57 protein-coding genes (2 of these 57 running past the window's edge) are annotated in these 56,319 nt (G+C 62.9%); 23 read left to right on the plus strand and 34 right to left on the minus strand.

Translation table 11 applies throughout. The features are described 5' to 3' along the window. Positions 1-1,760, minus strand: the 5' portion of a protein-coding gene (locus R3E77_04475) for a TonB-dependent receptor (GenBank protein MEZ5498671.1). The gene continues 577 nt to the left of window position 1, outside the view; only the first 1,760 of its 2,337 coding nucleotides appear in the window; the start codon lies at positions 1,758-1,760; its stop codon lies beyond the left edge, outside the window. Positions 1,761-1,931: 171 nt separating this feature from the next. Between R3E77_04475 and R3E77_04480 the strand changes: the two genes are divergently transcribed. From R3E77_04480 to R3E77_04505, 6 genes are all read left to right on the plus strand, one after another. Then, positions 1,932-2,930 carry an AraC family transcriptional regulator gene (locus R3E77_04480; GenBank protein MEZ5498672.1) on the plus strand — a complete coding sequence of 333 codons (999 nt, stop codon included), beginning with the start codon at positions 1,932-1,934 and terminating at the stop codon, positions 2,928-2,930. Between the two features lie 89 nt (positions 2,931-3,019). Continuing rightward, a complete protein-coding gene (locus R3E77_04485; protein ID MEZ5498673.1) occupies positions 3,020-4,018 on the plus strand; it encodes an MDR family oxidoreductase in 999 nt (332 codons plus the stop codon). Continuing rightward, a complete protein-coding gene (locus R3E77_04490) occupies positions 4,015-5,580 on the plus strand; it encodes an AMP-binding protein (protein MEZ5498674.1) in 1,566 nt (521 codons plus the stop codon). Before R3E77_04485 ends, R3E77_04490 begins: the two co-directional genes overlap by 4 nt. Positions 5,581-5,591: 11 nt before the next feature. Further along, on the plus strand, positions 5,592-6,794 hold the full coding sequence (locus R3E77_04495) for a thiolase family protein (GenBank protein MEZ5498675.1): 1,203 nt from the start codon (positions 5,592-5,594) through the stop codon (positions 6,792-6,794). Next, positions 6,791-7,225: an OB-fold domain-containing protein gene (locus R3E77_04500; GenBank protein ID MEZ5498676.1), complete on the plus strand. Its 435-nt coding sequence runs from the start codon at positions 6,791-6,793 to the stop codon at positions 7,223-7,225. Before R3E77_04495 ends, R3E77_04500 begins: the two co-directional genes overlap by 4 nt. A gap of 3 nt (positions 7,226-7,228) precedes the next feature. Continuing rightward, positions 7,229-8,326, plus strand: coding sequence for an NAD/NADP octopine/nopaline dehydrogenase family protein (locus R3E77_04505; protein MEZ5498677.1), 1,098 nt, complete (start codon positions 7,229-7,231; stop codon positions 8,324-8,326). Here the strand turns inward: R3E77_04505 and R3E77_04510 are convergent. The 5 genes from R3E77_04510 to lpxL are packed head-to-tail and all read right to left on the minus strand — an operon-like array spanning position 8,291 to position 13,049. Further along, the gene (locus R3E77_04510; protein ID MEZ5498678.1) at positions 8,291-9,790 is read right to left on the minus strand and encodes an FMN-binding glutamate synthase family protein; all 1,500 of its coding nucleotides are present in this window, start codon (positions 9,788-9,790) and stop codon (positions 8,291-8,293) included. The genes R3E77_04505 and R3E77_04510 overlap by 36 nt on opposite strands. Then, the gene (locus tag R3E77_04515; GenBank protein MEZ5498679.1) at positions 9,787-10,407 is read right to left on the minus strand and encodes an SRPBCC family protein; all 621 of its coding nucleotides are present in this window, start codon (positions 10,405-10,407) and stop codon (positions 9,787-9,789) included. The genes R3E77_04510 and R3E77_04515 overlap by 4 nt, the downstream gene beginning before the upstream one ends. Beyond that, a complete protein-coding gene (locus R3E77_04520) occupies positions 10,404-11,222 on the minus strand; it encodes a DUF547 domain-containing protein (protein MEZ5498680.1) in 819 nt (272 codons plus the stop codon). The genes R3E77_04515 and R3E77_04520 overlap by 4 nt, the downstream gene beginning before the upstream one ends. 5 nt (positions 11,223-11,227) lie before the next feature. Then, a complete protein-coding gene (locus R3E77_04525; GenBank protein ID MEZ5498681.1) occupies positions 11,228-12,112 on the minus strand; it encodes a lysophospholipid acyltransferase family protein in 885 nt (294 codons plus the stop codon). A gap of 31 nt (positions 12,113-12,143) precedes the next feature. Beyond that, on the minus strand, positions 12,144-13,049 hold the full coding sequence (gene lpxL, locus R3E77_04530) for an LpxL/LpxP family Kdo(2)-lipid IV(A) lauroyl/palmitoleoyl acyltransferase (protein MEZ5498682.1): 906 nt from the start codon (positions 13,047-13,049) through the stop codon (positions 12,144-12,146). 194 nt (positions 13,050-13,243) lie between these two features. On the opposite strand from lpxL, the gene R3E77_04535 reads away from it, so the two are divergent. The 4 genes from R3E77_04535 (at position 13,244) to R3E77_04550 (ending at position 15,860) form a co-directional block, all read left to right on the plus strand. Beyond that, positions 13,244-13,582 carry a P-II family nitrogen regulator gene (locus tag R3E77_04535; protein MEZ5498683.1) on the plus strand — a complete coding sequence of 113 codons (339 nt, stop codon included), beginning with the start codon at positions 13,244-13,246 and terminating at the stop codon, positions 13,580-13,582. A gap of 69 nt (positions 13,583-13,651) precedes the next feature. Next, a complete protein-coding gene (locus R3E77_04540) occupies positions 13,652-14,869 on the plus strand; it encodes an ammonium transporter (GenBank protein ID MEZ5498684.1) in 1,218 nt (405 codons plus the stop codon). Between the two features lie 44 nt (positions 14,870-14,913). After that, a complete protein-coding gene (locus R3E77_04545; protein MEZ5498685.1) occupies positions 14,914-15,306 on the plus strand; it encodes a hypothetical protein in 393 nt (130 codons plus the stop codon). Continuing rightward, entirely contained in the window at positions 15,303-15,860 is a 558-nt protein-coding gene (locus R3E77_04550; protein MEZ5498686.1) for a MaoC/PaaZ C-terminal domain-containing protein, read from the plus strand. Before R3E77_04545 ends, R3E77_04550 begins: the two co-directional genes overlap by 4 nt. Here R3E77_04550 and motB read toward each other — a convergent pair. Together motB and motA are read right to left on the minus strand one after the other, a co-directional pair. After that, complete coding sequence (gene motB / locus R3E77_04555; GenBank protein MEZ5498687.1) at positions 15,742-16,767, minus strand: flagellar motor protein MotB; 1,026 nt, start codon at positions 16,765-16,767, stop codon at positions 15,742-15,744. The two genes, R3E77_04550 and motB, sit on opposite strands and share 119 nt — an antisense overlap. A 5-nt stretch (positions 16,768-16,772) precedes the next feature. Continuing rightward, entirely contained in the window at positions 16,773-17,630 is an 858-nt protein-coding gene (motA, locus tag R3E77_04560) for a flagellar motor stator protein MotA (GenBank protein MEZ5498688.1), read from the minus strand. A gap of 150 nt (positions 17,631-17,780) precedes the next feature. Here motA and R3E77_04565 point away from each other — a divergent pair, with 150 nt between their 5' ends. The 4 genes from R3E77_04565 to R3E77_04580 are packed head-to-tail and all read left to right on the plus strand — an operon-like array spanning position 17,781 to position 22,058. Then, a complete protein-coding gene (locus R3E77_04565) occupies positions 17,781-19,217 on the plus strand; it encodes an amidohydrolase (protein MEZ5498689.1) in 1,437 nt (478 codons plus the stop codon). 2 nt (positions 19,218-19,219) lie between these two features. After that, positions 19,220-20,626 carry a hypothetical protein gene (locus tag R3E77_04570; GenBank protein MEZ5498690.1) on the plus strand — a complete coding sequence of 469 codons (1,407 nt, stop codon included), beginning with the start codon at positions 19,220-19,222 and terminating at the stop codon, positions 20,624-20,626. 53 nt (positions 20,627-20,679) lie between these two features. Then, on the plus strand, positions 20,680-21,303 hold the full coding sequence (locus tag R3E77_04575) for a DoxX family protein (GenBank protein ID MEZ5498691.1): 624 nt from the start codon (positions 20,680-20,682) through the stop codon (positions 21,301-21,303). Positions 21,304-21,320: 17 nt separating this feature from the next. Continuing rightward, positions 21,321-22,058 (plus strand): NAD(P)-binding domain-containing protein, encoded by a 738-nt coding sequence (locus tag R3E77_04580; protein ID MEZ5498692.1) that lies wholly within the window; start codon positions 21,321-21,323, stop codon positions 22,056-22,058. Between the two features lie 71 nt (positions 22,059-22,129). Here R3E77_04580 and R3E77_04585 read toward each other — a convergent pair whose 3' ends face one another. Further along, positions 22,130-23,944, minus strand: coding sequence for an ABC transporter transmembrane domain-containing protein (locus tag R3E77_04585; protein ID MEZ5498693.1), 1,815 nt, complete (start codon positions 23,942-23,944; stop codon positions 22,130-22,132). A gap of 164 nt (positions 23,945-24,108) precedes the next feature. On the opposite strand from R3E77_04585, the gene R3E77_04590 reads away from it, so the two are divergent. Both R3E77_04590 and R3E77_04595 read left to right on the plus strand, forming a co-directional pair. Further along, a complete protein-coding gene (locus R3E77_04590; GenBank protein ID MEZ5498694.1) occupies positions 24,109-25,962 on the plus strand; it encodes a patatin-like phospholipase family protein in 1,854 nt (617 codons plus the stop codon). 32 nt (positions 25,963-25,994) lie between these two features. Further along, on the plus strand, positions 25,995-26,294 hold the full coding sequence (locus R3E77_04595; GenBank protein ID MEZ5498695.1) for a hypothetical protein: 300 nt from the start codon (positions 25,995-25,997) through the stop codon (positions 26,292-26,294). Between the two features lie 2 nt (positions 26,295-26,296). Here R3E77_04595 and gabT read toward each other — a convergent pair whose 3' ends face one another. Continuing rightward, positions 26,297-27,607: a 4-aminobutyrate--2-oxoglutarate transaminase gene (gene gabT, locus R3E77_04600; GenBank protein ID MEZ5498696.1), complete on the minus strand. Its 1,311-nt coding sequence runs from the start codon at positions 27,605-27,607 to the stop codon at positions 26,297-26,299. 144 nt (positions 27,608-27,751) lie between these two features. Here gabT and R3E77_04605 point away from each other — a divergent pair, with 144 nt between their 5' ends. From R3E77_04605 to R3E77_04615, 3 genes are read left to right on the plus strand one after another with little or no spacing between them, the layout of a single operon-like run. Beyond that, on the plus strand, positions 27,752-28,810 hold the full coding sequence (locus tag R3E77_04605; protein MEZ5498697.1) for an NAD(P)/FAD-dependent oxidoreductase: 1,059 nt from the start codon (positions 27,752-27,754) through the stop codon (positions 28,808-28,810). Positions 28,811-28,842: 32 nt separating this feature from the next. Then, positions 28,843-29,409 carry an azurin gene (gene azu, locus R3E77_04610; protein ID MEZ5498698.1) on the plus strand — a complete coding sequence of 189 codons (567 nt, stop codon included), beginning with the start codon at positions 28,843-28,845 and terminating at the stop codon, positions 29,407-29,409. Between the two features lie 9 nt (positions 29,410-29,418). After that, complete coding sequence (locus tag R3E77_04615; protein MEZ5498699.1) at positions 29,419-30,288, plus strand: acyl-CoA thioesterase II; 870 nt, start codon at positions 29,419-29,421, stop codon at positions 30,286-30,288. On the opposite strand, the gene R3E77_04620 is transcribed toward R3E77_04615, so the two are convergent. Continuing rightward, the gene (locus R3E77_04620) at positions 30,285-30,671 is read right to left on the minus strand and encodes a DUF4112 domain-containing protein (GenBank protein MEZ5498700.1); all 387 of its coding nucleotides are present in this window, start codon (positions 30,669-30,671) and stop codon (positions 30,285-30,287) included. The genes R3E77_04615 and R3E77_04620 overlap by 4 nt on opposite strands. Before the next feature lie 16 nt (positions 30,672-30,687). Then, entirely contained in the window at positions 30,688-31,587 is a 900-nt protein-coding gene (locus tag R3E77_04625; protein MEZ5498701.1) for an alpha/beta hydrolase, read from the minus strand. A gap of 108 nt (positions 31,588-31,695) precedes the next feature. On the opposite strand from R3E77_04625, the gene R3E77_04630 reads away from it, so the two are divergent. After that, positions 31,696-32,601, plus strand: coding sequence for an amidohydrolase family protein (locus R3E77_04630; GenBank protein ID MEZ5498702.1), 906 nt, complete (start codon positions 31,696-31,698; stop codon positions 32,599-32,601). Positions 32,602-32,625: 24 nt separating this feature from the next. After that, the gene (locus tag R3E77_04635; GenBank protein ID MEZ5498703.1) at positions 32,626-34,149 is read left to right on the plus strand and encodes a class I adenylate-forming enzyme family protein; all 1,524 of its coding nucleotides are present in this window, start codon (positions 32,626-32,628) and stop codon (positions 34,147-34,149) included. Between the two features lie 3 nt (positions 34,150-34,152). Here R3E77_04635 and R3E77_04640 read toward each other — a convergent pair whose 3' ends face one another. From R3E77_04640 to ccoN, 17 genes are all read right to left on the minus strand, one after another. Beyond that, a complete protein-coding gene (locus R3E77_04640) occupies positions 34,153-35,490 on the minus strand; it encodes an MFS transporter (GenBank protein ID MEZ5498704.1) in 1,338 nt (445 codons plus the stop codon). After that, positions 35,487-36,518: an SRPBCC family protein gene (locus R3E77_04645; GenBank protein MEZ5498705.1), complete on the minus strand. Its 1,032-nt coding sequence runs from the start codon at positions 36,516-36,518 to the stop codon at positions 35,487-35,489. The genes R3E77_04640 and R3E77_04645 overlap by 4 nt, the downstream gene beginning before the upstream one ends. A 10-nt stretch (positions 36,519-36,528) precedes the next feature. Next, complete coding sequence (locus R3E77_04650; protein MEZ5498706.1) at positions 36,529-37,962, minus strand: FAD-binding oxidoreductase; 1,434 nt, start codon at positions 37,960-37,962, stop codon at positions 36,529-36,531. After that, positions 37,959-39,242 carry a cyclopropane-fatty-acyl-phospholipid synthase family protein gene (locus tag R3E77_04655; GenBank protein ID MEZ5498707.1) on the minus strand — a complete coding sequence of 428 codons (1,284 nt, stop codon included), beginning with the start codon at positions 39,240-39,242 and terminating at the stop codon, positions 37,959-37,961. Before R3E77_04655 ends, R3E77_04650 begins: the two co-directional genes overlap by 4 nt. 160 nt (positions 39,243-39,402) lie before the next feature. Next, positions 39,403-40,338, minus strand: a complete 936-nt coding sequence (locus tag R3E77_04660; GenBank protein ID MEZ5498708.1) for an acyl-CoA desaturase — start codon at positions 40,336-40,338, stop codon at positions 39,403-39,405. Beyond that, positions 40,335-41,216: a protease HtpX gene (htpX, locus tag R3E77_04665; GenBank protein MEZ5498709.1), complete on the minus strand. Its 882-nt coding sequence runs from the start codon at positions 41,214-41,216 to the stop codon at positions 40,335-40,337. Before htpX ends, R3E77_04660 begins: the two co-directional genes overlap by 4 nt. A 152-nt stretch (positions 41,217-41,368) precedes the next feature. Further along, complete coding sequence (locus R3E77_04670; protein ID MEZ5498710.1) at positions 41,369-42,412, minus strand: VIT1/CCC1 transporter family protein; 1,044 nt, start codon at positions 42,410-42,412, stop codon at positions 41,369-41,371. Between the two features lie 12 nt (positions 42,413-42,424). Further along, the gene (locus tag R3E77_04675; GenBank protein MEZ5498711.1) at positions 42,425-42,763 is read right to left on the minus strand and encodes a DUF6763 family protein; all 339 of its coding nucleotides are present in this window, start codon (positions 42,761-42,763) and stop codon (positions 42,425-42,427) included. 51 nt (positions 42,764-42,814) lie between these two features. Continuing rightward, positions 42,815-43,015 (minus strand): cbb3-type cytochrome oxidase assembly protein CcoS, encoded by a 201-nt coding sequence (gene ccoS, locus R3E77_04680; GenBank protein MEZ5498712.1) that lies wholly within the window; start codon positions 43,013-43,015, stop codon positions 42,815-42,817. Between the two features lie 15 nt (positions 43,016-43,030). Beyond that, the gene (locus R3E77_04685; GenBank protein ID MEZ5498713.1) at positions 43,031-45,205 is read right to left on the minus strand and encodes a cation-translocating P-type ATPase; all 2,175 of its coding nucleotides are present in this window, start codon (positions 45,203-45,205) and stop codon (positions 43,031-43,033) included. Then, positions 45,205-45,723 (minus strand): FixH family protein, encoded by a 519-nt coding sequence (locus R3E77_04690; GenBank protein ID MEZ5498714.1) that lies wholly within the window; start codon positions 45,721-45,723, stop codon positions 45,205-45,207. The genes R3E77_04685 and R3E77_04690 overlap by 1 nt, the downstream gene beginning before the upstream one ends. A gap of 3 nt (positions 45,724-45,726) precedes the next feature. Continuing rightward, positions 45,727-47,109 carry a cytochrome c oxidase accessory protein CcoG gene (ccoG, locus tag R3E77_04695; protein MEZ5498715.1) on the minus strand — a complete coding sequence of 461 codons (1,383 nt, stop codon included), beginning with the start codon at positions 47,107-47,109 and terminating at the stop codon, positions 45,727-45,729. Beyond that, complete coding sequence (locus R3E77_04700) at positions 47,106-47,405, minus strand: hypothetical protein (GenBank protein ID MEZ5498716.1); 300 nt, start codon at positions 47,403-47,405, stop codon at positions 47,106-47,108. Before R3E77_04700 ends, ccoG begins: the two co-directional genes overlap by 4 nt. Then, positions 47,380-48,291, minus strand: a complete 912-nt coding sequence (ccoP, locus tag R3E77_04705) for a cytochrome-c oxidase, cbb3-type subunit III (GenBank protein MEZ5498717.1) — start codon at positions 48,289-48,291, stop codon at positions 47,380-47,382. Before ccoP ends, R3E77_04700 begins: the two co-directional genes overlap by 26 nt. Further along, positions 48,288-48,434, minus strand: a complete 147-nt coding sequence (locus tag R3E77_04710; GenBank protein MEZ5498718.1) for a cbb3-type cytochrome c oxidase subunit 3 — start codon at positions 48,432-48,434, stop codon at positions 48,288-48,290. The genes ccoP and R3E77_04710 overlap by 4 nt, the downstream gene beginning before the upstream one ends. A gap of 10 nt (positions 48,435-48,444) precedes the next feature. Then, complete coding sequence (ccoO, locus tag R3E77_04715) at positions 48,445-49,053, minus strand: cytochrome-c oxidase, cbb3-type subunit II (protein ID MEZ5498719.1); 609 nt, start codon at positions 49,051-49,053, stop codon at positions 48,445-48,447. Positions 49,054-49,063: 10 nt separating this feature from the next. Further along, positions 49,064-50,530, minus strand: a complete 1,467-nt coding sequence (gene ccoN / locus R3E77_04720; protein MEZ5498720.1) for a cytochrome-c oxidase, cbb3-type subunit I — start codon at positions 50,528-50,530, stop codon at positions 49,064-49,066. Positions 50,531-50,690: 160 nt separating this feature from the next. On the opposite strand from ccoN, the gene proB reads away from it, so the two are divergent. Both proB and R3E77_04730 read left to right on the plus strand, forming a co-directional pair. Beyond that, complete coding sequence (proB, locus tag R3E77_04725; protein MEZ5498721.1) at positions 50,691-51,863, plus strand: glutamate 5-kinase; 1,173 nt, start codon at positions 50,691-50,693, stop codon at positions 51,861-51,863. Continuing rightward, positions 51,860-53,149 carry a glutamate-5-semialdehyde dehydrogenase gene (locus R3E77_04730; protein MEZ5498722.1) on the plus strand — a complete coding sequence of 430 codons (1,290 nt, stop codon included), beginning with the start codon at positions 51,860-51,862 and terminating at the stop codon, positions 53,147-53,149. Before proB ends, R3E77_04730 begins: the two co-directional genes overlap by 4 nt. 12 nt (positions 53,150-53,161) lie before the next feature. On the opposite strand, the gene R3E77_04735 is transcribed toward R3E77_04730, so the two are convergent. The 5 genes in view from R3E77_04735 to R3E77_04755 are tightly spaced (at most 48 nt apart) and all read right to left on the minus strand, a layout consistent with a single transcriptional unit that may run on beyond the window. Continuing rightward, positions 53,162-53,614 (minus strand): molybdenum cofactor biosynthesis protein MoaE, encoded by a 453-nt coding sequence (locus R3E77_04735; protein MEZ5498723.1) that lies wholly within the window; start codon positions 53,612-53,614, stop codon positions 53,162-53,164. Between the two features lie 14 nt (positions 53,615-53,628). Continuing rightward, entirely contained in the window at positions 53,629-54,468 is an 840-nt protein-coding gene (locus R3E77_04740) for an NTP transferase domain-containing protein (GenBank protein MEZ5498724.1), read from the minus strand. Between the two features lie 48 nt (positions 54,469-54,516). After that, positions 54,517-55,011, minus strand: coding sequence for a cyclic pyranopterin monophosphate synthase MoaC (gene moaC, locus R3E77_04745; GenBank protein ID MEZ5498725.1), 495 nt, complete (start codon positions 55,009-55,011; stop codon positions 54,517-54,519). After that, positions 55,004-56,050, minus strand: a complete 1,047-nt coding sequence (gene moaA / locus R3E77_04750) for a GTP 3',8-cyclase MoaA (GenBank protein MEZ5498726.1) — start codon at positions 56,048-56,050, stop codon at positions 55,004-55,006. The genes moaC and moaA overlap by 8 nt, the downstream gene beginning before the upstream one ends. 25 nt (positions 56,051-56,075) lie before the next feature. Further along, positions 56,076-56,319, minus strand: the 3' end of a protein-coding gene (locus R3E77_04755) for a molybdopterin molybdotransferase MoeA (protein ID MEZ5498727.1). The gene runs 974 nt beyond the window's last position; the window shows 244 of its 1,218 coding nt (coding positions 975-1,218); its start codon lies off the right edge, out of view; the stop codon is at positions 56,076-56,078.

Genomic DNA, 56,319 nt, shown 5'->3' on the forward strand with positions numbered 1-56,319 from the left:
TGCAGATTCTTGAAATCCGTGTACCAGGCGGCTGCGTTCACTCGCAAGCGACGATTGAGGAGGTCCGACTTGATGCCGACCTCGACATGGTCGGCTTTCTCGGGCTTGAAGGTCGGGTCCTGCGGTGCGCCAAGGCAGAACGGGCTGGCCGGAATCGGCACAGATCCCGCCGGACAGCCACTGACCGGATTGCCGAAGAACAGCAGGCTGCCCGCCGCATCGCGCGTCATGCTGATACCGCCCGACTTGTAGCCGCGCGAATAGGTCGCAAAGCCCATGACGTCATCGCGAAAATCATATTGCAGGCTCGCTGTGTAGGTCGGCTCGCTGTCCTTGGTGCGCGTGTCGTAGTCGTACACCACCGCAAGTGGCAACGAGGCAAACGGCAGGATAGCTCCGGGCGGCTGGTCGCTCACCATCGAACCGTGTTTCTTGTCCTCCGACCAGCGTACGCCGGCCGTGAGTTTCAGCCGGTCGCTCAGCTTGAACGTGCCATGGCCGAACAGCGCCTGGCTCTTGATGTTCTGCTCGAAGAAATGCGAGAACGCGCGCCCCGGGGCGAGGAAGCCGCCGAAGATCTGCAACTGGTTGATCTGCGAACCCCAGATGAATTCATTGATGAGCTCGATGTCCTCTTCGGAATAGTAGCCGCCGAGCACCCAATCGAGCCGCTCGCTGCTGCCTGAGACTCGCAGCTCCTCGGATGTCAGCCTGACGGCCGGCAGGCTCTGGTTGCTGCGCAGGATGTCGACACCCGTGAAATCGTTGTCCTTCTCGGTCTTGTCTTCGTACTCGCGGTGCGCGGTGATCGAGGTAATGGTTACCGGCCCCGCATTCCACTCGACGTTGAGGGTCACGCCGGCATCATCGGCATGAAAGGCCGGCGGCAGGTTTGACTCGGCCAGCAAATTGTCGAAGCTTGGCGGGTCGACGATCGCCCCGCCGACCGCGAGTGGACCATTGGTCGACGCGGAACGAGGGTCATTCACGCGCCGCAGCGGCACGCAGCAGATCTCGTCGAGTTTGGCGTAATCGCCGATCAGGTGAATGCTCAGGTTCTCGGTCGGCCGGTACAAGACCTGCAGCTTGCCGCTCTTGCGGTTGAGATCATGTATCGCCTGGTTGCTGCCGACGATGTCGAGCCAGCCGCTGCCGTCGGCATAACTGCCCGACAAACGTACGGCGAGCTTGTCGGAAAATGGCATGTTGATCGTGCCGCGCATCCGGTAGCGCGAATATTCCTCGAAGCCGACTTCGACGATGCCGTCGGTGCCGTCAAAAGACGGTTTCCTGGAAATCATGTGCACCACGCCAGCGGTGGTGTTCTTGCCGAACAACGTGCCCTGTGGACCTTTCAGGACTTCGATGCGCTCGAGGTCGAGGAAGTCGGTAGACGCCACGAGGCCAGAGCGGCTGCGATAGACACCGTCGACGAAGGTGGCAACGGCCGGATCGAAACCCATGTTGAAAACCGAATTGCCAAGGCCGCGCAAGGCAAATGCCGTACCCTGGCCCGGCGGGTCGACCGCAGTGATCTGCAACGATGGCGCGACTGCCTGCAAGTCGTAAATGTCGTCGACCTTGTTGCTCTCGAGCTGTGCCGAGGAAATCGCCTGCAGGGAAATCGGCACATCCTGCGCCGACTGCTCGCGCTTCTGCGCGGTGACGAGAACCTCTTCGATGGTCGGATCCTGAGCCAGCGCGCCGGTCGCAGCGCCGGCAAGTACCGTACCCAACAGTGCAGGAATGCATCGCTTCATGTGTGGAACTCCCAGCGTCGATGTGGCTGCCATGCAACAATGCCAAGCTCGCGGGCGCTCTGGTTATGCAACATCGTTTTTTAGATATGGCGGACGCCTCGCTGCAAGACCGATGCGCCAGGTCGCAGTACTTTGCCGAAACATCAATTGCGCCTAGTATCCACTGAAGCCATGACGCAACACCGGGCAAACCAGTCTGACGACCCGCTGGCCTGGTACGAACCGGACAGCCAGCAACCCTTTGCCGAGGCGGCGGGTACGCGGTTCGTTCCGCGCCACCCCGCAGCGGCCGGACATGCAGATCTGGTCCGAATCGCCGATGGCTTCGATATGGTCATCGGCGATTTGCGATATCGCGACGACCTGACCATCGATTGGCCGGGGGAGGCGAGGCTCAAGTGCCATTTCCGCCTGACCGGCAGCGGCGCCATCGACCTCGATGGCCAGGCTGCGATGCCGGTCGAACACCACACGCTTGGCATATTGCTGTTGCCCGTCGGGGCGACCAAATCCGAGTTGCACCGTGCCGGTGAGCACGAACAATCCGTTACCCTGATTCTCTCGGCGCAATATCTTGCGGGACGATTGGGCGAGATCGGCTCGCAATTGCCCGAACCGCTGCAACGATTCCTGCAAGGCGCCACGGATCAATACTTTTCGGTTCACTTGCCGCTGCGCGCCGACGCGGCGGCTGCTGCGAGCGCACTGCTTGGCTGCGATCGCAGCGGTGCCTTGAAAACCCTGCATGGCGAGGCCCGCGCGCTCGAGCTGCTCGGCCTGTCCGCACAAGCGCTCATCGAACATACGGCTGGTGCCGAGCGTCCCGATCGTGGGTTGACCCGCAGGGACGTCGAACGTATTCATCGCGCGCGCGAAGTGATCGAAAAGCGCTTCGTCGCCCCGCCGACGATAGGAGAGCTTGCACGAAGCGTTGGGCTCAACGAGGGCAAGCTGATGCACGCCTTCAAGCAGATGTTTGGTTGTACGATTTTCGATTTCGCTCAGCAACTGCGTATGCAGCGGGCCAAGGAGCTGCTCGAGCAGAGCGATCTGGCCGTCACGCAGGTGGCATTCGAGGTCGGGTACGAATATTCGAGCAACTTCACGACGGCGTTCAAGCGTCATTTTGGAGTGACCCCGAAGGCAGCCCGGGATGCCGCGCGCCTTTGATCTCAAATCCTTTTATTCCGATCCCATAAGTTGGCTTCGGTCGACGCGAATAGTCTTGTTTCCTGTGCGCCAGTAATGAGCCCTGACCAATGATCCCTGCCAGTTTTCCAGCTATCGTTGCGAGACAGCTCGATGGCCGTACCCGTGGCGAGCTCGTGACCATCGGTCCGGGCGATCTGCCTTCGGAGCCGGTGCTGGTCAAGGTCGACTACTCAACACTCAACTACAAGGACGGTCTTGCCGTGTCCGGACGCGGCAAGATATGCCGCACGACACCGCTCATTTGCGGCATCGACCTCGCGGGCACCGTGGTGGAGTCCGCAGACAGGAGCTTTGCCGCCGGAGACCGTGTCCTCGTCAATGGTTTTGGTTTGTCCGAGAAATACCCGGGCGGCTACAGCGCCTACCAGAGATTGAAAAGCGAATGGCTGGTGCGAATACCGCAGGCCTTCACGGCCGAGCAGGCGATGGCGATCGGCACCGCAGGCTATACCGCCATGCTCTGCGTGCTTGCAATCCAGGATCTCGGGTTACGTCCCGGCGACGGTACGGTGCTCGTTACGGGTGCATCAGGTGGCGTTGGCTCGGTGGCGATCATGTTGCTCGCGCGGCTCGGTTATCACGTAACTGCGGCATCCGGTCGCGCTTCTGCCAATCGCGATTTCCTCACGGGCTTGGGTGCCAGCGACCTGATCGATCGGAGCGAGCTGGCACGCGCCGCGCGACCGCTCGAGTCCGAGCGCTGGAGTGGCGTCGTCGACAGCGTCGGCAGCGACACGCTTGCGACCGCATTGGCGCAGACACGATACGAAGGCGTCGTCGCTGCCTGCGGCCTGGCGGGAGGCGCGGAGCTGCCGACCAGTGTCATGCCATTCATCTTGCGCGGCGTAACGTTGCGCGGCATCGACTCGGTCATGGCCTCACTCTCGCGCAGACAGCGTGCCTGGCAGGCACTGGCCGATCTCGTGCCACTCGACAAGCTGGGCACGCTCTATGAGATTCGGCCTATGAGCCGATTGCCCGATCTGGCGCACCAGATACTCGATGGCAGGATCCGCGGACGCGTGGTGATAGACGTGAATCGATGAGCGCCGCCGACAAGAACGATATTGCGGTAACTTCACCGACCGATGGGGTACTCTGCGGCGATCGCTATCGCTCGCCTGCGCAGATCGAACGAAATGCGGCACGCGCCGCGAGCGCACTTCACGACAATGGCGTCTGGCAAGGTGACGTCGTTGCCTTGCTGTTGCGCAACGATTTCGCGTACTTCGAGGCGACGGCGGCGGCGTCGCGTCTTGGAGCGGCGAGCGTCCCGCTCAACTGGCATCTGGCGGCCGAGGAGATCGCCTACATCCTCGATGACTGCGGCGCGAAGGTCCTGATCGCCCATACCGACCTGCTGACAGAAGAGGTGGTTGCGATTTGCTCGCGGGTGACGATTATCGCCGTGCAGACTCCGCCCGAAGTTTGCGCCGCCTATGCCATTGAACCCGCGCGCGCACGGCTCATCGGCGCGTTGCCGGAGTGGTCACAGTGGTTTGCGGGCTACGAACCTTGGACTCGGCCGGCTCGATCCATCGTCTCGCCCATGTTCTATACCTCCGGCACGACCGGACGACCCAAAGGTGTGCGTCGAGGTGCACCTCCGGTGCAGATGATTCAGCGCATTCAACAGCGGACCGGGACGGCATTCGGACTGGATCAGCCGCCGGTTCGCAGCGTAATGACCGGCCCGCTCTATCATTCCGCCCCGAACGCCTACGGCATGCGCGTGGTCGCAGACGGCGGCCTGCTCGTCCTGCAACCCCGCTTCGATCCCGAGGAGTTGTTGGCTCTTATCGAAAAGCACCGCGTCACGCACCTGCATATGGTGCCCACCATGTTCGTGCGGTTGCTGGCCTTGCCCGAATCAACGCGCAGGCGCTATGACCTGACCAGTCTGCGTCATGTCGTGCACGGCTCTGCTGCATGTCCGCAGGACGTGAAGCAGCGCATGATCGAGTGGTGGGGCCCGGTCATCAACGAGTACTACGCCATGACCGAGACCGGCATCATCACGGTGAACGACTCCGCGGGTTGGCTGTCACACCGCGGATCCGTGGGCCGCGCCGCGCCGGGCGTCAACATCCTGATCGCTGACGATGAGCTCAATCCCTGCCCGCCCAACGTGGCCGGAGAGATCTGCATGCGCGCCGAGCATACGGCTTTCGTCACCTATCATCGCGCCGACAGCAAGACTGCCGCCATGCGCCTCGGCGACTTCGTGCGCACCGGCGATATCGGCCATCTGGATGAAGACGGCTATCTCTACATCAGCGATCGCAAGAGCGACATGGTCATATCGGGCGGCAGCAATATCTATCCTGCGGAAATCGAAACGCTGCTGATCACCATGCCCGGATTGCGCGACTGTGCTGTGTTCGGCGTGCCTGATGCTGAGTACGGGGAGCGACTGATTGCCGTCGTCGACGCGCAGGAACAGGTCAGCGAACAGGCCGTGCGCGGCTTTCTCGATGGACGCATTGCCCGTTACAAGGTTCCGCGCGAAATCATCTTCGACCACGATCTGCCGCGTGAGGACAGCGGCAAGATCAAGAAGCGCCTATTGCGCAGCCGGTACCTCGAACGCATGTCCAATCGTGCCTGAGCGATCCGGCCATGGGATCTGCGACCAATGAGGTAGCGATCGTCGGCGCGGCGGCACACCGCATAGGCCGGCTCGCACCGACCGACCCGGAGCAGGGCGAGAGTTTCGAGTTTGACCTGTTGCTCGAGACCGTCGCAAGCGCGCTTGCGGGTAGTTCGATTCCATCGCAGGCCGTGGGCAGCGTGCTGCTGACATTGCCATCCGCGTCGACACGGCAGCTCGGCATGGCGACCATGCTGGCAGCGCGCCTTGGACTTCGCTGCACGGGTCAGATCGCAACGGTCGTCGAAATGGGGCTGACCGGCGGGCTCGCGTTCGATCAGGCGTGTAACGATGTGGCGCTCGGGCGATCCCGGTTCGCGCTTGCCTGCGGTGTGAGTTTCGATTCCGCTACTCCGCCTGCGATTGCGATGAACCAGGGAATGCGAGTCGTTGGCGATGTCGATTACCAGTCGCCTTTTGGAATTACGCCAATCAGCTGGTATGCACTCGATGCGACGCGCTACATGCACGAGCATGGTGTACAGCGCGCTCAGTTGGCGCACATTGCGGTCAAGAACAGACGCCACGCGCTCTATAACCCGCTTGCGCAGTTTCGATTGCCGTTGAGTCTCGATGATGTGCTACGCCAGCGGCCGATCGTCGAACCGCTTGGATTATACGAAGTGCCTGCAATCGGCGACGGCGCAATATGCGTGATCGTGGCGGATGTGGCTGCGGCGCGTGAGCTCGGTCAGCCATTCGTCACGGTGCGCGGACGCGGGTTCGCCCACGATGGATTTCACCCACTGGGCGACCGAGCGCACGACATGACCCGCTTTCCCGCGGCGGAACAGGCATGCGGCGCGGCGCTCGAGGATGCCGGCGTCGCGATAGCGGACATCGATGTCGCCGAGTTGTATGCGCCGTGCACCATCACGGAAGCGATTGTCACCGAGTCGGCCGGAATCTGCGCGCGTGGCCAGGGTGCGCTCGCGGCACTTGGCGGCGAGACGACACTCGGCGGAAGGCTGCCCGTGAATACATCGGGCGGTTGCCTCTCACGCGGCCATCCGCCCGCGGTATCGGGTTTGTACGGCATGCTGGAACTGCGCGAGCAACTGCTGGGCAGGGCCGGACTGCGGCAGGTCAACGGCGCGCGGCTCGCGATGGCGAGCAGCGAGGGCGGCAACTACAACAGCGCACTCGTGCACGTACTCGAGGGGCCGCAATGAATCTGCCGGTCACCGCAGTCCCCGGCTTGAGACCCTTTGCGCCGCGCATCGATCGCTTCTCCCGGCATTTCTGGCAGCAACTCGAACACGGCCTGTTGCTGGCGAGCCGCTGTACCGCCTGTGACTGGCTGACCTTCCCGCCCAAGCGCCGCTGCCCGCGCTGTCTCGCGGATCAGTTCAAGTGGCAGACGCTGCAAGGACAAGGGACTCTCTATACCTTCACGCGCGTGCATGCAGGTGCGGAAGCCTTCGCAGCCTGGCTGCCCTACTGGCTCGCAGTGATCGACACTGCCGAGGAAGTGCGCCTGGTGACGCGACTGCTGGTCGGGCCCGGCCGGGAGCCCGTACCTGGCATGGCGGTGCAACTTGCCGTGCAGAAATTCGAAGACGGACCGTTATTCGTCGCGCAGCTGGAAACGCAGACGAGGTAAGACATGCGCATTGCAGTACTGGGTGGGGGCCATGGTTGCTACGCAGCAGCTGCGGAACTGGCGGAGAAGGGTCACGAAATTCGCTGGTGGCGTCGCGATGCGGGCGACTTTGCCGCATTACGCGAGCGTGGCAGCTTGCAGCTGTGCGATTTTCGCGGCGAGCGGGACGTGCGCATTGGGTCACTGACCAGCGATCTTGCTGAAGCCGTGGCGGAGGCGGGTCTCATTGTCATCCCCCTGCCCGCGACCACACATGATTCGCTCGCGCAAGGCCTGGCGCCCTTGTTGCGTGACGGCCAGGTCGTGTTCCTGCCGCCGGGTACGTTCGGCAGCTACATCTTTCTCAAAGCCATGCGCGCGGTCGGCAATACGGCCGATGTCAGTTTTGCGGAGACTGGAACACTTCCTTACCTGGCGCGCAAACATTCGCCAACGCGCGTTGTCGTCAGTGCCTACGCAACGCGCTTGCCGACGGGCGTCCTGCCGGCTCGCAACGTCGACTTGGCCATGCAGGTCTTGCGCGAAGCCTATCCGTCGGTGCAGCCGATTGAGGACGCCTTGTCCGGTGCGCTGATGAATGCCGGCCCTGTCATTCATCCGCCGCTGATCATCATGAATGCCGGTCCGCTCGAGCACTTCGAGCGCTGGGATATTCATAACGAAGGAACGCAGACCGCAATCCGCAGGGTCACCGATGCACTCGATAACGAGCGCATTGCCGTGCGTGAGTCGCTCGGCTACGGCGCGCCGCACTTTCCCTTGCGCGACCATTACGCCAAATCCGGCGATGAATGGATGTACGGTCGCGCTGCCCACGAACGCCTGACTGACAGCGGCGACTGGCGCGAGAAGATCGTGCTCACGGAACATCGATACATGCTCGAAGACCTGCGCCTCGGCTTGTCCTTCCTGGTCTCGCTCGGTCAGTGGTGCGGCGTGCCGACTCCGCTCGCAGCGGGATTCCTCGCAATTGGATCGGCAATTACCGGACGGGACTTTCTGCGCGAAGGCCGCAGCCTTGACACCCTCGGCCTCGCGCAGTCATCGCGCGCCGAGATGCAAAAACTATTGCAGCAGGGGATTGTGCCGATCGGGAAATAGCTGATCCAGCGTCACACTCTTGCCATTGGCGGTGACGACGCGGCAATGATTGCGTCTTAGCAGGCGTGGTTCGGCCACGCCGCAGGAGTGTGCGATGACTGCCACTTCGTGGTTCATGTTGCGCGCGTAGTGCGCGACACGCTCTGCCTTGTCGGTCACGACGAGACCGCGTTGCAGATTCGGATTATGGGTCGTGACCCCGGTGGGGCAGGTATTTCGGTTGCACTGCATGGCCTGGATGCAGCCGAGCGCAAACATGAAACCGCGCGCGCAGTTGACGAAATCGGCTCCCATGCACAGGGCCCATGCAACTTCAGTCGGCGTGATCAACTTGCCCGATGCGATGACTTTGATGCGCTCGCGCAGACCGTGTTCCATCAGCGTATCGACGACCAGCGGCAGACTCTCGCCGATCGGCAGGCCGACATTGTCGATGAGACTCATCGGCGCCGCACCGCTGCCGCCATCAGCCGAGTCCACGGTAATGAAATCGGGCGCTGCATCGCTGCCGCGGCGGCGGATAGCGGCGCAGAGGCTGCGAAATTCGCCGGGGTCGCTCACCACTGCCTTGAAACCCACCGGCTTGCCACTCGCTTCGCGCAGGCGACCCAGAAGATCGAGCAATTGATCGTCATTGGCCACTTCAGGATGCCGGTTCGGGCTGATGGAATCCTTGCCGACCGGTATGTGGCGGATACCGGCTATTTCCTCGGTAACCTTGATGCCGGGAAGTATGCCGCCTTTGCCGGGTTTGGCGCCTTGCGCAAGTTTGAGCTCGATCATGCGCACCTGCGCGATATTCGCAAGCTCTGCGAACTTGTCGAAACTCAAGCGGCCGTCGGAATCGCGCACACCGTATTTTGCGGTTCCGATCTGGAAAACGATGTCGCAGCCGCCCTCGAGATGCCAGGGCGACAAGCCGCCTTCGCCGGTGTTGAGCCAGACACCGGCGGCTGCCGCACCGCGCGACAGCGCCCGAACGGCAGGCTTCGATATCGCACCGTAACTCATCGCCGAGATATTGAAAATCGAGCGCGCCAGATACGGCGTGCGACAGTTTGGCCCTATGACCACCGGCGGTGACATTGCCGCGTCACGGTCAAGTGTGGGATAGCTGCAGTTGACGAACATGGGCGTGCCGACTGGACGCAGGTCGCGGGTCGAACCAAAAGGCACCGTGCTGTCGAGATTCTTCGCGGCGCGATACACCCAGGCGCGTTCGGCGCGATTGAACGGCAACTCCTCGCGGTCGCCGGCAAACAGATAGGGCCGGAGGAATTCGCCCAGGTGCTCGAACACCCAACGAAATCGTCCGATGACCGGAAAATTCCGGCGAACGGCATGGCGCGTCTGTGTCTTGTCGACGACATACAGGACGCCGACCCAGAGTGCCAGAAGTCCGATCGCGAGCACGAACAGCGCGGCGAGGAAATTGAGCACGCTTGATAGCAGCGAGAAACTCATTGACCGGGACCTTCCGCCGGCCTGGCGACGCTCCCGGCCCGTTTACGCAGGGCCCGAAGGGTATCGGGCAGGTCGCGGCGCAGCGAACGCTCGATGAGCGAGTGGGGCAGCCAGAAGCCCGTATCGAGCTCAACCTGGTAGCGGACCAGGGTCCGCGCGGGGCGATGCTCATCCGTCCGCAATAGCCAGGTCCCCTGCATGTTGCGCAGATCACCGCCGATGCGGCGAAAATCGATGCGCTGGTTCAACACGTAATCGGCGCGAAAAGTGTAACGCACCCGCGGCAGAAACCAGGCATAACGGACTTCATGCTGGATGATGTCGAACCCCTTCTCAGGCACGTGCTCGATCACGGTGCAGCGTGTAAGGCGCGGCACGAATTCGGGCGCCGCTGCGCAGTCGGTCATGATGCGCCAGATCTGTGCCGGGCTGGCGTCGATCATGATCGCCGCGCGTGCCCGGCCGCTGCGACCCTTGGCAGACTCGCCTTCGAATACCACGTCGCCGGCCGCAAGCGCCGCGCTCTGTGCCGCCGTCGGCTGCCAGTCGCCCGCCGAATATGCCGTACGGGTCGCTGCCAGGAGCGCACATAGGATACCGGTTCGCAGTCTGCTCAAGGCGCGTCTTTCTGCATATCGTTGAGCTGCCAATCGTAATCCAGGTAGCGCACGCGTATCTCGCCTGCGAGCAGTAATCGCCTGAGTCCCGGGCTGATGCCAAGGTCGTCGATCATCCGCAACAACGATGACTCCCGCGCGTCAAGATCGCCGACAGACGCTGCATCGGGTCGCAGGAAATCCTCACCGAACCACTTGAAGATCTTCGACAACCACACTGCGTTGCCCGCTTCATCGACTCGCATGCCGCGCTCCGGGTCGGACAGGAAACGGCGCGTCTGCGCCTCCAGGCTCGTATCGAGATCCATTTCCCGATACGCCGTACTGCGAAGCGGCGGGCATGATCGAGCTGCGCACACGAGCGCAAAATGCACGCGTGGATCGGCGAGCTCACGGCGCAGAATCCGGTGTTCAATGTCGTCCAGGGACAACGTCTGACCGGCAACGACCCAGTCGCGCCTCGTGAAAACCCGGCTGATTTGCCAGATGCTGTTGCGTGGAAAGGCGAGGCCCACGAAGGTGCGTCCGTGTATCGGATACTGGTCCCTGACACTTCGCAGCACGATGGCGTTGTAGGCATTGATCCAGAAGGCGACCTTCGCAGCGTGACTGCAGCCCGACAGGGACAGTGCCGGAAAGTCCGCAATGGCCTGCAGATAGTCATCGAGCGAGTGCGGTTCCGCACGCAGCCGACGATAGTCCACGCGGCCGCCCCGGACCGACAGGCGCAGCGCAGTGTCGAGCTCGGCGAGCCCGGGCTCGCAGGTCGCCGGCCACGCCGGTACGACCAGGGCCCACAGGCAAATTGCGCTCATCGCTCTCATGTTCGCGCCTGTTGCCGCCGGCGCAGGTGAATGTCCTGCCAAAGAGCGCGAAATTGCGGGTCGATATCGAAAGCGAAACCATCCCAATAGCCATCGCGTTGTGGCACATAGCGGCGCGGTGGCGCATCGCCGCTCGCGAGCGCTAGCGCCTTCATCCGCTGCTGCAGGTTGCGGCACGCATCTTCAGCGGCGTCGCGGCGGCCTCCTGGGATCCAGACTGAGTCAAGTACATGCATTGCGACCCTCTGGTCATATCGGATCGTCGAGCCGAACGGGTGTTCCCAGATGCGATGCGTGCCCGTCAACACGACCGGCAGCAGCGGCAGCGAGAATCGTTGCGCCAGGCGGAATGCGCCGCAACGAAATGCCGATTCAATCCCGAGCAGCGTGCCCTGTGGGAACATCGCCACGCTGTGGCCCGACGCCACTGCCTTCGGCACTTCCTGCTGCAGCCGACGCCAGCCGGCCAGCGGCGACTCCGGATCGCATTCGATATGTCCCATGCGTGCAAGTACCGGTCCAACAAGCGGCCAGCGGAAGATCTCGCTGCGCGCTACGAACCGAAGCGGCACTGGCAAGGACATGAGACAGGGCACGTCGGCAATGCCTTCATGCAGCGCAATCACGATGTGAGGTTGGCTCCGTAACCGCTCGCTGGTCGACGCCGATGGCGGTCTGATTCGCAAGCGCACGCGAAATTCCGCGAGCACACGCCGTGCGGCCAGTCGCTGCAAGCGGGCGCAATCAGCATGATTCGCAGCATCCGGCGTGGCGGCGAGTTCGCGCAGCCAGCGTCGCAATCTGGGCCCGGTGCGAAACGCGAGTCGCAGACGCGCCGTCAGGCCCGAGGCCTTCATGACGAGGCGGGTTTTTGGCTCCATCTATTGCGGGACCGGCTGACGGGCCGGCGAATTACACGGCGTAGCGATCCGGTGCCGTGGCATCGAGCTGTTTGAAGCGCCGGTGCACCCAAAGATACTGGGCGGGCATGCGACGCACTTCGCTCTCGATCAGTTCATGCATGCGGCGTGCATCGTGCAGCGGATCGTCGCATGGGAAGTCCTGCAGCGGTGCGTGTATGACTGCTCGGTAACCACCCGCTCCGGGAAGCCGCTCTACGAAATAGGGAAGCACGGCGGCGCCGGTCATGGCGGCCAGGCGTGACGTCGCGAGATTGGTCGGAGCCGGCACGCCGAACAGAGGCACCATCGCCGCGCCTTTCCAGCGAAAACTCTGATCAGGCGCATACCACACCGGCTTGCCTTGTTTGAGCGCGCGTATGACGCTGCGGATGTCGTCGCGCTTGATGGCGCCGAGTGTCTGGCTGCCCCGCCGCCATTGCAGGAAGGCATTCAGGAGGGCGTTGCGTGAGGGCCGGTAGACGACGTGTATCGGCAGGTGGCTCGCTAGGATGCGCGCACCGATCTCGAGCGTCGTAAAGTGCGCAGCAAGGACAATTGCACCCTGGCCACGTGCCGCCGCTGCGCGCAGATGCTGCCCACCCTCGAGTGTCGAGCGCGCCGTGATGGTTGAATCGCTGCGCCACCACGCGACCGCGGTTTCACACAGGGCGATGCCGAGATTCTCGAAATGCTCCCGCAACAATCGCCGTCGTTGTGCCGGATCGAGAGCGGGCAGGCACAAGTCGATATTGATGGCAGCGACCCGCCGACTTCGCAGTGGCAGGTGGCGCAAAAGGCGACCGCAGGCCCTGCCCAGGAACAACTGCAGCCGAAAGGGGAGCCAGGCAATCACGAACAGCACCAGCATGGCCAGCCAGGTCGGCCAATAGCGCGGTCCGAGCAGACGAAGCTTCATCGCGCGGCAGCCTAGCAGACCTCGTCGCATGCGGGGATGCCCGGATTTGGTGCGAGGTGGTAGGCCCGGCGCACCGAAATCGTGCGACCGGGTGCGGCTTGGAGCCTCTTTTCGGGGCATTTTGCGCGATTCTGGCGCATTGCGGTGTTGGCACGGTAACTGCATTCCCGTACAGGATTCATGGAGGCCCCGGCATGAAACTCGTAACCGCCATCATCAAACCATTCAAGCTCGACGACGTTCGCTCGGCGTTGGCCGATCTCGGGGTCTCGGGCATGACGGTCACCGAAGTCAAGGGATTCGGGCGTCAGCGGGGCCACACGGAACTGTACCGCGGAGCCGAGTACGTGGTCGATTTCGTGCCGAAAACACGCATCGAGATAGCTGTTGCCGGCGACCTGGTCGATCGTGTCGTGGAGGCGGTCTCTGGCGCAGCCCGCACCGGGAAAGTCGGCGACGGCAAGATCTTCATCACGCACATCGAACGCGCCATACGCATCCGCACAGGCGAGACTGATGCAGCAGCCTTATAGCTGCGGATAGTACCTGACCGGACCAAAGGCCTGCGCTGACGCGCGAGTAACTCAAGGGGGAACGAATCGATGAACAGCGGCGATACCGCGTGGCTGATCACGGCGACTGCTTTGGTGCTTTTCATGACGCTGCCGGGTCTTGCGCTTTTCTATTCGGGACTGGTTCGAAGCAAAAACAGCCTGTCCATCTTGATGCAGTGCTTTGCGGTGACCTGTATTGCATCGCTATTGTGGCTGGCGGTCGGTTATTCGCTGGTATTCAGCGATGGCGGAGCCGCGCAGGCCTTAATAGGCGGCACGGCAAAGAGCTGGCTGGTTGGCGTCGGCGGGAACAGCGTCACCGGCTCGATCCCCGAGCCCGTGTTCTTCATGTTTCAGCTGACCTTTGCCGTGATCACGCCGGCGCTCGTTGTGGGCGGCTTCGCCGAGCGCATGCGTTTCTCCGCGGTACTCTGGTTCAGCGCCCTGTGGTTGTTGCTGGTCTACGTGCCGGTTGCGCACTGGGTCTGGGGCGGCGGCTGGCTGGCGCAGCTCGGCGTGCTCGATTTCGCCGGCGGCATCGTCGTGCACGTCAATGCCGGCATGGCGGCGCTGGTCTGTGCACTCGTGCTCGGCAAGCGGCGCGGTTTCCCCGAGACACCGATGGCGCCGCACAGTCTGCCACTCACGGTCTGCGGCGCCGGAATGCTCTGGGTGGGCTGGTTTGGCTTCAATGCGGGCAGTGCATTGGCGGCGAATGGCCAGGCGGCGCTCGCGATGCTCACGACGCACATGGGTGCATCCGCTGGGGCGCTCGCCTGGATGCTGGTCGAGTGGCGGCGTTTCGGCAAACCGAGTCTGCTCGGCGTGGTCACCGGCATGGTCGCGGGCCTCGGGACGATTACGCCCGCATCCGGTTTCGTTGGTCCCCTCGGTGCCGTGGCTATCGGATTCGGCGCGGGCATCGCGTGCTTCTATGCCACCCAGTTCCTGAAGCGAACCCTGTCCATCGACGATTCACTCGATGTGTCGCCAGTTCACGGAGTCGGCGGTGTCATCGGCACCGTACTCACCGGTGTTTTCGTCAGTGCGGCGCTCGGCGGCGCTGGCTATGCCACCGACAAGGACATGTTGACGCAGGTCGGTGTGCAATGCCTGGGAGTCGCTGCGACCGCCCTCTGGTGCGGCGCGATGACCTACGTACTGCTGAAGCTCATCGCGCGAGTCACTGGTCTTCGCGTCAGTGCCGAACAGGAAACCGAAGGACTCGATTTGTCCTTGCATGGCGAGCGCGGTTACAGCCCGTGATAACCTAGCTGCGACCCGACGGGGGTCGTATCGCAGGTGTCACGGTGTCGGAATCGAATAAGGCCCGAGCTCCCGCAGGCAGCGCCGCGGACGCCGCCGCGAAGTTGCATCTCGGCGGCAATGCAATGCATCTCCTGCTGTGTGTCGGCGGCAAGTGTGCGCCGACTGCGTTGCAGGAGAACAGCTGGGCCTACCTGAAAACGCGTGTTCGTGAGCTCGGCCTCGCCCGAGCCGAGGCCGGTGTGCTGCGCACCAAGGCGGACTGCCTGCGGATCTGCGTCGATGGTCCGATCATGCTGATCTATCCTGAAGGCATCTGGTATCACGGCTGTACACCCGAACGTATCGAGAAAATCCTCAACGAGCACGTCATCGGCGGCGTACCTGTAGCCGAGTACATGTTCGCGCGCGCGCCGCTGCTGCCGGCCGGAGAATGAGCGCGAAGCGGGGCCACTCGTCGCGCCGCTACCTCGAAGACCTCGAGATCGGCGTAACGAGCATTTCCAGTTCGCACCGCATCAATGGCAGACACATGCTGGCATTCGCACGAGAGTACGATCCCCAGTACTTTCACGCGAGTCCGCGGGCCGCAAGGACGTCGCGCTTCGGCGGGCTCATTGCCTCCGGCATCTACACCATGGCGGTCTGGCGGCAGCTCGATCACGAGCTGGCAGGGGATATCGCCTGGATCTGTGGCGTAGCCTGGGAAAACGTTCGATTTGCAGTGGCATTACGCGCAGGGGATCGCGTCCATGCGCGCGCCACCTGCATGGACAAGCGGGTCTCGGCGAGCGATGCGACTCGCGGTGTGGTGAAGATCCAGTACGAGTTGATCAATCAGCGCGAGCAGGTGGTCTTCAGCGCGCTCAGCGTCAACCTGGTGGAGTGTCGGCCGCGGCTTCCGTCGCCTCAGGCGGCGTCACGGCGGCCTCGCCTGATGGCGTCACGGCGGCCTCGCCGGGTGCGGCAAGCGCGTCCGCCGCGGCGGTAGCGGGGGCGTCCATTGCCGCGAACACATCAGTCTTGAGCGCCGCTTCCTCGGCGCGCTTGGTCATCACGATGATGCTGATGCGCCGGTTGATGGGGTCGCGCGGGTCTTCCTTGTTGAACAGCACCGCGGAAGACAACCCCACGATGCGCGCGATCTTGGCGCGATCGAGTCCGCCACGTTCGAGCGCGCGGCGCGCCGCGTTGGCACGATCCGCGGAGAGTTCCCAGTTGCTGTAATCACCTCGACCACCATAGGCGACGATGTCCGTGTGGCCGCTGATACTGATGCGATTGGGGACCGTATTGAGGTAACTCGACAATTCGCGCAGGATGTTGTCCGTGTAGTCCTTGAGTCGAGAGCTGCCAAGATCGAACATCGCGCGATTCTGCGCGTCGACGATCTGGATGCGCAGACCCTCTGGCGTAATATCGAGCAGCAGCTGGTCCTTGAACGGCTTCAGCGCCTGGCTCTTGTCGATCGCTTCACGCAACTCCTCCATGAGCGACTCGAGCTGCTTGCGCTCAGCCTGTTCGGCCACCTTGCGCGCCTCATCGATGTCCGGCGTCTGTTTGCCGAGCCCTTCGTCCTGGTCCTTCGGGTTCGATTTCGGCGCATCCATGCCGCCGCCGAGATCGATCGCGCTGGTGCTCGCGCCGCCAGGGCCCATCTGGCCGGGTGCGGCCTTGACGGATTTGCCCTGTTCCATGCTCGGATTCTTGAAGTAATCGAACATCGCGGCGCGTTGTTCTTTCGATACGGACGCGACGAGCCACATGACCAGGAAGAATGCCATCAGTGCCGTAACGAAGTCGGCATAGGCGACCTTCCACGCGCCGCCGTGATGACCGCCTTCCGCAGCTCGCCGCTTCTTGACGATGATGATCGGGCGTTTGTCGGCCTCGGCCATGCGGACTACTTCTTGCCCTTCAGATGATTCTCCAGATCAGCAAAGGTCGGACGGACCTCGGAGAACAGCAGCTTGCGCGCGAATTCAATCGCCACTGGCGGTGCATAGCCGCGCACGCTCGCGACCAGCGCCATCTTGACGATTTCAAATGCCTTGCCTTCCTCGTTGGCGCGGTTGGCCATTGCCGATGCCATGGGGCCGACGAATCCATAGGCGACCAGGATTCCGAGGAAGGTGCCGACCAGCGCGGCGGCAACCTTGTGACCGATCGTAGCGGTGTCGGCGCCCTCGAGCGCACCCATGGTATTGACGATACCGAGGACCGCCGCGACGATACCGAAGCCTGGCAGGGCGTCGGCTACCTGTTGCACGGCGTGGGATGGCGCATGCGCCTCCTTGTGGTGGGTTTCGAGTTCGTACTCGAGCAGGCTTTCGAGCTCGTGAGGATCGAGATTCCCGCCCACGATCAGTCGCAGGCAGTCGGTGATGAATTCGATCAGATGATGATCGGCCAGTATCTTCGGGTAGGCCGTGAACACCTTGCTCTCGGTGGGCCGCTCGATGTCCGACTCGATCGCGAGCATGCCTTCCTTGCGGGCCTTGACCAGCAGGTCGTAAATCAACTTGAGGATGTCGACGAAGTCCTCGCGCTTGTAGCGTGGCCCCTTGGCGAGTCCGAGCGCACCGCCGAAGGCCGCCTTGACGGTCTTCATCGAATTGCTGGTGACGAACGCGCCGAGCGCCGCGCCGCAAATGATGATGACCTCGCTGGGATGCCAAAGCGCGAGCAGGTGACCGCCCGCCATGAGGAATCCGCCGGCGACGCAACCTATGACCATGAGTGAACCGATAATCTGAATCATCTTCTATCCGCATTGGCTCGGCGCTAGGCTCTCAAGTAGCACATATCGGCAGATCCGGTTATCGCTTGAGACCTTTGCTGACAGCGCGAAAATGTGACTCCGGTCGCGCCCGGGGTGACGTCTGGTGCGTGAATGCGCTAACTTGGGCCCATGAATAAAGGTCGGAAGGCCCCGCAGCGGCCCATGCTGCTTACGTTTGTGCTCGGCTTCAGCGCATTGCAAACCGCGGCAGCCGGCGTTCTGGATGAACTCATGAGCCGCCGGGCCCGCGATGCAGAAGTCGCCTTGCAGATCTGGCAGTGGGCGGAAGTCGGCCATCACGAGGTGAGAAGCAGCGCGCTGCTGCAGGATGAGCTTCGGGCAGCGGGATTTGACGTCCAGTCGGGCGTGGCTGGCATGCCGACGGCCTTCGTGGCGAGCATTGGCAGCGGCGAGCCGGTGATCGGCCTGCTGGCGGAATTCGACGCGCTGCCAGGATTTTCCCAGCAGGCGGTACCGGAGAAATCGGCCATTTCGCAGCAGATGTCCGGGCACGCCTGTGGACATCACTTGTTCGGCACGGCCTCCGTGTCGGCAGGAATCGCGGTAGGCAGGTGGCTCAAGGCCTCGGGCAGGGCCGGCACCGTACGCGTCTACGGCACTCCCGCGGAAGAAGGGGGTGGTGGCAAGGTTTACATGGCGCGCGCGGGCCTGTTCGATGATGTCTCCGCTGTGCTGCACTGGCATCCGGGCGATGAGAACAATGCCTCGCAGACGGGCTCCACGGCCAACAAGACCGGCAAGTTTCGTTTTTATGGCACGCCGAGCCACGCGGCAGCGGCGCCGGAGAAAGGCCGTTCGGCACTCGACGCGCTCGAGGCCATGAATTTCATGGTCAATCAGCTGCGTGAGCATGTGCCACAGGAAGCGCGCATGCACTACATCATCACGCGTGGTGGATCGGCCCCGAACGTCGTTCCGGAATTTGCCGAGAGCTACCTGTATGTACGCCATCCGGACCCCAGGGTCGTCGCCGAACTCTGGCAACGTGTCCTCAAGATCGCTGATGCCGCCGCGCTCGGCACCGAGACGCGCAGCGAAGTCGAGGTCGTCAACGCGGTCTACAGCATCCTGCCGAACGACACGCTCGGGCGGCTGGTCGACCGGCGGTTACGCGAGGTGGGCGGCGTGGTCTATGACGCCGACGAGCGGCGGTTTGCCGAGGCACTGCAGACGACGCTCACGGCGCCGGCACCGGCGCTCGAGGAGGCGGCCCGGATCCAGCCCTATCAGTTCACGCAGAACTACGGCTCCAGCGACGTCGGCGACGTCAGCTGGATCGTACCGACCGCCGGACTCGACGCGGCCACCTGGGTGCCGGGCACGCCGGCGCATAGCTGGCAGGCAGTTGCTGCCGGCGGCATGAGCATCGGCCTCAAAGGCATGGGCGTCGCTTCGCGTACGCTTGCGCTGGTTGCCGAGGACCTGTTGCGTAATCCGCGATTGCTGCGTGACGCCAGGGCGGAGCATCAACGTCGTCGGGGTCCCGACTTTCGTTACCTCGCTCTGGTTGGGGATCGCGAGCCGCCGCTCGATTACCGGGATTGACTATGGCAGGCCTGGACCGGGCCCTGTTGTCGTGGGTACTCGCGGCCACAATCAGTCTGCCTGTTTCTGGCGCAACGCCGCGCTATGTCATTCGCGCCGAGGCCGATCTGTCGAGCCTTGCCATCGAGCTGCGTAGCGACGAGCCGTTTTCGCGTCTGGTGCTCGAGGATGAGCGCGGCTGGCGGTATCTTGGCAACGCAGCCGACTGCGAGCAGCCGCAGAACATGTTGCAACAGCACGCCGGAATCGCGACATTGCCGGCGGCCAGCCGCTGCTTGCGCTATCGCTTCGCGATCCGGGCGGAAGAGACGAGTGCGACGCGAGGCAGGCGCAGGTCCTTTTCGCTGCCGGAGAATCTTCGCCAACTCGCTCCGGACGATTTTCTGTTGCGTATAGCCGGATCGTCGGGCAGAGCGCAGGTGCGGATCGTGCTTCCGGAAGGCATGCAGGTCTCGGTGCCATGGCGCCCGGTCGATGGCAGTGATCAATTCCTGATCGAGCCGTCTGCGCAATCGAGCCGCGCGATCATGTTGCTCGGTCGTTTCGAACAAAGAGATCTTCGAATCGGCGATACAACACTGCGTGTAGCCATCGCTGCGCAGGCGAACGCGGCTCGGTGGTCGACCTACCGTCCGTGGCTCGCCGGTGCTGCCGCACCAGTCGTGGCGGCTGGTCACGGATTGGGTGGCAACGACCTTCAGGTCGTGATCGTGCCCATCGATATCGACGGCGCGGGCGCCGTACCCTTCGGTCATGTCATACGAAATGGCGGTGAGTCGCTGCGCTTCTTCGTGAATGGCGCAGCGACGCTCGCGCAACTGCGTGGCGACTGGACAGCATCGCATGAATTCAGTCATCTGCTTCTGCCGCATCTGTCCTCCGGAGCAAGGTGGATTTCCGAAGGCTTCGCAAGTTACTACCAGAACATTTTCATGTTTCGTTCGGGTGGTTATGACGAGGCGACTGCATGGCGGAAACTGCTCGAGGGCTTCAACCGGGCGCGACCGTTGAAGGACATGCCGATTGCCGCTGCGAGTGCCGGCAGGCGTGGTGGGCGCATGCTCGTGTACTGGTTGGGCGCAGCGTTCGCCCTGCAGGCGGACGTTGCGTTGCGTCGTCGCAGTGATGGACGGGAGTCGCTCGACAGTGTGCTTGCGCAGCTGCGCGAGTGCTGTCTGCCTGCAGCGAACTCCTGGAGCGGAGAGCAATTGACGTCGCGGCTCGACGAGTTGTCGAAGACGCAGATCTTCTCGCGACTTTATCGGAGCTATCTGCGGGACTCGGATATCAGCCAGGTCGATCCGGTGCTGGATGAGTTGGGTGTTTCGATTGCGAGTGGTCGCACCTTGCTCGACGCAGGCGCTGTACTTGCGCCGCTTCGGACTGCGATCCTTCAGGGGTCGCAATAATCTGTCCACCGTCACGGTCCTGCACTCGACGACAACGATCTTCGAGGTAAATCATGCTGATGGAACTGGCGGGCCGCTGGCGGGCTCTGGTCGGGTTATTGGGCAAGGCCGATTACCTGGCGCCACTTGCGCTAAGGCTCTATCTCGCACCGGTGTTCTGGGTTGCGGGCCTCAACAAGGTCGAGGGCTTCGGCAGCGTCGTCGAATGGTTCGGCAATGCCGACTGGGGCCTCGGTTTGCCGGTCCCGGCGCTGCTCGCGGGCCTCGCCACTGCAGCCGAAGTCGGCGGCGGCGTCATGTTGTTGCTCGGCTTAGGCGTGCGACTGATCGTCCTGCCACTGATGGTTACCATGATCGTTGCAGCGGTCAGCGTGCATTGGGACAATGGCTGGCAGGCAGTGCACGATCTGCAGTCGCCTTTCGCCAGCGCACACGTCCTTGGTATCGAAGCCGACGATGCATCGGCGGCCATCGAACGGTTGGGCCGGGCGCGACAGATCCTGCGCGAACATGAGGACTACGAATGGCTCACGCAGCAAGGCAATTTCGTCATATCCAATTCAGGAATCGAGTGGGCGGCGACATATTTCGTCATGTTGCTCGCATTGCTGTTCGCAGGTGGCGGGCGCTATTTCAGCATCGACTACTGGCTGGCGCGGCGCTGGCGCGCGGCCTAGCTCCGCTCGCCCTGCTGGTGCTGGGTTGCGCCTCAGGCCGCGCGGCGGCTGCGAGTGACGCGACAATCTCACCGCAACGTCCCGAGGTCATTGCGATCATCGGGACCGGGCGTGTCGCGGGCGCGTTGGGGCCACGGATCGCTCAGCAGGGCTATCGAGTGATATATGGCTCGCGTGAGCCAGCCCGACCGGAGCACGCCCAGTTGCTCGCGCGTACGGGCGGAAACTCGAGCGTGACCGATGTCGCCAAGGCTGTCGCCGGGTCGGACTGGGTCCTGCTGGCCGTTCCCTGGTCTGCATTGGGCGAGACGCTGCGAAACGTCGACCTCGGCGCGCGGTTGGTCATCGACCCGGTCAATGCGCTTCGGTCCGCGGCTGACGGGCTGCTGGAGCCCGTCGACGGCGAATCGGCGGGTCAGTGGCTGCAACGTCGATTCCCGGAGGCACGGGTGGTCAAGGCGTTCAATACGGTTGGGTTTCACGTCATGGCTGATCCGGCGCTGGCCGGTGGGCCGGTGACCATCCCGATGGCGGGCGACGACGCCAAGGCCAAGGCCTCCGTAGGCGAATTGGTCCGCAAACTCGGGTTCGCTCCCCTCGATCTCGGCCCGATCCGCAATGCACGCTGGCTCGAAGGGCTCGCGGCACTTTACATGGTGCCCTACATGTCCGGACGAAGGCAGGATGCGTTCGAGATCTACCTGCGCACACACAGTGCGCCGCCGGGTGCGGCCGAGTTGCGACCCGCTGGCTAGACCGCTTGCTGGCGCGAACGTTCCGGGATCTTCGCGGGATGGCCGGACCGTCAAGGCACGCAACGCGAGCCTCAGGTCACGAGCGGTGACGCCTCCGCTTCGCTCGGCATGCGGCCATCGGCAAATTGCAGCGCCGCGAGGCGCGCGTAGAGCGGACAGGTCTGAAGCAGAACCTCGTGCGTGCCGATGGCGGCAATGTGGCCTTCGTCCAGGACCACGATTCGGTCTGCTTTCAGCACCGTGGCAAGCCGGTGCGCGATGATGATGGTGGTGCGGCTGCGCAGCAGCCTCTCGAGAGCTCGTTGCACCAATCGTTCGCTCTCGGCATCGAGCGAGCTGGTTGCCTCATCGAGCAGCAGGATGGGCGGATCCTTGAGGATAGCGCGCGCGATCGCGATACGCTGGCGCTGGCCACCAGAGAGGCGTGCGCCGCGCTCGCCGAGGAATGTATCGTACCCCTGCGGCAGCTTGGCGATGAATTCGTCCGCGGCCGCAGCCTGGGCCGCTGCGGTGATTTCAGCATCGCTCGCATCGGGCCGCCCATAGCGGATATTTTCCCGGGCGCTCGCGCCGAACAGTACGGTTTCCTGCGGGACCAGGCCGATGCGTTTTCGCACTTCGGCGGGATCGGCTTTGGCGATGTCGACACCGTCGATCTCGATGCGACCCGACTCGGGATCATAAAAGCGCAGTAGCAGCTGGAAAGTCGTACTCTTGCCCGCGCCCGATGGACCGACGAACGCCACCGTCTCGCCGGGACGGATCTCCAGGCTGAGTCCGCGTAGTGCGCGAAATTCCGGTCGCGAAGGATAGCGGAAAGTGACATTGTGAAACGCAATGTCGCCCCGGCGCTGTGTCGGCAGCGGCAGCGGTTCGCGCTGTGCGCGGATCCGCGGTAGCGCGTTCTTCAATTCCACCAATCGCTCCATCGCTCCCGCGGCGCGTTGCAACTCGCTCCACATCTCGCTCAGGGAAGCGGCTGCGGTGCCGACGTAGACCGCATAGAGCAGGAACTGGCTGAGTTCGCCGCCGCTGATTTCGCCGCTGATGACGGCTCGTGCGCCGACCCAGAGCACGAGAGTGATGGCACCAAAGACCAGCATGGTCGCGACTGCCGTGAGCACGGCCCGAACTCGCGTGCGGTGCACTGCGACGCGGAATGAGTCTTCGACAGCGTCATCGTAGCGCTGGCCCGTCAATTCCTCGAGGGTGAATGCCTGTACGGTCTGTATTGCATTGAGCGCCTCGCCCGCCAGTCCGCTGGTGTCTGCGACTCGATCCTGCGATGCTCTCGACAATTTGCGAAGCCGCCGGCCGAGCGTAATGAGCGGCACGATTACGAGCGGCAGGAGCAGAAGGATCATCGCGGCAAGGCGCGGGCTCGTCACGAGCAGCATCGCCAGGGCACCGAGGAGATTGATGCTCGAGCGCAAGGCGATCGAAAGACCGCTGCCGGTGATCGATTGTACGAGAGTCGTGTCGGTCGTAAGGCGCGAGAGCACCTCGCCGGTGCGGGTGGTTTCGAAAAACGATGGGTCGAGCCGCAGGACATTGCGGTAGACCGCAGCGCGGATATCCGCGACGACACGTTCGCCCAGCCAGGTGACGATGTAAAAGCGCAGCGCCGCGAAGACTCCAAATACAATTGCGGCCAGCAGGAACGCAGCGAAATACCGGTCGATGGTCGCTGCATTGCCGGCCGTCATGCCGCGGTCGATCAGGTTCTTGAGCGCGATTGGCAAGGCCAGCATTGCGGCCGATGCCACCAGCAGGGCCGCCAGCGCTGCGAATATCGCGCCGCGGTAGGGGCGCAGGAAGGGCAGCAGGGCGGCTATTGGTCTGACGGTCTTGGCTTTGGGCCGGTTGAACGGGTTTTCTTCGGGCATTTCTCGGGTTCGCGTGCGCTAGGGCCGCAGTGTGCGGCCGCAAATGAGATCGGTGTCACAGGCTATTGGTTCCGCCGACAGGCGGGCATATAAACTCTTTATTTTACAGGGTTTGCGGCAGCCTGATCAGTCATGGCCTGGTCAGCCCTGGGGTATCTGGCGAAATGTCTTCGCAGACGGATCTCGATGAGACCTTGGTCGAGCGTGCATCGCTCGATTTCGCGCTCGCGCGCATGCCCGTCATCGCCGGCCTTCCCGAGGAAACTTTCGCGGCGCTCGCAGCCAGTGTGGACTGGCTCTCGCTCCCCGGCGGCGGCGTGTTGTTCGAGTCGGGCGAGGACTCCGACTCCCTGTATTTTCTCGTTTCGGGAACGCTCGCCGTATACGCGCCGCCCGGAAGCGATCGCAGGCGCTTCGTAGGCTCGATCCAGGCGGGCGACATCGTCGGCGAAATGGGCCTGATCTCGGGACGCGCGCGCTCGGCGACTGTCGTCGCGCTGCGGGACAGCCAGCTTGCGCGCCTCGATCGCCAGGGCTTCCAGGAGGTCATGCAGCGTTGCCCGCAGGCCATGCTGCGGCTGGCGCAGCTGGCAGTCCACAGGCTCGAAAGAGCGACTTCTGGCGAACGTGCACCGGCGCAGCTGCCGCGCAGCTTCGCCCTCGTGCCGCAGGATGTTGAGGTCGATGTCGGAGGTTTTGGCATCGACTTCGTGGCGGCACTCGAGCGATATGGTTCAGCCGAACTCGTCTGGGGCGCCCGGGGTGCGGACCATACCAGTCACTGGTTCCACAAGATCGAAACGGCGAATGACTTCACGGTCTATGTCGCAGATCATGCAGCGACAACCTGGAGCAAGCTGTGTGTCCGGCAGGCCGATGCCGTGATACTTCTGGCCAATGCCGCGACGCCCGCCGGCGAGTTCGCCGCCGTGACGGGAGCGCGCGAATCACGCACGCTCGCCAAGCGCAGCGAGCTCGTGCTGCTGCACAACGATGGCATCCAGGGCGGCCGCGCCGCGCAGTGGTGTTCCCGCTTCGCCGATCTGCCGCACCACAACATCCAGAACGATGCCGATGTGCGAAGACTCGTTCGGTTGCTTACCGGGCACGCCTGCGGACTGGTGCTCTCGGGCGGCGGCGCTCGAGGCTTTGCGCATATCGGCATGATGCGCGCCTTGCGCGAGGCGGGACTCGAAATCGACCAGATCGGCGGCACCAGCATCGGCGGCATCATCGCCGCAGGTATCGCCTGCGGCTGGGATGACCAGGAACTGCGCGAGCGGTTCTATCGCAGCTTCGTTGCCACCAACCCGTTGCGTGACTACACCTTGCCAGTCGTCTCGCTCACGTCGGGGCGCAAGGTCAGCGGCCTGCTGCAACGGGAATTCGGCGAGCTCGACATCGAAAGCCTGCCGCTGCCGTTCTTCTGCGTATCGTCGAATCTGACCACTGGTCGCTATTCGGTGCATCGGCGCGGTCGGCTCGCGCACTGGCTGCGTGCATCCGTCGCCATCCCCGGCGTCCTGCCGCCAGTCATGCAATCCGGGGAAATCTATGTCGACGGTGGCGCGATGAACAACCTGCCGGTCGATGTGATGCGCGAATCGGGACGCGGACCGATCATCGGTTGTGATGTCGGCAATGACAATGCGTTCCGCGCCTCTCAGGACGCCGCCGATACGGCTTCGTTGTGGCGCATGCTGATCGATCGCAGCGAGCGGCGCCGCCGGCCGGGTTTGGTCAGAATCCTGTGGCGTGCCGGCATGGTCAACAGCGCCGCGACCACGGCCCATCACCGCAACCAGGCGGACTTCCTGCTGCAACCCCCCCTTGCAGATATCGATCTGCTCAACTGGAAGGCATTCGACCAGGCGGTAAGGGCGGGTTATGAGTACGCCCTTGCCGCGCTCGACGGCCCGGCGGGACGCGCACTGCTCGAGCGTGTCCATGGCGAGCCGACGAATTGCGACCGGACCGACAACGGAGTCGGCCGCATTGCGCCGGGCTCCTTGGGGTAGAATAGCCGGACACACTGTTGTCCTGCGCTGCCATGGAAGAACCATCCACCATTTTTGACGCAACCTTTGCCAAAGCCGTCGATCTCGGCAACAAGATTGCCGAAAGGGACAAAGAGGCGGACTTGTGGGATATCGCCGACGGGCTGCTGGCCGGCGCGTTGCAGTACTGGCTTTATTCTCGCCAACCCTGTGGTGATCCGCGCTGCGAGGATTGCCTTCCGATCAGCACGGCGGATGGCCGCATGCGTGAACTGAACCGGCTCCTGCAGGAGTTGGCGGCGCAGAGCGAGTACTTCCACAGTCCGAGCGATTCGAACGTCGGTCGGGCCTGATCTCAGCCTCGCGCTGCCGCGGCGACAGGTGCCGATGCGCAGATATCCTGCAGCGCCTTCTCGAGCATGCCGACACCCTCCATCAGCAATTCGTCGCTGATGGTCAATGGCGGCAGAAATCGAATCACGTTGCCGTAGTAGCCGCATGAGAGCAGCACCAGGCCACGGCGCGCCGCAGCCTGCACGAGCTGCTTGGTAGAGGCCGCGTCGGGCTTTTCGGCATTGCCGTTCTCGACAAGCTCGATCGCGACCATGGCGCCGAGCCCGCGTACGTCACCTATGCAAGGATACTTCTTCTGCAGCTCGCGTAGCCGTTGCACGAGCCGATCGCCGATGTTGCAGGCCCGCTGCAGCAGATTTTCGGCCTTGATCGTCTCGAGCACGGCAAGGCCTGCCGCGCAGCCCAGCGGCGAGCCGGCATAGGTACCGCCCAGTCCACCCGGCGGTGGCGCATCCATGATGTCGGATTTGCCGATGACTGCAGATAGCGGAATCCCGCCGGCGATACTCTTTGCCACGGTCATGATGTCGGGCTCGATGCCGGCGTATTCGCATGCGAACATCCGGCCGGTACGGGCAAAGCCGCTTTGTATCTCATCGACGATCAACACGATGCCATGTCGGTCGGCGAGCTCGCGCAAGGCGCGAAGGAACTCGGCCGGTGCGGCATAGAAGCCGCCTTCGCCGAGTACCGGTTCGATGATGATCGCCGCCACGTCCCTGGCGTCGATGTCGGCCTTGAAAAGCGCTTCGATTGCTTGCAGCGAATCCGCCGCGCTGACGCCGTGGTAGGGCATTGGATAGGGCACGTGATGCACACCGGGCAACATCGGTCCGAAGCCGCGCTTGTAGGGTTCGACTTTGCCGGTGAGCGAAATGCAGGCAAGCGTCCGGCCATGGAAGCCACCGCCGAACGCGATGATGCCGTGGCGCGCGGTATGGTAACGCGCGATCTTGATCGCGTTTTCGACGGCTTCCGCCCCGGTTGAGAGAAAAATCGTCTTCTTCGCGCTCGAGCCCGGTGCCAGCGCGTTCAGCGCTTCGGCCAGTGCGACATAACTCTCGTAGGGCGTAACCTGAAAGCAGGCGTGGGCAAGCTTGCCGAGCTGCGCCTGCACGGCCGCAACGATCCGCGGATGCAGATGACCGGTATTGAGTACGGCGATGCCGCTGGCGAAATCGATATAGCGGTCGCCATCCGCGTCCCAGATCTCGGCATTGCGCGCGCGCTCGGCATAGACCGCGAGGGAATTCGCGACACCGCGCGGGATGGCTGCCGTGCGGCGACTCAGGAGCTCGGAGTTGGCGGACATTTGCTACCTCTTGGGCTGCAATCTGCGGCCGGATAACCGGTCCCGGAAAGTCTGCAAATACGCACAAATACTAGCGGATCGTCATGCCGGCGGCGAGCAGCTTTGCTAAAATCAATCTTGCTTTCGTCGTGAATGATTCACCTCATGTCTGATACCACTGCATCCGCCACGATCGGCACTGACGCGCTGATAATTGGCGCCGGACCCTGCGGACTCTTCCAGGTATTCGAGCTTGGCCTCCTCGGCATCAAGGCGCACATCGTCGACTCACTGGCTGTGCCAGGCGGTCAATGCACAGAACTTTATCCCGACAAACCCATCTACGACATACCGGCCCTGCCGGTGTGCGGCGCTCAGGAGCTGGTTGATAGGTTGCTCGAGCAGATCAAGCCCTTCGGGGCCGAGATGCATCTCGGGCAGGAGGTCACCGAGTTGACGGTTCGCGACGACCGGCGGTTTACGGTCAAGACCAGCAAAGGTACCGAATTCGACGCTGGGGCCGTGGTGATCGCGGCGGGCCTGGGATCGTTCCAGCCGCGTCGCTTCGGAGCGCCCGGTGCGGAAGCGTTCGAAGGCGAGCGGATCCACTACCGCATTCGCCGGGCCAGCGATTTTCACGGCAAACGCCTGGCAATTTTCGGCGGCGGAGATTCCGCGCTCGACTGGACGCTCGATTTTCTGGAATCAGCCGCCAGCGTGACGCTGGTACATCGCCGTAGCGAGTTTCGCGCCGCACCCGCTTCGGTGCAGCGAATGCACAGTGCGGTCGCGGCCGGACGGATGCGTTTTGTCCAGGGCATCGCGCAATCCGTGACCCAGCTCGGCAATGGCGCGCTCTCGGTCGCAATCAAGGCAGGAGACGGCGGGTGCCAGGAGATCGAAGTCGATCATTGCCTGGTATTTTTTGGACTGCATCCCAAGCTCGGCCCGATTGCGGACTGGGGCTTGGCGCTCGAGAAGAAGGCGCTCATCGTCGATACCGAAAAATTTGCCACCAGTGTGCCGGGCATCTTTGCGGTTGGTGACATCAATACCTACCCGGGCAAGAAGAAACTCATCCTGAGCGGCTTTCACGAAGCGGCACTCGCGGCATTCGCAGTGCAGAGCCATCTCTTCCCGGGCAAGAAACAATTCCTTCAGTACACGACCACCAGCCCCATCATGCAAAAACGCCTTGGCGTCAGTGCTGAAGAGCCGCAATAGACGCCTCAGTATTCAACACCGGAGAATTCGCAATGTTCCCTAGCCAGTACCGATTGATCCTTCCGTTTGTCATCTTGTTGGCGGGTTGCGGCGCGAAGCCGGGTTCCGAACCCGCAGCCGCAGCGCCGCCAGCGGCGGCTGCCGCCTCCGAACAGGCTGCACCGGCTCCCGCTGCTGCGGAGGCATCCGCCGCGGCGGCGACACAGGCCGAGCCGAGCTGCGATCTGGCGATCTCGGGGAACGACCTGATGCAGTACGACAAGAAAGAGCTGGTTGCGTCGGGCGATTGCGCCGAAATCACGGTAACGCTCACCCATTCGGGCAAACTTCCCAAGAACGTCATGGGTCACAACTGGGTGTTGACCGCGAGCGCCGACGCGCAGGCTGTCAACAATGCCGGCATGACCGTGGGCCTCGAGGGCGATCATGTGCCTGCCAACGACGCCCGGGTCATTGCGCATACCGCAATCGTTGGCGGCGGAGAGTCGAGCACCGTCAAGTTCCCGGGATCAGCTGTCCAGAAGGGTGGCGACTACACCTTTTTCTGCACCTTCCCGGGACACTTCGCTGTCATGCGCGGCACTTTCGTCGTCAAGTAGCTGCACCTCGTGCAACAGCTGGTCGCGGATCTCTTGCACCAGCTCGAGCTCGAGCGGCTCGAGGTCAACCTGTTCCGTGGCGAAAGCCGTGATTTCGGCTCACCTCAGGTTTACGGTGGACAGGTCCTCGGTCAGGCTTTGCGTGCAGCCTATGCGACCATCGACGATGGCCGGATCGTCCATTCCCTGCACGCCTATTTTCTGCGACGGGGCGATTTCAACCTGCCCATTGTCTACAGTGTCGACCGCAGCCGGGATGGCAGCAGTTACAGCTCGCGACGCGTAGTCGCCATACAAAAAGGCGAACAGATCTTTCACCTCGCGGCATCGTTCCAGGTGCCCGAGCAGGGTTTTGAACACCAGATGCCCATGCCGCAGGTGCCCGGGCCGGCAGACCTGCCCGATCTGACCCGCCTGCCCGAGACCATTGCCGAACGCCTGCCGGACAAGGTCCGCAATTTCCTGCAGCGTCAACGGCCATTCGAGTTCCGCATGGTGCAGCCGATTGACCTGCTGACCGGTAACGCAGCGCCAGCGCACCAGCAGGTCTGGGTGCGGCTCTGTGATCAGATCGAGGCAACCGATGAAATGCACCGCTGTCTGCTCGCGTATATCGCGGATTTCGGATTTCTCAATGTTGCGACCTTGCCGCACGGGTCTTCCTATGCGCATGGCGATTTGTTCATGGCGAGCCTCGATCATGCGATGTGGTTTCACCGAAAGTTCCGCGTCGATCAGTGGCTGCTCTATGACATGGACAGCCCCAGTGCGTCCGGTGGCCGGGGCCTGGCACGCGGCAGTTTCTATGCAGCGGACGGCGCACTCGTTGCGAGCACCGCCCAGGAAGGACTGATCCGTTTCATCGACGCGAAGCGTTAGCGAGCACCGTCACCGGTTGCGCGCAGATGCCGTTCGATGATGGCCAGGTTGCGTAGATTGGCCTTGTAGCCCGCGTCGAACAGGTCGCCAACCAGCGGCACGCTGCCGCCCAATGCGTCGATCAGTACATTGGCCGCCATGCGCAACTTGGCGCGACGCGGAACGCCGAGGCGATGCGCGACCCAGATGCCCCATGAGGCAAGCAATGCCCCGGCGAAATCCCCGAGGACGGGTACGAGACCGATCAGGGGATCGATGCCAACGCGCCAGGCCGTGCCGGGAACGCGCAGCGCCGCGTCGAATAATTGCGCAAGAAACCGATAGCGCGCCAGGTGGCGTAGCGCTGCCGCCGCGGATGTTTGTTGCGCGCCGCTGTCAGCCATGCGCAGGGCCGGGGCGTCACTGCCCTGCAAACAGGCGACTCAATTCCGCAAGCAGTATCGGATTGAAGCGATCTGGCGCTTCCATCATCAGGAAGTGACCGACGTCTTTCAGGCTGACAACACGCGTCTGCGGATGAATTTCGCGCAACCTTGCCTCGTCGGTGACGCCGCCAAGGTCCGAATTGATCAGCGCCAGTGGCTGTTTCATTGCGGCGAGTGCGCCGTCCGCGTTCCAGTCATTCAATCCCTTGATGGCGGGAATGGCGACTTCGGGTGGAGCGAGCGACATGTCGAGTGCGATCTTCTGCGCAAGCGCCGGGTCTGCGTCCTTGGTGAAGAACTGGCTGCTGACAAAACTGCGCGTGGTGCCGATGAAGTCCTCCTGAAGCATTTTCAGCTGCGCAGCGACTTGCTCCGCTGGCGGCGGCGGCAGGCCGACATTGCGCAGCGTGTCGACGCCAATGACGCCGATGACCCGATCGCCAAGCATCGCGGCCGCTTCGACAGCGACCGGGCCACCCATCGAGTGGCCTACCAGCACCATGCGTTTTGCGCCGACGCGTTGTGCGACGGCACTGACATCGCCCGCGAAGGCGCGTATCGACCAGTCGTTCCGATTGCGGGTGGATGCGCCATGGCCCGCAAGATCGAGCGCCACGACGTGATACTTCTCGCGAAGGGGATCGATTTGCGCACGCCAGTAATTCGAATCGCAGGACCATCCGTGGATCAGGACGACCAGGTCATCGCCCGCGCCATATTCGTGATACGCAATGTGCACGCCATCGTCGGTGACCAGCAACTGCGGGCGTCCGTCGCCGGATGTACCAGGCGCTGTGCCTGGTGCGGTTGCATCGTTCTTGCCGCAGGCGACGGTCAATAGCGAAATCGACATGGCCAGAAGTATTTTGCGCATGACCAATTGTCGCACATCCCCAGGCTCATGCCGTGCTCACCGAGCGCTTTTCATTGGCCGATGCGTCGCGTAGTCTTGCTGCGACAGCGGCAGTCGGGATGTGGCGACATGAAGGGCGCGATCGATATTGTATGCAATCTCTATGATCCGGTGGCGGTGCGCCGCAAGCAGACCGGAATCGACGACGGTTTCAAGAAGCAGATCCGCATGGACCGGCGCATCTGGGGCGGCATCCCGGTCAGCGACTACCTGCGCAAGATGGACCGGGCCGGGATCGAGCGCTCGTTGCTGATAGCGGTCAGGGCCGGCGACCTCAATGTCAGCGGTTCGTTCGAATTGCCCTACGACCGCGTACACAAGGTTTGCCGCAAGTATCCAGACCGCTTTTCCGGGCTTGCGGGCGTCGACCCTTTTCGCGGCATAGCAGGTTTGCGCGAGTTGAGCCACGCCGTCCAGAACCTTGGCTTTGTCGGTGCGCATCTGTATCCGCACTGGTTTGGCATGCCGCCGGATCATGCGCGCTACTACCCCTACTACGCGCGATGCGCCGAGCTGGATGTGCCGATGATGATGCAGGTTGGCCACAACCTGATCTACTCCAGCAAGCGACGGCTACCCACGGTTGCGCGACCGATACTGCTTGATTCGGTCGCCATCGACTTTCCGGAGCTGCGCTTGATTGGCATTCATATCGGCGTGCCGTGGACGGCCGAAATGATTTCCATGTGCTGGAAACATCCGAACGTGTATACCGCGGGCGACGCCTATGCGCCGAGGCACTGGCCGGCGGAGTTCGTACACTATGCGAACAGCTATGGTGTCGAAAAAGTCATGTTCGGTACCGACTGGCCGGTCATCGATCCGGAACGTGCAATCCGGGAGATCGGCGAACTCGAGATGAAAGGCTCCGCGCGCAGCATGTTGCTGCGCGAAAATGCGTTGCGTGTGTTCAAGCTTCCGGGCTACAAAAAGCTTGCGGCGACGGCACGCAAGGCGGCAACCAGGCGCAACTGACGCCGGACGACGCGAACCAGGACCGTGACCGGTAATTTCCGACCCCTGCTCATCGCCGACGGCGTGCACGCAAGTGCGCGCCGTACTCCCGACAAGATCGCGCTGGAGTGCGCCGGCCGATTCCGTAGTTTCGCGGCGCTGGCGCAGCGCGTGCGCGTGATCGCGGCGAAGCTTGCGAGCGATCACGGCGTCAGGCGTGGCGAGAGGGTTGCGATTTTTGCGCCGAATTGCCTCGAGTATCCCGAGATCGTCTGCGGTTGTGCGGATGCCGGCGCGATCATTGCCACCGTCAATCCGCGTGGCAACGCCAATGAGCTGCGCGCGGCCTGTGATGATTGCGGTGCAAGGGTTCTTTTCGTGCACGAATCGTTGCTGGATATGGCCGGAAAGGCCAATTGCGCAACTGTAGAGCGACAGATCGTGATCGGCGGCGACTATGAAAATTGGAGTACGGGCTCAGCCGATACCGTACAACGGCCGGTCCTCGAGGAGACCGATCCGTTCACGCTCGTCTATAGCTCGGGAACGACCGGTGCGCCCAAAGGCATCCTGATTTCTCACCGTTCGCGAGTCCTTACCTTCCACGGCATGGCCATGGAGTACGGTTGCTATGGGCCCGATGACCGCTTCCTCGCGCTTGCGCCAATGGCGCACGGCGCCGGTTTCGCCTTCGCGATGGGCGCGCTCTATTTCGGCGCCTACGTTCGCATTGTCCCGCGTTTCGATCCGGAGCAGCTGTTGCGTGAATTGGCCGAAGGCTGCTTCACTGGCGTGTTTCTCGTGCCGACGCATTTTCAGTCCATCTTCGCCCTGCCAAAGGCGACACTGGATCGTTATCGTGGTACGGCAAGAAACCTGCGCGCGATAATCTCCAATGCGGCGCCGCTGCCCCAGGCGGTCAAGCAGTCCATCGTCGAATACTTTGGCGAGGGGCTGTTGCACGAAAGCTATGGATCGACCGAAGCCGGCATCGTCACCAACCTGCGCCCCCAGTACCAGCTGGCGCGGCGTCAATCCGTGGGCAAGCCATTCGCTGCAACCTTCGTGCGTATTCTCGATGAGCAGGGCGCCGATATGGGTAGCGACGAAACCGGCGAGCTTTATTCGACGTCGCCGTACCTTTTCAACGGCTATTGGAATCAGCCACAGGCCACCGCAGCCGCAATGCGTGGCAACTGGCTCACGGCCGGCGATCTGGCGCGCCGCGATGCGGATGGCTTCATCTATATCGTCGATCGCAAGAAGGACATGGTCATCTCCGGAGGCATCAACATCTATCCCCGCGAGATCGAGGAGGTTCTGCTGCGCTGCGATGGCATTCTGGAAGCGGCAGTCGTTGGTACACCCGATCCGCATTGGGGCGAGCGTCTGGTTGCATTCGTCGTACGCTATCCGACGGCCCGGGTCGATGAGGCGACTTTAGCCGGATTCTGCGCGACGGAACTTTCGCGCTATAAATTGCCGCGTGAATTCCGTTTTATCGATGCTCTGCCGCGAAATGCGGGCGGAAAGATCCTCAAGAACGAATTGCGCGCGCTACTCGCCTAGTTGCTACTCCCAGGCGAGTGCTGCCCTAAATGGCTTGCGTGCCAGGCCGAGTAGTATGGCTGCGACCGCAGCGGCAGATACGGTTACGATGGCGGTCGCCTTGCCCACGGCGAGATCGCTCCTGTACCAGTAGTCGGTGATCGACGCTGTCAATACCGGGGCAAGACCGATACCGATGAGATTCACGAACAGCAGATAGACGGCCGACGCCTGGGCGCGCATGTGTGCCGGTGTTATGACCACTATGCCCGTGGCGCCGGCGCCGAAGGCGAACGCGCTGAAGAAACTGATGGGGGCGAGGGCAAGCGTCGAGCCGAGATCGGAGCCGAGTGTCGTACAGATCGCAGCGAATGGGAGAACTCCAATGGCCGCGCAGAGTCCTGTGCGCACGGCAGCATCACGCTGGCCCGCTGCTCGCCAGCGATCGGTCAGATAGCCGCCGGCCAGAATTCCGACGGTACCAAAGACGGCGATTGCAGCGCCGACTCGCAGTCCAGCCTGCGGCGCCGTCAGTCCGATGACACGCATGAAGTACTGCACGCCCCAGATCTGTATGACGTTGAGCACCATGCCGAGCACGGAAAAGCCAAGGATGAAGCTTGCGTACAAGCGCCAGCGTCGCAACATGTAGAGGCAGGCGGCCAGGATGGAACCGGCCGCTTCCTCGCCGGCATCGGCTGCGGGCGATGAGCGTCGCGGGGGCTCGCTGATGGTCAGGGCCCACAGCGACAACAGGATGCCCGGGATTCCGACCGCAAAGAAGGTCAGTTGCCAGGCGCGGATTTCGCCGAGCAACGGTAGGTCGTAGCTGGGTGAGGCGGAGACGGCTTTTATGACCATGCCGCCGATGATCAGCGCGAGCCCCACACCCATCGGCAGTCCGACGACGAAGACGGACAGGGCCCGTCCGAGCTTGCGCTCCGGGAAACTGTCACCCGCCATCGAATAGGCAGCCGGCGAAAGACAGGCCTCACCGATAGCCACACCGATCCGTGCCAGCGCGAGTTCGACGAAGTTACGGGCGATGCCGCAGATTGTCGTCATCAGGCTCCACAAGGCGATACCGGTGACAACGATGTTGCGTCGATTGTAGCGATCGATTGCCCAGGCAATAGGAATGCCGATGCCCGTGTAAAAAACGGCGAATACGAGCCCGTATAGCACGCTCATCTGCGTGTCGCTGATGCCGAGGTCAGCCCTGATTGGCCCCACGAGCAAGGCGATGATCACGCGGTCGATGAACGAAACTATGTACGCCAGCAACAATACGGTGATCATGTACCATGCGCGCCCCGCGCTTGGCCAGCCGGCATCTTGGCTGGTGACAGATCGTTCTTTCACTCTTCGCGGCCTCGCGTAACCGGAACGTAGACATGGGAGCGCAATTGGCTTACGGCGGTGCTGGCGGGATCAGCGAGGTACTCTTCGATGACATCGCCATCGACCACCAGGCCATTTTCCGCGATGAATCGGTCGGCCGAATCATAAGCCGGCTGCATCTGTTCGTAGGAACCGTTGTGGGTCGCGCGCACGGCAAGCGTAGCTGGAAGCGTCAGTACTTTCACGCCGGGTGATCGGCGAAACCGGCTCCGAGCGCCCGCCGCGATGGCCGCATCGATTTCGAGTGCCGCCTCGTATTGCCACTCCTCGGGCGTGAGACGCCTGCTGATTGCAAGTGGATGGCCCACTGCCTGCCAGCCATTGCGCGCGAGCTCTGTGCGCAGCATCGCGAAGGCTGCGGCGATGTCATTCGGCACATCGGCAAGGCGGCTGGTGCGCGAGGTTGCAACGACGCTGCGCTCGGGCAGGTCCACCAACGTGGTCTTCTGCGCTTCGGTGTCGGCCTCCGCAATCGATCCGAGGCGGGTCAGGCCGGCTTCGAAATCGGCACCCAGGAGTCTGTCGAAGGTAAGGCCCATGTAGCGCGCGATCGGATTCATGCCGAGGTCCATGTCGAAAGTCCAGATGATTACGCAACCGTCCGATGTCGGTTCGATATGCCAGTTACTGCGCGCGCTTCCCTTTTGACCAAAATCCATATCGAGAGAAACGCTTCGCGGCGGGTCTGAGGAGGTAATGACCTGTGATCCCACGCCCATGCTCGGGTGCTTGCTCTCCCAGCGCATGCGCGCGCCCGGTCCTGCCACAGGGCCGGAGAACGTATAGCGCGTCGCAGGGTCAATCCGCGCCCATGGAGAGTATTCGTTGTAGCGGGCAAAGCTGTTCACAATCGCATATACGGCCTGCGGCGTCGCGTGACTTGCAAGCTTGCGCTCGATGTGTACCTGGCGCGGCAGGAGCAGCCCCGCCAGTGCAATCAGCACGAGGATGGCGGCCAGCCAAACGAGGATGCGCTTCAGGACGATCATGGCCTGTCGGTCACGGAGGATTCGCCGCTGGCGCTTGCAGGACCTTGCCCGGATTCATGATGCCCCGTGGGTCGAGCATGACCTTGATCTCTCGCATCAGGCGAATTCGAGTCGGCGCCGCATAACGAAGCAGCTCCTCCAGCTTGGTTTGGCCGATGCCATGTTCCGCACTGAAACTGCCGCCGAGTGCGGCGACGCGATCGTGGATGAGTCGCGTCAGAGTCGCGGCCTCAGGTTGCGCGATGTCCGCGTCCTTCGCCAGCAGATTGAAGTGCAGGTTGCCATCGCCGACGTGACCATAGCAGACCAGCTCGAGGCCAGGTGCTGCATGGCGGACGTCGTCGGTCGCGGACTCGACGAATTGCGCGAGGCGCGAGATGGGCACGGAAATGTCATGTCGCAGGCTGTATCCTGCGCGCCGCTGTGCGGCCGGAATCGACTCGCGCAAGCGCCACAGTGCCTGCCTTTGCGACTCCGACTGCGCCACGATTGCGTCCGTTGCGATGCCGGCCTCGAGCGCCGGCTCGAGTCCGCCTGTCAGCACTTCCTTCAGATCGGTTCCCTGGCGCGTGGAACTCAACTCGACGAGCACGAACCACTGCTCACCTGCTTCGAAGGATGGCCAGGGACCCGGCAAGTGCTGTCGAACCATATCGATTGCCCGCCCTGGCAGGAGCTCGAAGCCGTTGATGTCATCGCCGCTCGCGACCCGCAATTGCGCAAGCAGCTCGACGGCTGCGGCGACGTCGCGGACTGCGACGAGCGCGCTGATCTGCTGTGCCGGGACAGGGAACAGCTTGAGCGTCGCTGCAGTGATTATTCCCAACGTGCCTTCTGCGCCGATGAAGAGATTGCGCAGATCGTATCCGGCGTTGTTCTTGCGTAGACCGCGCAGATCACTCACGATCGTGCCATCGGCAAGTACGACTTCGAGGCCTAGCGCCAGGTCACGTGCCACGCCATATCTCAGCACGTTGAGCCCGCCCGCATTCGTCGCCAGGTTTCCGCCGATCTGGCAGCTGCCCGATGAGCCAAGTGACAGGGGGAAGAACCTGCCGGCCGCAGCGCAGAGCTCGTGCAGGCGCTCTAGCACGCAGCCAGCCTCGACGGTCACTGTGAAATTGGCAGCATCGATCTCGCGCACCGCATTGAGCCGCGCAAGCGCGATGACCAGCTGGTGACCGCTCGCATCAGGAGTCGCACCCGCGCAGTATCCCGTATTGCCGCCTTGCGGCACGACGGCGACACGATTGGCATGGCAATGGCGGAGCAGGGCCGAAACCTGCGCAGTGCTCGACGGCAGCGCGACGGCCAGCGCCTTGCCGTGGACCCTGCCGTGCTGATCGACGCAGTACGGCGCAACGTCCGCAGCGCAGGTCAGCAGCGATTCGCCTCCGACGATGTCACGTAGCGCCGAAAGTGCATCGGCCGGCGGCTCGCTCATGCCGCCGCAATGACCTCGCGCCGGCAGTCGGGCCGGGTAAGCAGCATCTGCACGTCACCCAGCTGGCGCTCGGCAAAGCCGCCCTCGCAATAACACAGGTAGTACTCCCACATGCGCGCAAAAGTTTCCGGGTAGCCGAGCTCGCGAACCCGATCGATGCTGGCAAAGAACCGCTCACGCCACATGCGCAGAGTGGTTGCATAGTGCGGTCCGATGTCCTCGAGATGAAAGATCTTGAAATCGGTTACGCGGCGCAGGGACTGGCTGATCGCATCGATGGATGGAATGAAACTGCCTGGAAAGATGTAGCGCTGGATGAAATCCACTGAACGCAGCGCCTGGGCATAGAACTGGTCCTGTATGGTGATCGCCTGCAGCAACATTGCACCGTTTCGCTTCAGCAGGCTCGCGCACTTGGCCAGATAGCAATCGAGATAGTCGTGGCCCACAGCCTCAATCATTTCTACCGAGACGAGCTTGTCGTACTCGCCGCTGAGCACGCGATAATCATCCTGACGCAACTCGATTCGATCCTGCAAGCCGCGCTCATCGATGGCGCTTCGCGCGAAGTCGTGTTGGCGGCGCGATATCGTTGTCGTCGTGACCCGGCAACCGAAGTTCTGCGCGGCGTGTATCGCAAGACCGCCCCAGCCAGTGCCGATCTCGAGCAGGTGATCGGTCGGGCGCAGGTCGAGCTTGCGGCAGATCGTGTCGAACTTGTCGATTTGCGCCTGATGGAGCGTGGCGTCAGGCGATCGGAAAATTGCGCAGGAGTAGGCCATGCTCTGATCGAGCATGAGTTCGTACAGATCATTGCCAATGTCGTAGTGCGCGGCGATGTTGCGCCTGGCGCCGGGTTGGTTATTGCGCCGCGCCCGGTGGAAGAACCCGAGCGCAACGCGGCGCAACGCCGAGAAGCGGGACTCGAGGCCATTCAGGGCATCGCGGTTGGCGACGAATATCCGAAACAGGCTGGTGAGGTCCCGGCAGGTCCACCAACCCTGAATAAAGGCTGAGCCGGCTCCGACGCTGCCGCCGAGTACGATTTCGCTGAAGGCGCGTTCATCGCGGACTTCTATTGTTGCAGCGAGCGCGCAGCGAGCAGTCCGGCTGCCGAAATTCATGGTGCCGCTGCCATCACATAGGACGATCTGGCCGTCGCGGATCAGTTCCAGCTGGCGCAGGAATATCGAACGGGTTATCCGCGTGAGCAACGCGGGTCGCCCGGTCACTGACGGGTGATCGGGGATGATGGACCCTGATCCGGCGATTTCGTTCATTTGGTCATCGCTCTCGGTGTTATCCGGTCGGGGGGAAACCCAATCCGGACCCAACCTATTTTGTAACCCCTGCCGGAGGATCCGTAAAGCGGGAGCGGCGGGCGGGCGGCCACGGCCAACAGGCGGTCAACGAACCACCGGGGCACCGGCCGCAATGTTGTCACCGGACCTTGTCGAATCGTCTCGCGGAGTGATCCCTGACGGCCAGCGGTACGGGTTTCAGATCCCAGATGATGCCGAGCCAGGAGAGCAGCTTGAGGAGGTAGTAGGTGACGTCGATTTCCCACCAGTAGAAGCCTTGACGGGCGGCGCTGGGGTAGTGGTGGTGATTGTTGTGCCAGCCCTCGCCGAGCGTGATCAGCGCAAGGAGCCAGTTGTTGCGGCTGGCATCGCCCGTGCGGTAGCGCTGTTTGCCGAAAACGTGCGATAGCGAATTGATGGTATAGGTGCCGTGGTAGCACGCGACGGTCGACACGAAAAAGCCCCACACCAGCATTTGCCCGCCGCTGGTTCCCAGATCCGGCTGGGATATCTGCAGGAGTGCGCCCAGCGCAAACATTGCGGCTGCGTAGATGACCGGAACGACGATGTCGAAACGATCGAGCCAGCGAAGCTCCGGAAACTTCAACAGGTCGCGCACGCGACGCCAGTCAGGGACGAATCCGCCGCGAGTGAGGAACCAGCCCATGTGCGAGCGGACGAATCCATGCTGCACGGGCGAGTGCAGGTCATCCTCCCGGTCCGAGCACGAATGGTGATGGCGGTGATGCGCTGCCCACCACATCGGGCCACGCTGCACTGCGGCCGCACCCAGCAATCCGAAAACGAACTGACCTACGCGGCTGGTCTTGAAAGCCCGGTGCGAGAAGTAGCGGTGGTAGAAGCCCGTGATCGCGAACATACGCAGCAGATAGCCAAGCACGGCGACCAGTACCGCAATGGGACTCACGCCGACCCAGATGACGGCAAGACAGGCGAGGTGCATCGCCACGAAGGGGATGATGCGTGCCCAATCGATTCGGTTATCGTGGCCATCCGGCCGTGGACCGTCGAAGTCCATGCCGGCATCGACCCAGCGGCGTAGCGCTGCCCTCATCCGTTCGATGCACGCAGTGCTGCGATACGCTCGTCAAGCGGCGGGTGACTCATGAACAGACGTTTGATGCCGCTGCCGATGCCGCCGTTGATGCCGAATGCCTGCATCTGGCCGGGCAGGGGTGCGGGGTTGTGGGCCGCCTTCAGTCGCTCGAGCGCGGCGATCATGCTTTCGCGGCCGGCCAGCGAGGCGCCGCCCGCGTCGGCGCGAAATTCGCGCAGCCGCGAAAACCACATGACGATAATGCTCGCCAGGATCCCAAGAACCAGCTCCGCGATCATGACGGTGGCGAAATAGGCGATGCCGCGACCGTTCTCGCTGCGAAATACCGTTCTGTCGACGACATTGCCGACAATGCGGGCGAGGAAGATCACGAAGGTATTCACCACGCCCTGGATCAGCGTCAGGGTAACCATGTCGCCATTGGCGACGTGACTGACTTCATGGCCGAGCACCGCCTCCACTTCGGGCCTGCTCATGTTGTTCAGAAGACCGGTGCTGACCGCGACCAGTGATTTGTTGCGATTGGCGCCGGTTGCGAATGCGTTGGGCTGCGGCGAGTCGAAGACACCGACCTCGGGCATGCCAATGCCTGCCTTGTGGGCCTGCATCGTCACCGTATCGACCAGCCAGCGCTCCACCTCCGAGCGCGGCTCGGCGATCACCCGCACCCCCATGGATCGCTTTGCCATCCACTTTGACATCAGCAGCGAGACGATGGCGCCGCCGAAGCCGAATAGTGCGGCGAAGACCAGTAGCCCGGTGAGATTTCCGCCCTGAGCCATCAGGTAGCGGTCGATACCGAGCAGCCGGGCCACTGCGGAGAGCACCACGACCACAGCGAGGTTGGTGGCCAGGAAGAGGAAAATGCGTTTCATGGGGTTTTTCAGCCTCGAGCGTTGGGGTTGAATCTTAACCTGACGTTCTATATGGCCGCCTGCCGGGTCGAATTCAAGCGCCGGCCGGCCGGATTATTGCCGTTTGCCGCCTTGACAGCGGCTGCCAGTTGGTACCAGCGCAGTCGCGCACCTCAGCCGGTGACACCGCCCAGCAAGCTGCCGACCGCATAGGCGATGACGCCGGCGCCGCCGCCGATCAACACCATGCGCGCAGCGCTGCGCCAGGCACCGCGGCCGGTGAACAGGCTGATTGCAAGCCCGACCAGTGCCAGTGAAACGAGCGCGATAGCGGCCGCGCTGGCCATACCGCGCTGCGGGTCCGGATGCAGCGCGAAAGGCACGACAGGCAGCGCAGCGCCGGCGGCAAAGGCCAGGAACGAGAATATCGCCGCGCCCCAGGGGGACCCCAGTTCATCCGGGTTGAGGCCTAGCTCTTCCCTGGCGAGGGTATCGAGCGCACGCGCTGGGTCCGCCATCATGGCACGGCTCAGGTCCCGGGCCTTGTCCATGGCGAGGCCCCGCGCGTTGTAGATGAGGGCGAGCTCCTCGGCCTCCTCATCGGGGTATTCGTCGAGCTCTTCTTTCTCGAGCTGGATCTGGTACTCGAACATTTCGCGCTGCGAGCGCACCGAAACATACTCCCCTGAGGCCATCGACAGAGCTCCGGCCAGGAGTCCGGCTATACCTGCCGTGAGGACCGCGTCGGCGCTGGCATTGGCTGCGGCGACACCGATGACGAGGCCGGCGTTGGAGACAAGTCCGTCGTTGACTCCAAAAACGGCCGCCCGGAGATTGCCGCCCGAGACGCCCTGGTGGCGCTGTCCGACCTGCTCAACGGACGTTGGCATGTGGTGGCCGGGTGTCAACGGTTGCGCGCTGTAGATCGACAGGCCTCGAAGCTTCATCGCTGCCAGGACGGGCTTGATGCGTGCGGGCCCTGCCGTGCGAGCCAGCACAGCGACGATGCGCGCGCGCAGCGAGGGCGTGAATTGCAGACCCTGCAGTTGGTGGTTATTGGCCCATTGTGCGGCCTGCTCTTCCGCAGTCGCCGCCAGACGCTCGAACAGCTGGCGGCGTTCTCCCGATTCAACCGCAGCGACCTGAAGGTACAGCCAGGCCGACTCCTTCTCGTGGCGCCAGCTATTCGTGTCGGAACCGGCGACGGGTGCGCTCATGCGCCATCGCTGTCAATAGCGATCGTCATCCTCGTCATCATCGTCCAAATCGTCGTCGTCATCGTCCCAGTCATCATCGTCGTCGTCTTCCCAGTCGTCGTCATCTTCGTCATCTTCGTCTTCGTCGGCGTCCTCTTCCTCGTCGTCGTCCTCGCCCCAGCCTTCCGGTTCCTCGGTCAGTTCGAGGTCCATCTCGTGCCAGCTGTCGAGGTCGATCTCCTCGATTTCGCCGTCAAGATATTCTATCTCGACGAGTTCATCGTCTTCATTAACCGATATGACCCGAAACGTCTCGTCTTCCTCGACGTTCTCATACCACTGCCCCTTGACGGGGTCATTATCTCTGCTCACTTAAGGACTCCCTGACGACGAGCCGCCCTGACGCGGCCGCGGCGATGAATATTACGCGGCGTCAGGTGGCTCAGGCAATCGCTGCGAGTCGTCGCTTGCGCTCGGCGCCGTGGTTTCCTCGAAAACCACAGCCGATGCTTCCTCCAGGTTGTCGTACTGGCCGTCATCCACCGCCCAGAACAGGGCGATCACCGCCACGACCACCAGCAGGATGGAGATCGGTATGAGCAGCAAGGCAAGTCCGGTCAGCATCGCGCTCTCCTGGTTTCAGTTGGCGAGCCGGCGCGCATTCAATGCCACCAGCAGCGAACTCATGGACATGCCGAGTGCGGCCAGCCACGGCGGAACCAGTCCCAACGCGGCGGCCGGGATCGCGGCCAGGTTGTAGCCGAGCGCCCAACCGAGGTTCTGCTTGATGACCGTGACGGTGTGGCGCGCCACGTCGATGCTGCGGGGCAGTGCCTCCAGCGTATCCCCTAGCAGTAGCAGATCCGATGCCGCCTGGGCCAGCGCAGAGCCTGAGCCGACGGCGAAGCCGACGTCGGCACTTGCCAGGAACGGCCCGTCATTGATGCCATCGCCCAGCGCGAGTACGTGTCGGCCGTTGGCGCGCAGTTCCCGCACGAGTTCCATTTTCTGCGTCGGGTCCAGCCGCGCCCTGGCGTTGCTGATCGCGAGCTGCGAGGCAATGGCCGTGACCCTGCGTTCGCTGTCGCCGCTTGCCATCACGACGTCGATTCCCCGCGCCCGCAGGGCGGTGAGGGCTGCCGTGGTACCGTCCCGCAGCTGCTCCTCCACGGTGAATCGCGCGCATGCCCCGCGTGCATCGCCCAGCCACAGGTCGGCCGCCGCTTCGCCGGAAGCCGCCGAATTGCCGTGCGGGAGGAATTCCCATCGCCCCAGCCAATAGCGCTCGCCGTCGACGACGCCGCTGATGCCTTGGCCTGGAGTTTCCTCGACTGCGCTCGCCGACAGGTCGCCGCGCGCGGTGACGGCAAACGCGCGCGCCAGCGGATGACTCGAGTGCGCCTCGAGTGCGCCTGCGATGGCGAGGCTGCGCTCGCGACCCATACTGCCCAGCACTTCGACCCCTGCGAGCCGCTGCTCGCCGCTCGTAAGGGTTCCGGTCTTGTCGAGTACGACGGTATCGATCCCGGCAAGTCGTTCGATGGCATCGGCCTGGGTGATCAGGACTCCATTGCGTGTGAGCCGCAACCCGGCCGCCGCGATGGCTGCAGGCGTTGCCAGCGACAGCGCGCAGGGGCAGCTGACGACCAGCACCGACAGCACGATCGGCAGCACTCGCGTCGCATCGACGTACAACCACGCTACTGCGACCGATGCGGCGATGACCAGCACGCCGAGTATGAACCAGCTGGCGACGCTGTCGGCAAGCCGCGCCACTCGCGGACGCGAATTCAGGGCGGACTCGAGCAGGGCGGCGATACCCGCGAGCCTCGTGTCGGCGCTCGCGGTGTGCGCCAGCATTTCACAGGCGTTGCCCGCATTGATGCTGCCGCCATAGATGGTTTCACCGCACGCGCGCGCCACGGCAAGCGATTCGCCGGTCAACAGCGATTCATCGAGCGCCGCGCTCGCAGACAGCAATTCGCCGTCGACCGGCACCACCGCTCCTGCCGGAATCCGCAGCCGCATGCCCGCCTTCACCTCCGCGAGGTTCACGCGCGATGTCGTGCCATCGTCGGCTACCAGCAATACGGTGGCCGGCAAGGTCCGCGACAATGCCTCGTGCGCCGACAGATTGCCGTGGCGGATCAGCATCTCCGCGTAACGCCCAAGCGAGAGGAAGAATATGAACATGGCGATGCTGTCGAAATACACATCGCCCGATGCCGTCACCGTGTTGTAGATGCTGGCGAGATAGGCAAGCACCAGCGCCAGGGCGACCGTTACATCCATGCTAGCGCGGCCGTGGCGCAGGGCCTGCCAGGCACCGCTCAGGAAGGGCTGCCCGGAGTAGAGCAGCACGGGCGTCGTGATCACGAGGCCGGCAATGCGCAGTATCTGCGTCATCTGTTCGCCCATTTGCTCGGTCGAGGCGAAGTACATTCCCGACAGGTACATCCCGACCTGCATCATGCCGAGTCCGGCAAGACCGATGCGCTTGATTGCGCGGCGTCGCTCGCGCGCGAATGCGGCCGTGGCAGAACTCCCGGCGAGGGGTTCGGCGCTGAACCCGCTCGCAGATACGGCGCGCAGAAGCTCGGGGACGGCGGTGCGGGCCGCGTCGAACCGGACGCTCGCCTTGTGGCTCGCGGCATTGACTTCGGCGTTCAGCACGCCAGGTACGGCAGCGAGTGCGCTCTGGACGCTGCGCGCGCAAACGGCACAACGCATGCCCTGCACGGCGAGCAGCACCCGCTGCTCGCCATCCTGCGCGGGGCGCCAAACGGCATGACCGGATGAAGTGGCGCCCGACATCAGTGCTCGGCTGGCATGGCTTTCGCTGCGAGTTCGATTCCCGATGACCAGTTGGAGCCCTCGCCGCGCAGCAGCCACGACAGGTCGTCGGCAGCCACGGATACCAGATAGCGGCCTGGCATGGGTGCGGTGCAGGGACTGCGATAATCACTGCCTTGACGATTGACCGTCAGGCGCTGGTCGGCGTCGTTGCGGGTTGAATGCGCCAGTGTCAGCTGCAATGTGGGTGGCAAGGGTGGATCGATGGCAAGCTGGACGACGCATTCGGAGTGGGCAGCCTCGAAGCGCAGCCGAACGCTCGCGTGACGCTGCTGCGCAAGACGCATGGCATCCAGGTCACGCTGCAACGCGGCGCCTTCCCAGTGATACTGCGCTGGCAATTCGCTCTCACCCCGGGTGAGCGCCAGCCACAGCGTCACGAATGCCCCGACGATCGTGACGGCTGGAATTCCTATCATCATCAGGATCGGCGCCCCGCCCGCACGCAGGGAGTCGCGATTGCGTGTGTCGTCTGCCACGGCCTACTGCGTCGGCGCAAGGAAGCGCGCCGTATGGCGCGCCCGCAGGTCGGATTGGTCGACTGCCCGGACCGTGAATTCTATGTTTTCGCTACCCTGCGGTTCGTAGGCCGGGCGCGCGACGCGCACCGGAATTGCCCGCACCTCGCCTGAGCGGACCATATGCGTCTGCCCGGCAACGGTGAGACGCAATTTGCCGCTCCCTGCGACGTCGATGGCGAATTCATGGTCCTGCTGCGTCTTGTTGACAATCTTGAGCGTATAAACGTTCTCCGCGTCGCCATTGTCGAGCATGCGATAAAGTGTATTGCGATCCCGTATGACATCCAGGTGCAGGGGATCCCTGGTTAGCACCGCGATCAGTAATGCGAGCGCAATGACGCCGAGCAGGCTCGCATAGATGAGCACCCGCGGCCGCATGACATGGGTCTTCTTGCCATCCAGCGCATGCTGGGTGGTGTAGCGCACGAGGCCCCGCGGGTACCCGACCCGGTCCATCACGGCATCGCAGGCGTCGATGCAGGCAGCACAGGCGATGCACTCATATTGAAGGCCCTTGCGTATGTCGATGCCTGTTGGACACACCTGAACACACCAGGTGCAATCGACGCAATCGCCGAGCCCCAGTTGCGCCGGGTCGGTGCCCCGGCGTCTTGCTCCGCGAGGTTCGCCGCGTTTGGCATCGTAGGTAATGATCAGCGTATCGCGATCGAACATCGCGCTCTGGAAGCGCGCATACGGGCACATGTACTTGCAGACCTGTTCGCGCAGGAAGCCGGCATTGCCATACGTGGCGAAACCATAAAAGAGGATCCAGAAGATCTCCCAGGGTCCGAGTGAGTTGCTGAAGATTTCGGCACCGAGCGTGCGGATCGGAGTGAAATAGCCAACAAAGGTGAACCCCGTCCACAAAGCGAACAGTATCCACAGCGTCTGCTTGGCGCCTTTGCGCATGACCTTGCTGGCGGACCAGGGCGAGCGATCGAGGCGCATGCGCGCGGCACGATCGCCTTCGGTCATGCGCTCCATCCAGAGGAATGCTTCCGTCCACACCGTCTGCGGGCAGGCATAGCCGCACCACAAGCGACCGGCCAGTGCAGTGAAAAAGAACAGAGACAGGGCTGCCAGCACCAGCAATGCCGTCAGGTAGATGAAGTCCTGCGGCCACAGAACCAGGGCGAAAATATAGAACTTGCGGGCCGGCAGGTCGAACAGGACCGCCTGCCGGCCGGCCATGGACAGCCAGGGCATGAAGTAGAAAAGGCCAAGCAGGACCAGGACGGCGATATTGCGCAATCGCGCGAACCGCCCACGCACATCGCGCGGATAGATCTTCTGGTGTGCCAGATAATAGGAGTCGGCCGTATCGGCCGGCGGCTGGTTCATGGCGAGTCGCGGTGTTCGGTGTTGGCCAGATACAAAGTCAGCGCGCTCGCGACCAGAGCAATCAGCCAGAAGAAGAAGAAGCCAACCGCATAGACCGTCAATCGGTCGGTCCACCAGGCCGGTAGTTCACCGGCGGCGATATTCTCCGGGTCGATGGCGGCAAAGCACAGCATGGTGGCAAGCGATGCGGCAAGAAATGCGCACCAGATGATGACCCCGATCGATCGACCTACGCGGCCGAGCTCGGCGTGCTCCGCCGGGCGATTGTCGTCACTTGGGCTCGGCGGCCTGTCCATTGCCAAGACTCATAACATAGGCGGCGAGCAGATTCACGCGCAGCTGGCCGAGCCGATCGAGGTGCGCCGGCATCTCGCCGATGCGGCCTTTTGCGATGGTCGTGCGGATGGTGTCGATCGCGCCGCCATTCAACCAGATGCCGTCGGTGAGATTCGGCGCGCCGAGCAGTTGATTGCCGCGGCCATCGGCGCCATGGCAGGCGACGCAAATCTGGTCGAAGCGCGCCTTGCCAGCAGCCACATCGCCAACAGGCGTGCTTCGTCCGGACAGCGACAGGACGTAGGCGACGACGTTTTCGACGTCGACCGGACCCAGCACCGCCTCCCAACTGGCCATCACGCCCTGGCGGCCGTTCGCGATGGAATTGACGATATCCTGCGGCGTGCCGCCCCACAGCCAATCGTTGTCCGTGAGGTTTGGAAAGCCCGGTGCACCGCGCCCGTCCGAACCATGGCAGGTCGCGCAGTTGTTGATGAACAGGTTTTGCGCTACGCGAAGTGCGGCCGGGTCGCGCGAGAGATCGACGACATCGCGATTCTCGAAGGGCGTGAATGTCGCTGCGATCAATTTCGCATTCGCCGCGGTTTCCCTTTGCAGCTGCCCGGCTTGCGACCAGCCGAGCGTGCCGGCGAAGTTGCCGAGGCCCGGGTACAGGGCGAGGTAGGCCAGCGAGAACACGACCGAGATGATGAACATGCCGAGCCACCAGCGCGGCAACGGATTGTTGCTCTCGGTGAGATCGCCGTCCCAGACGTGGCCGGTCGTCTCGGAACCGGCCTGCGCTTCGCCGCCGCGGCGCCGGCGCATCCACCACAAAAGCCACAACGCGCCCGCGATATTCGCAAACGTAACCAGCGTAATCAGGAAACTTGCCGTTTGACTCACTTTACTTCGTCCTCTTCAAGCGGCGCGCGGGCCGCATCGTCGAAGCCGCGTTTGCGGCGGCCGCTGTAGGCCCAGATCACCATGGCAATGAACAACACCATGAGTGCGGCCGTTATCAGCCCGCGAACCGTACCAATGTCCATGTTCGTCACGTCACTGCCAGCCACGCGACGCTTTGCCGAGGCCCTGCAGATAGGCAATGAGCGCATCGAGTTCGGATTTGCCCTGCACTTCGCTGCCGGCCGACTCGATCTGGGCATCGCTGTACGGGGCGCCGAGACGGCGCATCAATTGCATTTTCTTCGGTGTCCCGCTGGCATCGATCGTATTTTTCGCAAGCCACGGGTAGCCCGGCATATTGGACTCGGGTACGACGTCGCGCGGGTTGGTCAAATGCACACGGTGCCACTCGTCGCTGTATCTCCCGCCCACCCTCGCAAGGTCGGGGCCGGTCCGCTTCGAGCCGAACTGGAAGGGATGGTCATATACGGACTCACCGGCCAATGAGTAGTGGCCATAGCGTTCGGTTTCAGCGCGCAGTGCCCGCACCATCTGTGAATGGCAGACATAACATCCCTCGCGCACATAGATGTCGCGGCCTTCCAGCGCAAGCGCGCCGTAGGGCTCGACGCCGGGGGCTGCTTCGCGCGTCACGTTCTGGAAGTAAAGTGGAACAATTTCCACCAGCCCGCCGACGCTGATCACCAGCGCAATCAGGATGCCGAGAAGGGCGGGGCGGCGTTCGACGATTTCGTGTTTCATGGCTGCCACCTCATCCCTTGTGCGGTTCGGGTACCAGTACCGGCGCGGTCTCGGTATGCCCACTGATCGTCTTGACGATGTTGCGGATCATGAAGCCGAATCCTGCCAGCACCATGACGCCGCCGAGCAGCCGCACTACGTAGTACGGATAGGTCGCAGCGAGCGACTCGACGAAGGAATAGGTCAAGGTTCCGTCGGGATTCGTAGCGCGCCACATCAGGCCCTGCATGACGCCCGCGATCCACATTGAGGCGACGTAAAGCACGATGCCGATCGTCGTGGTCCAGAAGTGCCAGTCGATCAATTTCGTGCTCCACATCCTTGTCTGACCATACAGTCGCGGGATCAGCACATAGAGGCTGCCAAGGGAAACCATGGCGACCCAGCCGAGTGCCCCCGAGTGCACGTGTCCAATCGTCCAGTCCGTGTAGTGCGAGAGTGCATTGACCGTCTTGATCGACATCATCGGTCCTTCGAAGGTCGACATGCCGTAGAACGACAGCGAGACGATCAGGAATTTCAGGATCGGGTCGGTGCGCAGCTTATGCCATGCGCCGGAGAGGGTCATGATGCCGTTGATCATGCCGCCCCAGGATGGCGCCAGCAGCATCAGCGAGAAGACCATGCCGATCGACTGTGCCCAGTCGGGCAGGGTGGTGTAGTGCAGGTGGTGTGGTCCCGCCCACATGTAGATCGAAATCAGTGCCCAGAAATGCACGATCGAAAGGCGATAGGAGTAGACAGGTCTGCCCGCTTGTTTCGGCACGAAGTAATACATCATGCCGAGAAAACCCGTGGTGAGGAAAAAGCCGACGGCATTGTGGCCATACCACCATTGCACCATCGCATCCACCGTGCCCGCGTAAACGCTGTAGGACTTTGTCAATGACAGCGGCAGTTCAGCGCTGTTGACTATATGCAATACAGCAACGGTGATGATGAATGAGGCATAGAACCAGTTCGCCACATAGATGTGCGAGACACGCCGGCGGAACAGCGTGCCGAAGAATACGATCGCGTAGGAAACCCACACGATCGCGATGAGTATGTCGATCGGCCACTCGAGCTCGGCGTATTCCTTGCTCGTGGTGATGCCGAGCGGCAGGGTAACCGCGGCGAGCACGATGATCAGCTGCCAGCCCCAGAAAGTGAATGCCGCGAGTCCGTCGCTGAACAGCCGCGCATGGCAGGTGCGTTGCACGACGTAGTAGGACGTTGCAAACAATGCCGAACCGCCGAAGGCAAAGATGACGGCGTTCGTGTGCAGCGGTCGCAGGCGGCTATAGGTCAGCCAGGGCACATCGAAGTTGAGCTGCGGCCAGATGAGTTGCGCAGCCAGGATCACCCCGACCAGCATGCCGACGACACCCCAGACCACGGTCATCAGGGCAAATTGGCGTACCACCTTGTCGTTGTAGGTCTCAGCCACGGATATGGCTGCAGCCGCTGGTGCTGCTGCCGCAATTGCTTGGGCCATGTTGCTCCCTTATGCACTTCTTTCGGAGGACATTCTTTTTGATCCTGCCGCCCAGAGGTATAAGTACCTTCCACTAGGGGCGCTGCAAGCCCGATGTTCCGCCACCCGACCCGCGGCGGAAAATACGTATATGCTTCCTGTTGCAGGAGTGCAGCGAAGCATGTCAGAAGTTCAGAAAGCCCGCCAAGACCACCGCCTGGCCAGGGCAAGGCGAATCGTCGTCAAAGTGGGCTCATCGCTCCTCGTCGATGCCGAGAGCGGCAGTCTCAACCACGCCTGGATCGCGAGCCTGACCAGGGATCTGTTGCGGCTGCGCGAGCGAGGCCAGCAGATACTGATCGTAAGCTCCGGCGCAATCGCGCTGGGACGCCGCCAGCTCAAGTTGCCGCGCCGCGGCCTGCGGCTCGAGGCGAGCCAGGCCGCTGCGGCCGTGGGCCAGATCAGTCTGGCGCACGCCTACAAGGATCTGTGGGCCCAACATGGCGTGCATGTCGCCCAGGTCTTGCTGACGCTCGAAGACAGCGAAAGGCGTCGTCGCTATCTCAATGCCCGCGCGACATTGCTCGAGCTCATCAAGCTCGATGTCGTCGCGGTCGTCAACGAGAACGACACGGTGGCCACCAGCGAGATCCGCTACGGCGACAACGATCGACTGGCTGCACGGGTCGCGCAGATGGTCAGCGCCGATTGCCTGGTTTTGTTATCGGACGTAGACGGGCTCTACAGCGCGGATCCCGCGACCGATACTGCGGCCCGGATCATTCCGGAGGTCGCGGATATTTCGGACGAGATTGCGGCCATGGCCGGAGCGACCCGCTCCGAGTTCGGCTCGGGCGGGATGTCGACCAAGCTGGCCGCTGCGCGGATTGCCGTCGCTGCGGGATGTCATATGTGTATCGCATCGGGCCGCCACGAGCTGCCGTTGTCACGCATCGAAGCAGGCGCTGCCTGCACCTGGTTCGTGCCGCAGGCATCGCCCGCCGCTGCGCGCAAGCAGTGGATCGCCGGAACCTTGCGTCCATCGGGCGCCGTGAGTATCGATGCCGGCGCGGTCGCTGCACTGCTCGCAGGCAAGAGCCTGCTACCCGCCGGTGTCACGGATGCCCACGGCAGTTTCGAACGTGGCGACACGGTGAGCGTACTCCTCCCCGACGGTCGTGAGCTCGGTCGCGGCATCATCGCGTACTCGGATGTCGATGCGCGGCAGATCATGGGTCGCAGGAGCAGCGATATCGCGGGCATCCTCGGGTTCAGCGGTCGTGATGAGATGATTCACCGTGATGACCTGGCGGTTCTGTCGCGCGAGCCTGCCGGACGCAAGGCGCAGGGATGAGCAGGGAAACGGCCGGACCCGCCTCGGTCGATCTCCAGGGCTACATGCTGCGTCTTGGTCGTGAGGCGCGCGCCTGTCAAGGCGTGCTCGGCCAGTCGAGCTCGCAGCAGCGCAATGCGGCACTTGTCGCGAGTGCCGAGGCGATCGAAACGCAGCGTTCGCAAATCATCGCCGCCAACGCTTTGGACCTTCGCGGTGCCCGCCAGGCCGGTCTTGGCGCCGCGTTGCTCGATCGCCTGGAACTCGATCAAACGCGAGTCGAGGCAATATGCCGCTCACTCATTGCCATTGCCGAACTGCCTGATCCGCTCAACGCCGTTATGGCGGCCTGGTCGCGACCGAACGGGCTCAGGATCGAGCGGCGGCGCGTGCCGCTCGGTGTAATTGGCATCATTTATGAGAGCCGGCCGAACGTGACTGCCGATGCCGGCGCCCTGTGCCTCAAGTCAGGCAATCCGTCGATATTGCGTGGCGGCTCTGAGAGCATCGCCTCGAATCGCGCCATCCATGCATGCCTTGCCACGGGTCTCGCGAGCGCCGGCCTGCCAGGAGCGTGCATCCAGCTGGTCGAGGTGACCGATCGAGCCGCAGTCGGCGCCATGCTGGCGGGGCTCGAAGGCAATATCGACGTGCTCGTGCCGCGCGGCGGCAAGAGTCTGGTCGCGCGGGTTCGCGCCGAGTCGCGGGTGCCGGTGATTGGCCACCTCGAGGGGATCTGTCACGTCTATGTCCATGTCGGTGCCAATCTCGATATAGCCCGCGCGATCGTGCTCAACTCCAAGATGCGACGCACGGGAATCTGCGGCGCTGCCGAAACGCTGCTGATCGACCGCGCATGCGTTGATACTCATCTTCGCCCCATCCTCGACGATCTCGCTGCGGCCGGATGCGAAATTCGCGGCGACGAGACCGTACTGGCGTCGTACCCCCCGGCCCGCGCGGCGACGGAAAACGATTGGCGAAGCGAGTATCTCGATGCGGTCATCGCAGTGCGCGTGGTCGAAGGTCTCGATGCGGCCATTGCGCACATCAGGGAATTCGGGTCTGCCCATACCGAAGCGATCGTCACCGACGATCGGTCTGCGGCGGATGCGTTTCTCACGAGACTCGACAGCGCAATCCTGTTGCACAACGCTTCCACGCAATTTGCCGATGGCGGCGAATTCGGCATGGGCGCAGAGATCGGTATTTCGACCGATCGCTTTCACGCCCGGGGACCAGTCGGCGTGGAACAATTGACGAGCTACAAGTACGTCGTGCACGGCAGCGGCCAGATCAGGCCCTGATTGCGAAATCACTCAACGATGGGCGTGCTGGACCTGCGCATGTTCGGCGCAGCGTTCGCAGTTGACCCAGCCCGAATCACCGTCGGTGTAGTACTCTTTCTTCCAGATCGGCAGGCGATGTTTGATCTCGTCGATGATGTAGCGACAGGCGCGGAACGCTTCATCCCTGTGCGCCGCGCTGACGCCGACCCAGACGGCGGTGTCGCCAATGGCGAGTTCGCCGACCCGATGCACGCAATTCGCGTGCACGACGCCGAATTTTTCCCGCGCCTCGGTTTCTATGCGCGTGGCTTCCTTGACTGCAAGCGCCGCAAAAGACTCGTAGGTGAGCCGCAATACCCGGCGCCCCTCGTTGTGATCGCGCACCCAGCCCTCGAAGCTGACGAACCCGCCGCAAGCGCTTGCCGCACAGGTTCGCGTCAGACCTGCGACGTCGATAGGTTCGGACGTAAATTGGAAGCCCACGTTTCGGTATTCCTTCAACCGCCAGCGACTGGCGGAATGAACACCAGTGAATCGCCCGCCTGCAACGGCTGGTCCCAGTCGGCGAATTCGTCATTGACCGCCACCCGCAGCACATCCTCTGGCAGCGACAGGCCCCGCATTGAGCGCAGCTGTCTGTAGAGTTCACGGGGTGTGCGCGCCGGTGTCTGCAGTTGCTCGCGTGATCGTCCCGCCTGTTCGCGAAGCAACGCGTAGTACTCGACCGTCAGCGCGATAGCGCCAGGTCGCGCCGCGCCGCTGAGCTCGTTGTGCATGGTCCGGTATTCCTGCGGATTATTGACGTTGTCGAGAGCTCGCGCATCGGGCAGCTGCAGTAGAGCCACATCCGCCGCGCCAAGAAATTTGCGCGGACAGGATCCGCCATCCGCCCGGAAGCGCTGCAGTGCATCGCGAGACCGCGGCTCGTAGATGGCGCACAGCGGTTCTGGCAGACCATCGTGACTTGAGCGAAACGCCGTTGCCAGGCGCGAGGGGTCCCGCGCCGACAGCAGGCAATCGAGTGTGGGCCCATCGAGACGCGGCAGGTCGCAGGCAAGCACCAGCCAAGCCGCGCCATGGTCCGATTGAAGCGCGCTGATGATCCCGGCCAATGGTCCTTCAAGGTCTGGCAGGTCGATGATCTGCGGGTAGGCGCTGCGTTCGGGCTCCGCCTGCTGATCGTTCCTCAAGCTGACGTAACACTGCGCAACCCGCGGACTCAACAGGCGCCAGGCATGCTCGAGCTGCGAGATGCCGTGATAGCGCAGATTCGCCTTGTCCTGGCCCATGCGCCGGCTGCGCCCGCCGGTCAGTATCAGACCGTTGATGCGATCCATCGCCAGATGATATCAGGGCACGGGCTCGGCGCGCGTCGCTGAGTCTGCTCAGCTGCGCCGGCGTTTGAAGTCGCGTTTACCGCCCGACTTGGCCAACAACCGGACATTGCCAACGGTTATGTCATGAGACAGTGCCTTGCACATGTCATAGATCGTCAGCGCTGCCACGGTGGCGCCCGTCAGCGCTTCCATTTCGACTCCGGTCCGATGAGTTGCACGTACGGTACACACGATGCGCAGCTGCCGGCCCGAACGCCAGTCGATGTCGATCGCGCAGTCCTCGATGGGCAGAGGGTGGCAGAAGGGGATCAGCTCATGTGTCCGTTTGACTGCCATGACGCCTGCGATGATTGCCGTATCGATCACCGGTCCCTTGCGGGTTCTGGTGCCATGCGCACGCAATTCGCGGCTGACCACGAGCGGTACGCTCACCACGGCCTCGGCCGTCGCGCTACGGGCCGTGACTGCCTTGCCGCCGACGTCGACCATGGTTGGTCGATTAGCGGCATCGACGTGGCTGAGCCCCTTGCGCACGTCAGCCACCTATGTAGAACATCTCGACCTTCGGTTGGTCGAGTGCCGTGCGGCCACGCAATTCGCTGTAGCGATCCTCGCGCCGGGACCAAAACGCAGCGATCTGATCGTGAAGTTCCGCATCGGTCGCGCCGCTACGCAGGAGCGCTCGCAGGTCGCGCCCGGTCGTCGCAAACAGACAGGTGAAGAACCGGCCTTCAGAGGACAGCCGCGCACGCGTGCAGTCACCACAGAACGGCTGTGAGATCGACGATATGAATCCGAATTCGCCCTTGCCATCGGCGAACTCGTAGCGGGATGCGACTTCGCCCGGATAGTTGCGCCTGAGGGCCCGGACCGGCCAGCGCGCGCGGATCTTCTCCAGCATCTCACGCACCGGCACGACGCGCGCCCGCTGCCAGTCATTGCGATTGCCGACATCCATGTATTCGATGAAGCGCACGATGATGCCGCTGCCGCGGAAATGCTCGAGCAATGAGAGTATCGATCCGTCATTTACGCCGCGCTGCACTACGCAATTGACCTTGATGGGCGCAAGGCCGGCCCGGCTGGCTGCCTCGATTCCGCCGAGAACATCATCGAGTACCGCGAAACCGCCGCTCATGTTCGCGAATACATCGGGATCGAGACTGTCGAGGCTGACGGTCACCCGTTGAAGACCCGCGGCCTTCAGCTCGGTCGCATGCTTGGCGAGCAGCACGCCATTGGTCGTCAGTGCGACGTCGTCTATCCCGTCGATCGTGGACAAATCACCAATCAGATCCGCGAGTCCCGGTCGCAAGAGTGGCTCGCCGCCCGTAATGCGCAGCTTGCGCACCCCGAGTCGCGCGAACACACGAGCCAGCCGGGTGATTTCCGCGAAATCCAGCCGCTCGTTGGAGCGCAGGAAGCGGTAGCCATCATGGAAGGTTTCGCGCGGCATGCAGTAGGGGCAGCGAAAATTGCAGCGGTCCATGACGGAAATCCTGAGGTCATGGAGCGCGCGGCCACGGGTATCACGCGGCTCACCCAGCCGGTTCAGAGGCACGATGACTTCATGCTGCGTCATGGCCCCAGTCTAGCGCCAGTCGGGCCTACCAGCGATAAAAGGGTGCGGTATATCCCTTCGGCAGGCGCGTCGGGCCGGGCGGCAATTGCACGAACCCATCGGTCCGTGCCAGGGCATTGAAGTCGCCCGAGCCGTTGGTTGGCCGCGGCAGTGCCCAGTTGCGACCCCAGCTGTCCGCGTTGACGGCAACCGGCAGAAATACCGCGAGTTTGGCGGTCACTTCGTATTCTTCCGCCAATGCGATTTTCTCCTTCGGCATTTCGGTCCTG

It is taken from the genome of Steroidobacteraceae bacterium, assembly GCA_041395505.1.
Classification (GTDB): domain Bacteria; phylum Pseudomonadota; class Gammaproteobacteria; order Steroidobacterales; family Steroidobacteraceae; genus JAWLAG01.

What these genes read in the sequence shown, in the direction of transcription:
- ccoO (MEZ5498719.1), bottom strand. Translation starts at nt 49,053, where the DNA reads ATGAAACACGAAATCGTCGAACGCCGCCCCGCCCTTCTCGGCATCCTG.
- R3E77_04510 (MEZ5498678.1), bottom strand. Translation starts at nt 9,790, where the DNA reads ATGAGTTTCTCGCTGCTATCAAGCGTGCTCAATTTCCTCGCCGCGCTG.
- R3E77_04505 (MEZ5498677.1), top strand. Translation starts at nt 7,229, where the DNA reads ATGCGCATTGCAGTACTGGGTGGGGGCCATGGTTGCTACGCAGCAGCT.
- R3E77_04500 (MEZ5498676.1), top strand. Translation starts at nt 6,791, where the DNA reads ATGAATCTGCCGGTCACCGCAGTCCCCGGCTTGAGACCCTTTGCGCCG.
- R3E77_04490 (MEZ5498674.1), top strand. Translation starts at nt 4,015, where the DNA reads ATGAGCGCCGCCGACAAGAACGATATTGCGGTAACTTCACCGACCGAT.
- R3E77_04495 (MEZ5498675.1), top strand. Translation starts at nt 5,592, where the DNA reads ATGGGATCTGCGACCAATGAGGTAGCGATCGTCGGCGCGGCGGCACAC.
- R3E77_04575 (MEZ5498691.1), top strand. Translation starts at nt 20,680, where the DNA reads ATGCTGATGGAACTGGCGGGCCGCTGGCGGGCTCTGGTCGGGTTATTG.
- R3E77_04655 (MEZ5498707.1), bottom strand. Translation starts at nt 39,242, where the DNA reads ATGAACGAAATCGCCGGATCAGGGTCCATCATCCCCGATCACCCGTCA.
- R3E77_04570 (MEZ5498690.1), top strand. Translation starts at nt 19,220, where the DNA reads ATGGCAGGCCTGGACCGGGCCCTGTTGTCGTGGGTACTCGCGGCCACA.
- R3E77_04605 (MEZ5498697.1), top strand. Translation starts at nt 27,752, where the DNA reads ATGTCTGATACCACTGCATCCGCCACGATCGGCACTGACGCGCTGATA.
- azu (MEZ5498698.1), top strand. Translation starts at nt 28,843, where the DNA reads ATGTTCCCTAGCCAGTACCGATTGATCCTTCCGTTTGTCATCTTGTTG.
- R3E77_04660 (MEZ5498708.1), bottom strand. Translation starts at nt 40,338, where the DNA reads ATGAGGGCAGCGCTACGCCGCTGGGTCGATGCCGGCATGGACTTCGAC.
- R3E77_04625 (MEZ5498701.1), bottom strand. Translation starts at nt 31,587, where the DNA reads ATGCGCAAAATACTTCTGGCCATGTCGATTTCGCTATTGACCGTCGCC.
- R3E77_04480 (MEZ5498672.1), top strand. Translation starts at nt 1,932, where the DNA reads ATGACGCAACACCGGGCAAACCAGTCTGACGACCCGCTGGCCTGGTAC.
- R3E77_04590 (MEZ5498694.1), top strand. Translation starts at nt 24,109, where the DNA reads ATGTCTTCGCAGACGGATCTCGATGAGACCTTGGTCGAGCGTGCATCG.
- R3E77_04595 (MEZ5498695.1), top strand. Translation starts at nt 25,995, where the DNA reads ATGGAAGAACCATCCACCATTTTTGACGCAACCTTTGCCAAAGCCGTC.
- R3E77_04645 (MEZ5498705.1), bottom strand. Translation starts at nt 36,518, where the DNA reads ATGATCGTCCTGAAGCGCATCCTCGTTTGGCTGGCCGCCATCCTCGTG.
- R3E77_04485 (MEZ5498673.1), top strand. Translation starts at nt 3,020, where the DNA reads ATGATCCCTGCCAGTTTTCCAGCTATCGTTGCGAGACAGCTCGATGGC.
- htpX (MEZ5498709.1), bottom strand. Translation starts at nt 41,216, where the DNA reads ATGAAACGCATTTTCCTCTTCCTGGCCACCAACCTCGCTGTGGTCGTG.
- R3E77_04700 (MEZ5498716.1), bottom strand. Translation starts at nt 47,405, where the DNA reads ATGGACAGGCCGCCGAGCCCAAGTGACGACAATCGCCCGGCGGAGCAC.
- R3E77_04685 (MEZ5498713.1), bottom strand. Translation starts at nt 45,205, where the DNA reads ATGTCGGGCGCCACTTCATCCGGTCATGCCGTTTGGCGCCCCGCGCAG.
- R3E77_04540 (MEZ5498684.1), top strand. Translation starts at nt 13,652, where the DNA reads ATGAACAGCGGCGATACCGCGTGGCTGATCACGGCGACTGCTTTGGTG.
- ccoG (MEZ5498715.1), bottom strand. Translation starts at nt 47,109, where the DNA reads ATGAACCAGCCGCCGGCCGATACGGCCGACTCCTATTATCTGGCACAC.
- R3E77_04630 (MEZ5498702.1), top strand. Translation starts at nt 31,696, where the DNA reads ATGAAGGGCGCGATCGATATTGTATGCAATCTCTATGATCCGGTGGCG.
- R3E77_04730 (MEZ5498722.1), top strand. Translation starts at nt 51,860, where the DNA reads ATGAGCAGGGAAACGGCCGGACCCGCCTCGGTCGATCTCCAGGGCTAC.
- ccoN (MEZ5498720.1), bottom strand. Translation starts at nt 50,530, where the DNA reads ATGGCCCAAGCAATTGCGGCAGCAGCACCAGCGGCTGCAGCCATATCC.
- R3E77_04650 (MEZ5498706.1), bottom strand. Translation starts at nt 37,962, where the DNA reads ATGAGCGAGCCGCCGGCCGATGCACTTTCGGCGCTACGTGACATCGTC.
- motB (MEZ5498687.1), bottom strand. Translation starts at nt 16,767, where the DNA reads ATGGCCGAGGCCGACAAACGCCCGATCATCATCGTCAAGAAGCGGCGA.
- gabT (MEZ5498696.1), bottom strand. Translation starts at nt 27,607, where the DNA reads ATGTCCGCCAACTCCGAGCTCCTGAGTCGCCGCACGGCAGCCATCCCG.
- R3E77_04740 (MEZ5498724.1), bottom strand. Translation starts at nt 54,468, where the DNA reads ATGGATCGCATCAACGGTCTGATACTGACCGGCGGGCGCAGCCGGCGC.
- R3E77_04550 (MEZ5498686.1), top strand. Translation starts at nt 15,303, where the DNA reads ATGAGCGCGAAGCGGGGCCACTCGTCGCGCCGCTACCTCGAAGACCTC.
- ccoS (MEZ5498712.1), bottom strand. Translation starts at nt 43,015, where the DNA reads ATGCTGACCGGACTTGCCTTGCTGCTCATACCGATCTCCATCCTGCTG.
- R3E77_04620 (MEZ5498700.1), bottom strand. Translation starts at nt 30,671, where the DNA reads ATGGCTGACAGCGGCGCGCAACAAACATCCGCGGCGGCAGCGCTACGC.
- motA (MEZ5498688.1), bottom strand. Translation starts at nt 17,630, where the DNA reads ATGATTCAGATTATCGGTTCACTCATGGTCATAGGTTGCGTCGCCGGC.
- R3E77_04525 (MEZ5498681.1), bottom strand. Translation starts at nt 12,112, where the DNA reads ATGGAGCCAAAAACCCGCCTCGTCATGAAGGCCTCGGGCCTGACGGCG.
- moaA (MEZ5498726.1), bottom strand. Translation starts at nt 56,050, where the DNA reads ATGACGCAGCATGAAGTCATCGTGCCTCTGAACCGGCTGGGTGAGCCG.
- proB (MEZ5498721.1), top strand. Translation starts at nt 50,691, where the DNA reads ATGTCAGAAGTTCAGAAAGCCCGCCAAGACCACCGCCTGGCCAGGGCA.
- lpxL (MEZ5498682.1), bottom strand. Translation starts at nt 13,049, where the DNA reads ATGAAGCTTCGTCTGCTCGGACCGCGCTATTGGCCGACCTGGCTGGCC.
- R3E77_04520 (MEZ5498680.1), bottom strand. Translation starts at nt 11,222, where the DNA reads ATGAGCGCAATTTGCCTGTGGGCCCTGGTCGTACCGGCGTGGCCGGCG.
- R3E77_04565 (MEZ5498689.1), top strand. Translation starts at nt 17,781, where the DNA reads ATGAATAAAGGTCGGAAGGCCCCGCAGCGGCCCATGCTGCTTACGTTT.
- R3E77_04585 (MEZ5498693.1), bottom strand. Translation starts at nt 23,944, where the DNA reads ATGCCCGAAGAAAACCCGTTCAACCGGCCCAAAGCCAAGACCGTCAGA.
- R3E77_04670 (MEZ5498710.1), bottom strand. Translation starts at nt 42,412, where the DNA reads ATGAGCGCACCCGTCGCCGGTTCCGACACGAATAGCTGGCGCCACGAG.
- R3E77_04710 (MEZ5498718.1), bottom strand. Translation starts at nt 48,434, where the DNA reads ATGGACATTGGTACGGTTCGCGGGCTGATAACGGCCGCACTCATGGTG.
- R3E77_04535 (MEZ5498683.1), top strand. Translation starts at nt 13,244, where the DNA reads ATGAAACTCGTAACCGCCATCATCAAACCATTCAAGCTCGACGACGTT.